Genomic DNA, 54,602 nt, shown 5'->3' with positions numbered 1-54,602 from the left:
CGCGGTCCTGGGCGGACCTGCCGGCCCAGGCCATCAAGTACGTTCGCCGGGTCGAGGAACTGGTGGGGTGTCCGATCGCCCTGCTGTCCACCAGCCCGGAGCGTGAAGATACTATTCTGGTACAGAATCCGTTCGAGGCTTAACGGGATATTACCTATATCCCTCCAATTGTGTGGAAATGGCTGACTACTACCCGCTGATCGCCCGTGCCATCGCCGGATTGGACCCCAACGCCCCCGGCGAAGCCCGCCGTGCGCTGTATGCGCGGGCGCGAACGGCGTTGATCCAGCAGCTCCGCGGCGTGCAGCCGCCGCTCTCCGAGTCCGAGATCACCCGCGAACGGCTGTCGCTGGAAGAGGCGGTTCGCAAGGTCGAGTCCGAGGCCGCGCAGCGCGCCCGCGAGGCCTCGCGTCCCGGTGGCGCTGCCGCTGTCCGCGGCAGCCGCGCCAATGCCCGGCCGCCCGAGCCCGGTCCCGCCGACACTGCCGCGCGCCCGCGGCCCCCGGCCGAACCCCGTCCGCCGCGCAATCTGCGCCCCGACGCGCCGCCGCCGGCCCCGCCGCGGCCGCAAAACCCGCCGGTCCCGCCCGAGACCCAGGCGCCGCCGGCCCGGCCGGGCCCGCCCCGCCGCGGTCCGGAAGGCGCGCCGCCGCCGGTGCCGCCGGCCGCGCCGGGCGTGCGCGGCTTCCGCGACATCACCGCCGATGCTGACGATCTCGGCCGTGCCGCGGCGCAAGCCAGCCGCAACGCGCGCAAGACCTACGCCAACGTGCCGTCGCCCTCGCCGGAATTCGATCGGCTCGAGCCGAGCCTTGAGAATCGCGGCGGCGATCCCGAGGCGCCGTATTCCTACGACGAGTCGATCGAGGAGGCCGAGCGCTACACCCCGCAGCCGCCGCAAGGTCCGCCGCCGCAGCGGTCGCGGGCCGGCAACGGCGAGCGCGAGCCGAAGAAGCCGCCGCGCGTCGGGTCGATGTTCCCGTTCAAGACCGCGATCGTGATCGGCATCCTGCTGATCCTGGTCGGCACCGGCATCCTGTTCCGGCAGCAGGCCATGACCCTTGTCAGCAGCCTGTTCAAATCCTCGGCCCCGGTCGAGGCGCCGAAGGATGCCGCGTCGACGCCTGCGAGCAAGAAGATCACCGACCGCGTCGGCCAGCCCTCGTCGTCGGGCGAGACGGTCGCCCCGGTGGCGCAGCGCGTGGTGCTGTATGACGAAGACCCGTCGGATCCGAAGGGCAAGCAGTATGTCGGTTCGGTGGTCTGGCGCACCGAGCAGGTCAAGGGATCGGGCAACCAGAAGCCCGACATCGCCGTGCGCGCCGACATCGACATTCCCGATCGCAAGTTCAAGATGACGATGTCGTTCCGCCGCAACACCGATTCATCGCTGCCGGCGAGCCATACCGCGGAATTGACCTTCATCCTGCCGCAGGACTTCGCCAATGGCGGCGTCGGCAACGTGCCGGGCATCCTGATGAAGTCCAACGAGCAGGCGCGCGGCACGCCGCTGGCCGGGCTCGCGGTCAAGGTCACCGACGGCTTCTTCCTGGTCGGCCTTTCCAATGTCGACGCCGACCGCTCGCGCAATCTGCAACTCTTGAAGGAGCGCTCGTGGTTCGACGTGCCGCTGGTCTACACCAACCAGCGCCGCGCCATCATCGCGATCGAAAAGGGCGCCCCCGGCGAGCGAGCCTTCAACGAGGCGTTCGCGGCGTGGGGTGAGTAGCGGCCCTAGCTCTCGCCCCGGTCGCCAGCAATGTCGTCGCCCGGCTTCGTCCGGGCGATTCCGTATCGCAGCAAGATCAGCGGCTGTTGCAGCGCATCGACGTGCAGAGCTCCGGAACATCGCCGCGACTTTCGATTTTTCCCTAGAACCGTCGCGCGACCGCGTTACACTTGGTTGACGTCGGGCAAGGGCACGCCATGAAACGCTATCTGATCTTCGCAGCCATCGGGCCGTTCATCGGCGGCTTCCTGCTGCTGCTCATGACCACCTATCAGTCCGGCTACTGGACCGAGACCAGCGGCGGCGAGGTGACCAAGCTGCTCGTCGTGTTCGTGAAGTCGCTGCAATACAATTATCTGTTCGGCATCGTGCCGTCGCTGATGTTCGGTGCGATCGACGACATCCTGATGCATGTGAGGCGGATCGCGCCGGTGGTGCGGATGCTGCTCGTTGGTGCGGTGGCGTTCGTCGGCGCGGCGTTGACCTACGCCTCGCACGGCTCCGAAAGCGGCGCGGTGCAGTTCATCCTGTACGGAATGGTCGGCTTCATCCCGGGCGTGATCACGTCCTGGCTGGCGCACAAATATGCCGAAGAGCTGCACGCGCCGGCGCAGCCGGCTTCCCAGCATTAGGGCAGGTGCTCAGTACCAAGGGAAAAGCAGAAGTCGCGTTCGGCGACTTCTGACCCAACCGCGAAATGAGCACGTCGCGATCGGACAAGGGCCGCGCTCAACGCCCGGCGCGGAATAGATCGCCCCTTGCAGTAATCGTATCAGCGCGCGAGACGCCGGAGGTCCGGCTACCTTCACACAACTGTCACATCATCGTCATGCAAACGTAGTCCCAATGTCATGTCCGCGTTCGTCCTCGCGACCCGCGGCCGCCCGGGGCAGTGGCGATGCCGATCCCGGGCCTGCTCCATTCTGTGTTCGCGCATTTATTTCAGCCGTTGCTGCAGACGACCGGGACGTACGGGATCTGCGTTTCGGATTCGGGGAAAGGAATTTCGAGTGGCAGATGCAAGCTTCAGCCTTCTGACGGGCAACAGTATCGAAACGCGCCTGGTCCGAGCCGGCGGCATTATTTTTCGCGAGGGGGAGCAGGCCAACGAGCTCTTCGTGATCAAGAGCGGCTATGTGCGCATTCAGGTCGGCAACAAGACCATGGCGGACCTCGCGCCTGACACGATCTTTGGCGAGATGGCGTTGATCGACAATGGGCCAAGGAGTGCGACCGCCACGGCGCTCACGGATGTCGAACTCGTCCCGGTCTCGGAAAAGCAGTTTCTCTTCCTCGTGAGCCAGACGCCGCATTTTGCCCTGAAGGTGATGAGGACGCTGGCGCAGCGGCTCAGAACGATGAACAAGGGCGTCTACTGAAGCGAGCACGGCAGAGCGTCGAGGTAACAGGCCTTGAAGGTGACACAGTGGTAATGTGACGCAACTTGAACCGCCTGCCTGCGTTACCATGTGATGGCCATGACCGAGGACGACATCTTCACGCCCCACGCCGCGCGATCGCGGCCGCCCTTTGGCGGCGCGCAGGCGCGCGGCAAGGTCATCGACCAGGACGGGCGCGAGCTCGCCGATGGCCCGCTGCATCCGCAGTTCCAAGGTTTTCAGGAAGGCTTTCAGTTCGACTTCCGCAACTCCACCGCCAACCCGTTCGGCAATCTGACTCGCGAGCAGCGGCTGCAGCGGCTGGAGTCGATCGCAAAGTTGCTCGACGTCGCCTTCATCGTGCCGGGCACCAATGTGCGCTACGGCATCGACGGGCTGATCGGCCTGATCCCGGTGGTCGGCGATATCATCACCACCGCGATCTCGCTATGGCTGGTGCGCGAGGCCCGGTTGCTGGGCGCGCCCTGGCACATCACTGCGCGGATGCTCGCCAACGTCGCCGTCGACGGCGTGATCGGCATGGTGCCGGTGGCGGGCGATGCCTTCGACGTCATGTTCCGCGCCAATATCCGCAATGTGCGGATGCTGCGGCGCTGGCTCGACAAGCAGCCGAGATTGTGACCCTAAAAAACAAAAGCCCCCGGATCGATCCGAGGGCTTTTCGTTGAGCGAAGAGCAGAAAGCTTATGCGGCGTCAGCGTCGGTCTGGCTGGCGGCCGGGCGCGGACGACGCGGCAGCGGGAAGGCCTCGCTCTCATAGAGCGAGCGGATGCCGTTCTGGTCGAAACGGGCTTCCTCGACCTGGAGATAGGCGCCGTTCAGCGAGTCCGCCGGCAGCTGCTCCATCGCGAACTGCACGGCCTCGGCAGCGGTGCCGAAACGGCGGTAGGCGAAACCCGCCCGCTTCTTCTTGCGGATCGCGGCGGGGAACAGTTCGGCGGATGTGTTATAGTTGAACGGACGCAGGGGACGCATGGTCGACGACCTCTTGTGTTCTTTTCAGTTGGCGTTGCGAAAGGGATTTTGGGGGACGGCGGCCTATTATCGGCGGCGCGCCGTACATGTCATTTCGACCCCTAATATAGGCCTCTTTGACAAAAATGCGACCCCAGAAGAGCCCCTGACAGGGCACATGCTGAATCCGCGCATAGCACCGGCACCGGCCAGATAAGTCATTTTGTTTCAATGACTTACGGCTCTCAAATCTTGTCGAGCCAGGCCAGGATCGCGACCACGATCAAAATCACCCCGAAAAGGCCCATTCCGGAGTGGCCGAGGCCATAGCCATAGCCGCGAATTCGGCCGCTATAGCCGCCCAGCAGGATAATCAGCAAAAGGATGATGAGGATCAGTCCAAGCGACATGGCGCCCTCCTCAGAACAGGCGGCAGCCGCACGGCGAGACGCCTACGGCCCCGCGAACACCGAGCAAAGCACATTCCGGCCTGCGAGTCGTTAAGGCCGTTTGCCGATCCACGAGGATGTTGCTGGGGCCGGAGCCAAAACAAAGCCCCACGCGACCGGCCTGTTGGTCGCGTGGGGCGCGGCGTGGTGGGCGCCGTCACTTCTTCTCGTCGAGCTTCAGCGCCGCCGAGTTGATGCAGTAGCGCAGGCCGGTCGGGCCGGGGCCATCGTTGAAGACGTGGCCGAGATGGCCGTCGCATTTCGAGCACAGCACCTCGGTGCGGATCATGCCGTGGCTCATGTCGCGCTCCTCGTCGACATGGCTCTCGACCGCGGGCTTGGAGAAGCTCGGCCAGCCGCAGCCGGAATCGAACTTCTGGTCGGATTCGAACAGCGTCTGCCCGCAGCCGGCACAGACATAGGTGCCCTTGCGGGGATCATGCTCGTATTCGCCGGTGAAGGGCCGCTCGGTCGCTTTCTCGCGCAGCACGGCGTACTGCATCGGCGTCAATTCCTTGCGCCACTCGGCCTCGCTCTTGCGGACCTTGCCGTCGGTCTTGGTATCGGACATTCAACCTCCTTTGCGAGATGCTCAGTTGGTGACCTTGGTGCTGCCCACCAGCGTCGGCTTCTCGACGTAGTTCTCCGCGAAGATCTTCTTCAGGTTCTCGACCTTCGGGATGTCGTTATACGCAATATAGGGCTGGTTCGGGTGCAGCGTCAGATAGTCCTGGTGGTAGCCCTCCGCCGGATAGAAAGCCTCGAGCGCGCCGACCTTGGTGACGATCGGCTTCTTGTAGACCTTGGCCGCGTTGAGCTGGACGATATAGGCGTCCGCGACCTTCTTCTGCTCGTCGCTGGTGGTGAAGATCGCCGAGCGATATTGCGTGCCGGAATCCGGGCCCTGCCGGTTCAGCTGGGTCGGGTCGTGCACGACGGAAAAGAAGATCTGCAGGATCTTGCCGTAGGAGATCTTCTGCGGGTCGTACTTGATCTCGACCGATTCCGCATGGCCGGTGGTGCCGGTCGAGACCTTCTCGTAATCGGCGCTTGCCTTGCTGCCGCCGGAGTAGCCGGACACCGCGCTGACGATGCCGGCGGTGTGCTGGAATACGCCCTGCACACCCCAGAAGCAGCCGCCGGCCAGCACTGCGGTCTTGATGCCGGATTCCGGCGCGCTCGCGGCCGGCGCCGGGATGATCACGGCGTCCTCGGCGGCAAGCGAGGGCGCAACGGCAAAAGCTGTGACGGCCAGCGCGCCGATCGCGGCGGCGCACAGCGAGAGGCGGCTGAGGGAGCTTTTGGGCATGGGTTCCTCGTGGGATCGCAATTGGGGCCAGTCTAGAGCGGGAGCCGGCATTGGCCAATCAGGCCGGGTGGCTCCGACGCTTCAAAATACGGGCGAGGAGGCGTTTTGTTACGGCGCCGGCCACACGGTTTCGTGAGGGAAATGCTGGGGATTCTCCTCCCGTCGTCCCGGCTTTCGCCGGGACGACATCGGGTATGTTGCGTCATCGAGAGTCATACATTCACGGTCTCTCAGGATGACGGGTCTACAAGTGCGCGGCACGTCACACCACCACGCTCAGCCGCTTCGCCGCCCGCGTGATCCCCGTATACAGCCACCGCGCGCGCGAGTCCTGGAAGGCAAAGCTCTCGTCGAACAGCACGACGTCGTCCCATTGCGAGCCCTGCGACTTGTGCACGGTCAGCACATAGCCGTAGTCGAACTCGTCATAGGGCTTGCGCTGCTCCCACGGCACGCCCTCGACGCCGCCGTCGAAGCACTCGCCGCGCACCGAGACCTTGGTGACCTTGTAGCCGAAATCCTCGTCCGGCATCACGCGCATGGTGATGATCCTGGATTTGGACTGCGCGCGCGCCTTGACCCGCCACAGGCCGCCGTTGAACAGGCCCTTCTTGCGGTTGTTGCGCAGGCAGACCAGTTTGTCGCCGGCGACCGGCAGCGGATCCTCGATGTTCTGCCGCTGCCGCACCCGCATGTTGTAGGCGCGGCGGGTGTTGTTGCGGCCGACCAGCACCTGGTCGGCGCTCATCACGCGGTCCGGATCGAGCTCCTTGCGCGACACCACCTCGCTCTCGCCATGGCGGCCGATCTCGAGCTCGCGGCCCTCGCGGATGTCCATCGACATCCGCACGATCGGATCGTCCTGCGCCTGGCGGTGCACCTCGGTCAGCATCGCGTCGGGCTCGGCATCGGTGAAGAAGCCGCCGCCCTGGATCGGCGGCAATTGCGCGGGATCGCCGAGCACCAGCAGCGGGCAGTCGAACGACGTCAAATCGCGGCCGAGTTCGGCGTCGACCATCGAGCACTCGTCGATCACGATCAGCTTGGCCTTTGATGCCGGCGCATCGTCCCAGAGCTCGAAGCTCGGCTGCTCGACGCCGGACTCGCGGGCGCGGTAGATCAGGGAATGGATCGTGGAGGCGCTGTCGCAGCCCTTGTTGCGCATGACGAGCGCCGCCTTGCCGGTGAAGGCCGCGAACTTCACCTCGCCGTCGACGCCTTCGGCGATGTGGCGGGCGAGCGTGGTCTTGCCGGTTCCGGCATAGCCGAACAGGCGGAACACCGGCGGCGTGCCGTTCTGGCCGGGCTTGGCCTTCAGCCAGTCGGCGACGGCTTTCAGCGCAGTGTCCTGATGCGGCGTGAAGGTGGTCATGGGCTTTCGGAAGAGTGAGCGCGCGACCGATAGCGCCGCGACTCAGGCCAGCACAAGCTAAACATTCATGCGTTCCGATCAAGCCGTCTCCCGCTGCGCGGAATTGGGGTTTCGCCCCCAAGGCTAGACTTGATCCGGAGCGCCACTAGACTGCCCCAAAACAACAAGCGGTCGAGACCACGACAAGTGGTCGAGCAAGCGACCTTGGGAGTGACTCCATGAAATTCGGCATCTTTTACGAGCTGCAACTGCCGCGCCCCTGGAACGACGGCGACGAGCTCAGGCTCTACCAGAACGCGCTGACGCAATTGGAAACCGCCGACCGGCTCGCTTACGACTACGCCTGGGTCGTGGAGCACCACTTCCTCGAGGAATATTCGCACTCGCCGGCGCCGGAATCCTTCCTTGCCGCCGCGAGCCAGCGCACCAAAAACATCCGGCTCGGCCACGGCATCTTCCAGCTCACCACCAATCATCCCGCCCGCGTCGCCGAGCGGGTCGCGGTGCTCGATCTCCTGAGCAACGGCCGCTGCGAGTTCGGCATGGGCGAGAGCGCCTCGATCACCGAGCTGACGCCGTTCGGCCGCGACATGGAGACCAAGCGCGAGGTGTTCGAGGAAGCCGTGCAAGCGATCTTCCCGATGTTCAACAAGGTCGGCACCGAGCATCACGGCAAGTATTTCGATATCCCGCTGCGCAATGTCGTGCCGAAGCCGGTGCAGAAGCCGCATCCGCCGCTCTGGATGGCATGCTCGCAATTGCCGACCATCGAACGCGCCGGGCAGAACGGGTTTGGCGCGCTCGGCTTTCAGTTCGTCAGCGCCGAGGCGGCGCATGCCTGGGTGCACGCCTATTACAACGCGATCACCAAGCGGCTGAACAAGCTGGCCGACTACGAGATCAATCCGAACATGGCGCTGGTCTCGTTCTTCATGTGCGCGAAGACCGACGAGGAAGCGCGCCGGCGCGCCGACGGCGCAACCTTCTTCCAGTTCGCGCTGCGCTATTACGGCCAGGCACAGAACCGGCAGCGGCCGGCGCCCGGCACCGTCAACATGTGGGACGAGTATAACAAGTGGAAGCGCGACAATCCGGAGGCGCAGGAGGCCGCGCTGCGCGGCGGCCTGATCGGCTCGCCGGAGACCTTGCGCAAGAAGCTGCGGCGCTTCCGCGCCTCGCATATCGATCAGGTGATCCTGCTCAACCAGGCCGGCAAGAACACCCATGAGCACATCTGCGAGTCGCTCGAGCTGTTCGCGAAGGAAGTGATGCCGGAGTTCCAGCACGATCCCGAGCACGAGGCCTGGAAGAAGGGCGTGCTCGACGGCTCGATCCAGCTCGAGGAGATCGACACCCAGGCGTTCACCGACCGCTATGGTAAACTCGCTGTCAATGTCGGCTCGAAGGCAGCAGCTGCGGGCTGATCAATTAATGCGCAGCCGCCTCGCGATCGCGTGAAGAAAATAATTCGCTACACGCGCTCGGAGCTTTAAAAGAAACGGCACGCGCGATGCCTGCACCGAAGTGCGGGCATCGCTATTTTTGTGCGGTGCTCGACAGCTTCATTCGCGCGCCCCATCATCCTGACATCGCATGATCGTGCAGCGCGATAGCGCGCTTGATCGTCAGGAGAGTTTGGAATGAAGCGTCGTGAGTTCCTCCAGCTGTCGCTCGTCACAGCCGCCGCCGCGCTGTCACGCGGTGCGAAGGCGCAGGCGGACGCGAAGGAAATTCGTATCGGCTACCAGAAGAACGGCGTGCTCGTTATCACGCGGCAGCGCGAGGCTTTGGAAAATCATTTCAAGCCGCAGGGCATCGGCGTGAAATGGGTCGAGTTCTCCTCGGGTCCGCCGATGATGGAAGCGATGAATGTCGGCAGCGTCGATTACGGCGCGGTCGGCGATTCCCCGCCGATCTTCGCGCAGGCCGCGGGCGCGGCCATCGTCTATGCCGCGGCTCAGCCCATCATCAATGGCTCCGGCATCCTGGTGCCGCAGAATTCGGCGATCGCGTCAATTGCCGATCTCAAGGGCAAGCGCGTCGGCTTCACCAAGGGATCGAGCGCGCATAATGTCGTGATCCAGACGCTGGAGAAGGCCGGGCTCACCTATGACGACATCACGCCGGTCTATCTGACGCCGCCGGACGCCGGTCCCGCCTTCGCCAATGGCGGCATCGATGCCTGGGCGATCTGGGACCCGTATTTCGCGATCGCCGAGACCAGGCAGAACGGTCGCATTCTGGTCAAGACGCGCGACATCACCAAGACCAATTCGTTCTACATCGCCAACCGCGACTTCGCCCGCAATCGCGGCGCGATCCTGCAGCAGATCGTCGATGTCACGACGTCGAGCGCGGCATGGGCGCAGGCGCATCCCGATGAGGTCGCCAAATCGCTCGCCGCCGTCACCGGCGTGCCGCTCGATATCCAGACCATCGCGGCGAAGCGGGCGGGCTTCTCGGTCGGACCCGTGACCGACGACATCATCGCGACCCAGCAGGGCGTCGCCGACCGCTTCTTCAAGCTCGGCCTGATCCCGAAGCAGATCGCGATCCGCGACATCGTCTGGCGCAATCCCCAGACCTGATCGGCGCGCGTTTGGTCATTTCAATGCAGAGGATAGTCCCATGACGCGTTTATTTCGACGCTGGGTCGCTCGCGCGGTGCTGTCGCTCAGCATCGTCGCCGCAACCGTCAGCGCCTCCTACGGCCAGGAGAAGGTCGTCCGCATCGGTTACCAGAAATACGGCAAGCTGGTGCTGCTCAAGAGCAAGGGCTCGCTCGAGGAAAAGCTGAAGGTGGTCGGCACCAAGGTGGTGTGGACCGAGTTTCCGTCCGGGCCGCCGCTGCTCGAGGCGCTCAATGTCGGCGCGATCGATTTCGGCAACACCGGCGAGGCGCCGCCGATCTTCGCGCAGGCCGCCAGCGCGCCGATCCAGTATGTCGCCTATGAGCCGCCGGCGCCGAAGGGCGAGGCGATCCTGGTGCCGAAGGACAGCGCGATCAAGTCGGTCGCTGACCTGAAGGGCAAGAAGGTCGCGCTGAACAAGGGCTCCAACGTCCACTATCTGCTGGTGAAGGCGCTGGAGAAGGCCGGCGTCAAATATTCCGAGATCGAGCCGGTGTTCCTGGCGCCGGCCGATGCGCGCGCGGCGTTCGAGCGCGGCGCCGTCGATGCCTGGGTGATCTGGGATCCGTTCCAGGCCGCGGCGGAGGCTGCGACCGGCGCCCGCACCGTCGCCGACGGCACCGGCATCGTTGCGAACTATCAGTTCTACTTCGCCTCGAAGAAATTCCTGCAGGCCGATCCGAATATCGTCGAGCTCGTGCTGGCGCAGCTGAGCGAGGTCGATGACTGGGCCAAGGGCGATATCCACGCCGTTGCCGAGCAGCTGGCGCCGAGCATCGGCCTGTCGGTGCCGGTGGTCGAGGTCGCGTTGAAGCGGCAGGCCTACGGCATCAAGCCGGTCACCGATGCAGTGGTCGCGGACCAGCAGCAGGTCGCCGACACGTTCTTCGCGCTCGGCCTGATCCCGAAACAAATCAAGATTTCCGACGTCGCATGGAGGCCGGGCACGTGAGCAACCCAACCAACGCCAACATCCTCTGGTTCCTGCCGACCCACGGCGACAGCCGCTATCTCGGCACGTCGATCGGCGGCCGCGAGGTGAACTTCAATTATCTGCGCCAGATCGCGCAGGCCGCGGACCAGCTCGGCTATTACGGCGTGCTGCTGCCGACCGGGCGGAGCTGCGAGGATTCCTGGGTGGTGGCGTCGGCTGTTGCGCCCTGGACCGAACGCCTGCGCTATCTCGTGGCGGTGAGGCCCGGCCTGCAGTCGCCGAGCGTCGCCGCACGGATGACCGCGACGCTGGACCGGCTGTCGAACGGCCGCCTTCTGATCAACGTCGTCACCGGCGGCGATCCGATCGAGAACAAGGGCGACGGCATTTTCCTCGATCATGACGAACGCTACGCGGTGACCCGCGAGTTCCTCAACGTCTACAGCGATCTGCTGGCGGGCAAGACCGTCAATGTCGAAGGCAAGCACATAAGGATCGAGGACGGCCGCCTGCTGTTCAATCCGGTGCAGTCGCCGCGGCCGCCGCTGTATTTCGGCGGCTCCTCGGATGCCGGCATCGACGTCGCGGTCGACACCGTCGACAAATATCTGACCTGGGGCGAGCCGCCGGCGCAGGTCGCCGAGAAGATCGCCAAGGTGAAGGCGGTAGCGGCGCAGCGCGGCCGCAAGCTCTCGTTCGGCATCCGCCTGCATGTGATCGTGCGCGAGACCAACGCGGAGGCGTGGCGCGCCGCCGACGAGCTGATCCAGTACGTCACCGACGACACGGTGGCCGCCGCGCAAAAGATCTTTGCGCGGATGGATTCGGTCGGCCAGCAGCGCATGGCGCAGCTCCATGGCGGCCGCCGCGACCAGCTCGAGATCAGCCCGAACCTGTGGGCCGGCGTCGGCCTGGTGCGCGGCGGGGCCGGCACCGCGCTGGTCGGCGATCCCGAGACCGTCGCCGCGCGGATCAAGGAGTATCAGGAGATCGGCGTCGATACCTTCATCATGTCGGGCTACCCGCATCTCGAGGAAGCCTATCGCTTCGCCGAATTGGTGTTCCCGCTGTTGTCGCTGGCGCAGGGCGGCAACGTGACGCCGATCCGCGTCAACACCGGGCCGTTCGGCGAGACTATCGGCAACGACTACCGTCCGCAGAAGCAGGCATCGCAATCATGAGTCTCATCGACAGTCTCCCGCGCCGCAAAGCGTTTTCGAGCGAAGTGGATGCCGGTTCGCGTGAAGAAAACGCGTCAAAACAAAAATCTGGAGCTCCGTTCCGATCCCATCGGAACGGAAACAGCTCCAGCGCGCCGAAACTCCCGAAGGTCGATGGCTTGATCCCCTGGATCGTGCCGCTGGCGATCGTGCTGGTGTGGCAGCTTGCCTGCGTCACCGGCTACGTGCCCTCGCGGGTGTTGCCGGCGCCGACTGACGTGGCGGTGGCGGGATGGAAGCTGCTGCTGTCCGGCGAACTGGTCCGCAACATCTGGGTCAGCTTCTGGCGCGCCTCGATCGGCTTCTTGATCGGCGGCGGCATCGGCTTTGCGTTCGGTCTCGCCAACGGGCTGTCGCAGCTGTCGGCAAAACTCACCGACACCACCTTGCAGATGGTGCGCAATATTCCGCATTTGGCGCTGATCCCGCTCGTCATCCTGTGGTTCGGCATCGACGAGTCGGCAAAGCTGTTCCTGGTTGCGCTCGGCGTGTTCTTTCCGATCTATCTCAACACGCTGCACGGCATCCGCACCGTCGATCCGCAGCTGATCGAGATGGGCCGCATCTACGGTATGACCGACGGTGAGCTGTTCCGCCGGGTGATCTTCCCGGGCGCGCTGCCCTCGATCTTCGTCGGGCTGCGCTTCGCGCTCGGCATCATGTGGCTGACGTTGATCGTCGCCGAGACCATCGCGGCCTCGTCGGGCCTCGGCTACATGGCGATGCAGGCGCGCGAGTTCATGTTGATCGACGTCGTCGTGCTCTCGATCCTGATCTACGCCTTGCTCGGCAAGCTCGCCGACAGCGCCTCGCGGGCGCTGGAGCGGCTGACCCTGTCGTGGCATCCCGCCTTCCAGAAGAAGTGAGAATGAGAATGCAAGAAGCGCTTCGTTTCGAAACCGCTGAAGCCGAGCCGGTCGACCGCACCGAGATCGTCGTGAAGGCGAGACAGTTGCGGCGCGTGCCGGAAGGCGCGGCCCGCGGCCTGTCGCTGACCATCCGCGGCCTGCGCAAGGCGTTCGGCGACAACGAGGTGCTGCGCGGCATCGACCTGCACATCCCGGCCGGCCAGTTCGTCGCGATCGTCGGCCGCAGCGGCTGCGGCAAGAGCACGCTGCTGCGTCTGATCGCCGGCCTCGACGCGCCGACGGCGGGAAGCATCGCGTTCGGCGAGCCGCCGCGGGCGCAGGACGTCCGCGTCATGTTCCAGGAGCCGCGGCTGCTGCCCTGGGCGCGGGTGCTGTCCAATGTCGAGGTCGGGCTGGGGCGCGAGCGTGCCTCCGCCGACGCACAGGCGCGCGCCGAGCGCGCGCTGGTCGAGGTCGGACTCGGCGACAAGCGCACGCAGTGGCCGTCGGTGCTCTCGGGCGGGCAGAAGCAGCGCGTCGCCCTGGCGCGGGCGCTGGTCAGCCAGCCCCGCGTGCTGGCATTCGACGAACCGCTCGGCGCACTCGACGCGCTGACCCGGATCTCGATGCAGCAATTGCTGGAACGGGTTTGGCGCGATCAGGGCTTCACCGCGATCCTGGTGACGCACGACGTCGCCGAGGCGGTCGCGCTCGCCGACCGCGTGCTGGTCATCGAGGACGGCCGCATCGCCGAGGACGTCGCGATCGACCTGCCGCGGCCGCGCCGGCGCGGGTCGGCCGAACTCGCTGCGCTGGAGGGCGAGATCCTGAAGCATCTGCTCGAAGGCAGCGAAGACAGTCTGTGAGGTCGCCATGAATTCCGTCGTCCGCAATGTTTCGATCGAGCCCGCGGTTGCGGCCGCCGAATTCCGCGGCGCGATGCGTCACCTCACCGGCGGCGTCAGCGTGATCACGGCCGGCCGGGCCAAGGATATCTCGGGAATGACGGTGACCTCGGTGTCGTCGCTGTCGGTCGAGCCGCCGTCCTTGATCGTCAGCATCAACCGGGCGGCCTCGTCATGGCCGCTGATCGCGCGCCACGGCGTGTTCGGCGTCAACATCCTGGCCGCGGATCAGCGCGACATCGCCGAGCGCTTCACCGGCAAGGGCGGCCTGAAGGGCGCGGACCGCTTCACCGGAGCCGAGTGGACGACGCGTGCGTCAGGCGTCCCGCTGCTGGTCGGCGCGCTTGCCGCGGTTGATTGCGAGGTCGAGGAGACCATCGAACGGCATTCGCACGTGATCGTCATCGGCCGCGTGCTCGACGTGATTGCGTCCGAGCGTACCGCCGCGCTGGCGTATTGGCACGGCGAGTATGTCGCGATCGACCATGAGGAAGACGCCGCACGGCTGGCTGAGGTCAGCCTGCCGTCGCGTCATGTTCATGTGCGAGGGCCGCGTTAGCGCGCCGTGCTTATCCGGATCGGACTTTAGAAAACTGCGCTCAGCGATGCCGGGCTGTCGATGATCACATTGCTGCCGCGGACGCCAGCCCATACAGCCTGGACGGTCTGAGCTGCATTGGCCAGCGGAATGCCAACGACGAGTGTGGTCGGGATACGGCCAAAGCTCGACGGGGTCTCGTTATAGGTGAAGCTTGCGACGACCGGCGAGACCGTGCCATTGACGGTGACTCCGAACACGCCGCCCGGAATATCGTTGCCCGTGGCGTAGGGATTCGGAACGTTAAGGGTGATGATCGCGGTGGTGCCGACGCCCTCCGGAATCGTCAGGCTGAGGCCTTGCATCGGCGTTAAAGTCGCGGAGGTCGTGGACAGGGTGCCGCTGGTCTGCGCATAAAGGGCCATATCACTCTCCAGTTGTCTAATAATGTAAACGCAATAGGAGATTGAATAAGGCAACCTGCCGCAAGATTCAAGGGATGAACGGCGCCGAGGCCGGCGCGGCACGTTGGCCGTGGCGCTTTCCCAATCGGCGCATTAAATGGCGCGGATGTTTCGGAGAGGTGATCGTTGGATGAAGCGCGTGGGAACCTGGCTGTTCTACATCGTCGGTGCGATCGCCGTCGCCTATCTCGCGCTCTATGCCTATGTGACGTTCACGGGCCGCGACATCACGCCGGGCGATCCGATCCGGATCTTCCGCAAGCCCGACGCGCCCAGCTATTCGTGAGGCGAGGCAAGCGGCGGGACTTGCCGCCACCAGGGTTTCTCAGCCGGCGTTCGCCATGCGCTGATAGTCGGGCGCGCCATTGCCGGCCGGGGTGATCGGGATGCCGCCGTCGGCATATTCGTTCAGCTTGTTGCGCAGCGTGCGGATCGAGATGCCGAGGATGTTGGCGGCATGGGTGCGGTTGCCGAGGCAGTGCTTCAGCGTTTCCAGGATCAGGTCGCGCTCGACATCGGCGACGGTGCGGCCGACCAGCGCGCGGGTGACCTGCTCGGCGGCCAGCGTAGCGTGCGCGACCGCGGGCGCGGTCTTGGCAAGGTCGAGGCGGTCGCCGTCGGGGGTCAGGATCGCGTCAGCGCCGATCTCGTCGCCCTGCGCCATCAGGACCGAGCGATGGATAGTGTTCTCGAGCTCGCGGACGTTGCCCTGCCAGCGGTTCGCGGTCAGGACGCGGCGGGCATCAGTCGAGATCGGACGCACCGGCATGCCGTTGGCCTCGGCATATTTCCTGGCGAAGTGCTGCGCCAGCTCGAGGATGTCGGCCGGGCGGTCGCGCAGCGGCGGAATCTTCAGGTTGACGACGTTGAGGCGGAACAGCAGGTCCTCGCGGAAGGTGCCTTCGCGCACCGCCTCCGAGAGGTTGCGGTTCGAGGTCGCGATGATGCGGATGTCGACCGGGACCGGCTTGGTGCCGCCGACGCGGTCGATCACGCGCTCCTGGATCGCGCGCAGCAGCTTGGACTGCAGCCGCACGTCCATCTCGGAGATTTCGTCGAGCAGCAGCGTGCCGCCGGTCGCTTCCTCGAACTTGCCGATGCGGCGGGCGACCGCGCCGGTGAAGGCGCCCTTCTCATGGCCGAACAGCTCGGATTCAAGGAGGTGCTCGGGGATCGCGGCGCAGTTGATCGAGATGAACGGCCGCTTGGCGCGGGCCGAGCGGGAATGGACGTAGCGCGCCAGCACTTCCTTGCCGGTGCCGGACTCGCCGGTGATCATGACGGAGGCGTCCGAGCCCGCGATCTGCTGCGCCAGCTTGATCACCCGGCCCATCGCCTCGTCGCGGTAGATCAAATCGCGCGCGTCATTGGCGACCGCGGCCAGCACCGCTGCGATCAACTCGGGGTCCGGCGGCAGCGGGATGTATTCCTTGGCGCCGGCATGGATCGCGGCGACCGCGGCGCGGGCGTCGTTGGAGATGCCGCAGGCGACGATCGGCACGTGGATGTGCTCGGCTTCGAGCCGCATCACGAGGTCGCGGATGTCGAGGCCGACATCGACCAGCAGGAGGTCGGCGCCCTTGCCGCCGCGCAGCACGTTCATCGCCTGTTCGGCGGCCTCGGCGTGGGTCACCGAGGCGCCGTTGTCCATCGCGATCTTGGTCGCGGTCGTGAGCTGGCCCTTCAGGGTGCCAACGATGAGAAGCCGCATGATGATCTCCTGTTCGTCTGGTCGCGCAGGTCCCGCGCGTGACCGCCTGAGTTGTTAAGAGCGTTCTGCCTTGATGATTTCGGTCATGGTCACGCCGAGCTTGTCTTCCACCAGCACCACTTCGCCACGTGCCACCAGGCGGTTGTTGACGTAGATGTCGATCGCCTCGCCGACGCGGCGGTCGAGCTCAAGCACGGTGCCCGGTCCGAGCTTCAAGAGGTCGCCGACGTCCATCTTGGAGCGGCCAAGCACCGCCGAGACCTGCACCGGCACGTCGAACACGGCCTCGAGATCGGCCGCGATGCGCGCGGCATGTTCGTCTTCGTTGTAGCCGATGTCGTCGATGGTGGGCGCGTCGGCGGAGTTGAGATCGGGAAGCGGGACTTGGGTGTCGGTGTCGGTCATGGTTCAGCCCTCAATCGCCTTCAGCCGGCCTGGCCGCGGGACGCCAGATAGCGCCCGACGAGTTCGTTGATCTTGCCTTCGATCGCGGCGCGTTCCAGCACGACGCCGCCATCGGCCCATTCGATCCGGCAGTCGCCGGTCGCAATCGTCGGCTCGGCCAGGATCACCAGCCGGCCCTGAAAGCCGGAATGCGCCGCCATCCGCTCGATATTGTCATGCGCCGCCTCGTAGAGCGCGTCGTTGATGCGGACCACGAGATGCGGCGTCGCCACCAGATGCGAGAAGCAGTCGGAGACCAGCGCGGTGATCTCGCCGAGCGGCTCGCGCGCGATCAGCTCGGAACAAAGCTTGCGGGCGACCGCCACCGCGACGTCCACCGCCTCGGTCTCCATCCGCGTCTCGATGCCGGCGAAGCGCGCCGCGATGCCCTTGATCGCGGTGCCGATCTCCTCCAACGCCTGCGCGGCGCGGCGGTCGCTCTCGACCTTGGCCTCGCGCAGCGCGGCCTCGTAGCCGGCGCGATAGGCCCGCGCCTCGGCGTCGGCGACCTTCTGCGCGACCTCGGCCGGCGTCGGCGCGCGTTCGCGTGCGCGGTCCGGCGCCGAGAAATCCGTGTCGAACAGGAATTTTGCGGGCGCGGCCATCAATACACCAGCTCGTCGTCGGCGCGGTTCTTGGTCAGCGTGATCTCGCCGCGGGCGGCGAGATCCTTGGCGAGGTTGACCAGAAGCGCCTGCGCCTCGTCGACGTCGCGCAGCCGCACCGGGCCCATCGCGGCCATGTCGTCCATCAGCATCTTGCCGGCGCGCGAGGACATGTTGCCGAGGAAGAAGCTGCGTACCTCCTCGTTGGCGCTCTTCAGCGCGACGCCGAGCTTGTCCTTGTCGATGTTGCGCATCAGCGTCTGGGCCGAGGCGGTATCGAGCTTGATCAAATCGTCGAAGGTGAACATCAGCGCCTTGATGCGCTCGGCGGATTCGCGGTTTTCCTCTTCCAGCGAGGTGATGAAGCGGGTCTCGGTCTGGCGGTCGAAATTGTTGAAGATCTCGGCCATCACCTCATGGGCGTCGCGGCGGCGGGTCTGCGACAGGTTCGACATGAACTCGGTGCGCAGCGTCTGCTCGACGCGCTCGATGACTTCCTTCTGCACGGCTTCCATCCGCAGCATGCGGCCGACCACGTCGAGGGCGATGTCCTCGGGCAGGATCGCGAGCACGCGCGCGGCGTGCTCCGGCTTCAGCTTCGACAGCACCACGGCGATGGTCTGCGGGTATTCGTTCTTGAGGTAGTTGGCGAGCACCTCTTCCTGCACGTTGGAGAGCTTCTCCCACATGTTGCGGCCGGCCGGGCCGCGGATCTCGTCCATGATGCCGGAGACGCGCTCGGCCGGCAGGTATTGCTGAAGCAGCCGTTCGGTGGCGTCGAAATTGCCCATCAGCGCGCCGGAGGCCGACATCCGCGAGACGAATTCCAGCATCAAGTCCTCGACCACGTCGGCTTCGACGGTGCCGAGGGTCGACATGTGGACCGACAGCTCGCGGACTTCCTCGTCGTCGAGCATCGACCAGATCTTGCCGCCATACTGCTCGCCGAGTGCGAGCATCAGGATTGCCGCGCGCTTGGGGCCGGGTAGCGGCTTGCCCTTGGGCCGGGCGCTTTGCCGGTTCGCCAGCGTCGAGAGGACGGTGGCGATGTCGTTGGCGTTGGTGGTCTGGGGTACGGCGGCCATGTCAGTTCTCTACCGGCTCGCTCAGCCATTGACGGACGATGGAGACGGTTTCGTTCGGATTGCGTTCGGCGAGCTCGCCGACCCGGTGCACGGCCTGGGCGTGGACCTGGCCCTGGATCTGGGCGACGTCGATCAATTGCGCTGCGCCGCTGCCGCTCGGGATCAGCGCCTGACCCGGCGTTGCGGCGCTCTCGGCATGGGCTTGCGCCAGCGCGGGCATGCCCGCGCCGGTCAGCGCCGGAATGACGTCGGCCGCCACGATGCGCTTGACCAGCGGGCGGACCACCATGAACAGCACGACGAGGCCGAGCATCATCATGACGCCGAGCTCGATGACGTACATCACGTCATCCTTGGTGAACTGCAGCATGCCGAGCAGGCCGGTCGGCTCGGCGATCGGCTGCGCGGCGGGCGGCTCGGCGAAGCGCAGGTTGACGACCTCGACCTGGTCGCCGCGCTTCTGGTCGAAGCCGATCGCGGAGCGGACCAAAGCGGCGATGCGGTCGAGCTGCTCCTTGGTGCGGTCCTGATAGACCAGCTCGCCTTTTTCGTTCTTGGAGTAGCTGCCGTCGACCAGCACCGCGACCGAGATGCGGTTGACGCGGCCGGCCTCGGTCACCTCGGTCTTGGTGGTGCGGGAAATCTCGTAATTGTTGGTCTCTTCGCTCTTCTTGCTCTGGTCGCGGGCGCGGGCGGCGTTGTCCTGGTTCTGGCTGCCCGGCAGCTCGTTGGCGACGGTGACCTGGCCGGAATTGTCGGCGGTGAGGCTACTTTCCTCGCGGGTCTGGGTCGAGCGCAGCACCCGTCCTTCGGGATCGAACTTGTCCGAGGTCTGGGTGATCTTGTTGTAGTCGAAGTCGGCGGAGAGCTGGACGCGGGCGCGGCCGGCGCCGACCACCGAGGAGACGATGTCCTCGACCTGCTTGCGCATCCGCTTCTCGAAGGCGGCGCGGCGCTCGTCGCCGACCGCGGCGTCGGCATCGGACTGGGCGCCGTCGGCGAGCAGTTGCCCGGCCTCGTCGACGATCGAGACCCGCTGCGGCTTCAGCCCGTTGACCGCGGAGGCGACGACGTGGCGGATCGCCCGGATCTGCTGCGGCTCCAGCGCGCCGCGCACCCTGAGCACGATCGAAGCTGATGGTTCAGGCGTCTCGCGCGAGAACAGCGGCTTCTCCGGCAGTACCAGATGGACGCGCGCGGCCTGGACGCGGTCGATGGCGCGGATGGTGCGGGCGAGCTCGCCCTCCAGCGCCCGCAGATGATTGATGTTCTGGACGAAGCTCGTGGTGCCCAGGGCATCCGACTTGTCGAAGATCTCGTAGCCGACGCCGCCGCCCTTGGGCATGCCGCCCTCGGCGAGCTTCATCCTGAGCCGCGTCACCTTGTCCTTCGGCACCATGATCGCAGCGCCGTCATTGCGCAGCTCGAACGGGATCGCCTGGCGCTCCAGCTCCTTGATGATTCCAGAAGAATCCTCGGTCGACAGGTCGGTGAAGAGGGTGGTCATCTGTGGCGTCGTGACGCGCATGATGACGAAGGCGAAGAAGCCGATCAGAGCCGCGGTGACCGCAACCATGGCCGCGAGGCGGGCCGCACCAAGACCTCTCAGGAAAGCAACCAGACTTTGCACCAACGGCCCCCAGGGATTCGGCCCGCGCGGGTCCGACTGGGCAAATATTGCCTAGGGTATGGTTTCCATATGGTTAACGAAGGTTAAGGACCGCGGCAAAATCGCGGACATGAAAAAAACCGGCTTCGCAAGGCGAGGCCGGTTTTCGTCAAATGCCACAGGATCGGCGCCGAATTACTGCCGATATTGCTGGATTCGGGTGGTGCGCAGCCCGGCCAGACCGTGCTGGTCGATCGAGAACTGCCAGGAAAGGAATTCATCGACGGTCAATGTGTAGCGGCTGCAGGCCTCCTCGAGGGAGAGCAGGCCGCCGCGGACCGCAGCGACGACTTCGGCCTTGCGGCGGATGACCCACCGTTTGGTACCGGGGGCCGGCAAATCCGCAATCGTTAACGGGCTGCCGTCAGGCCCGATGACGTATTTCACCCTCGGGCGATGGGGTTCTGTCATGGCGTACTCACAAACTCTCAACCACTGAACTCGCAAGGGGTAAGCTACGCCTCCCGGTTTAAAATTTGCCTAAGCCCAAGCGTTCAATACGAATCTCGTTGGAACGGCCGGGAACAGGCGGGTCTGCCCGCCGGCAGGCACACCGGCGCGCGGCGCAATTCGCGGTTCGGCGCGCTCAGATCGTGGGGCGCAGGGGACCGCGCGCCAGCGTCAGCAAGGCGTCGGCGAGCGCCTCCGCGGCCTTGTCCGGCCGTCCTTTCTCGTAGATGGCGAATTCCAGATCGGGAAGCGGCGGCAGGCCGTCGCCAATTCCGAGAACGCGCAGGCCCGTGGTGACCGCGCTGAGCGGCAGCGGGGTGACGGCAAGTCCCGCGACGGCGGCGGCACGGACGCCGGTCAGGCTCGGGCTGGTATAGACGATCTCCCAGCCGAGCTCGCCGTCGCGCAGCGCGGAGAGTGCGGCGTCGCGCGACACCGATCGTTCGCGGTACAGCGCCAGCGGCAGCGGCGCGCCGGGAACGAGATCGAACGTTTCCGCCGCGGTCCACACCAGCGGTTCGCGCCACACCAGACGGCCTTTCGACGTTCCGAGCGGCCGCTTGGCGAACACCAGGTCGAGCCGGCCCGCATCGAGCTGCTCGATCAGTTCGGCGCTGACACCGATCTGCACCTCGAGCTTGACCCCGCGATGCAGCGCGGCGAAGCGGCCCAGCGCCGACGGCAATGAGCCGCCGGCGACTTCCTCGACCACGCCGAGACGAACCGAGCCGGACAGCCGCGGCGCCACCAGCCGCTGCCGCGCCGCTTCCTCGAGCTGCAGCAAACGCCGCGCATCGCCGAGCAGCATCTCGCCTTCGTCGGTCAGCGCGACGCTGCGCGTCGTGCGCCGGAACAGCGGCCGCCGGGTCTCGAGCTCGAGCCGCTTGATCTGCTGGCTGATGGTCGACTGGGTCAGATGCAATTGCTCGGCGGCGCGGTGGAAGCCGCCGCAATCGGCGACCGCGACGAAGGCCCGCAAAAGTTCGAGGTCGAGCATCGATTAATCCATATCTGTAATCAATCATATTATAGAATATCGTTTCTATTATCAATTCCGCCCGCCTACCTTCGCTTCAGATGATCAAGCAAGGAGAGGCCATCATGTCGGAGACGACACCACGAACCGATCGCACGGCGCGCCTGGCGCGCGCGCGAACTGTCTGCGGCACAAACGGAAAGGTCTGCCCGACCGACCGCGCGGTCGAGCTGCTCGAGGCGGTCATCGCATCCGGCGACCGGGTGGCGCTCGAGGGCGACAACCAGAAGCAGGCGGACTTCCTGGCCGCGTGCCTCGCCGGGGTGGACCCGTCGCGGGTGCATGATCTGCACATGGTGCAGTCGGTGCTGGCGCTTCCCGATCATCTCGCGGTGTTCGAGCGCGGCATCGCCAACCGCCTGGACTTCGCCTTTGCCGGCCCGCAGAGCCGCCGCCTTGCCGAGCTCGTTGCCGCCAAGGCGCTGCGGATCGGTGCGATCCATACCTATCTCGAGCTTTACGCGCGGATGCTGGTGGACCTGACGCCGCAGGTTGCGCTCATCGTGGCCGACAAGGCCGATCGCGACGGCAATCTGTACACCGGTCCGAACACCGAGGACACGCCGACCATCGCCGAGGCCGCGGCGTTCCGCGGTGGCGTCGTCGTGGCGCAGGTCAACGAGATCGTCGATCGTCTGCCGCGCGTCGACATCCCCGGCGACTGGGTCGATGTCGTGGTGCCCGGTCCGAAGCCGTATGCGATCGATCCGCTGTTCACGCGCGATCCCGCCAAGGTCAGGGACGAGAACGTCCTGATGGCGATGATGGCGATATCGGCGGTGTATGAGCCTTATCAGGTGACACGGCTCAATCACGGCATCGGCTATGCCACCGCGGCGATCGAGCTGATCCTGCCGACCTTTGCCGCCAAGCGCGGGCTGAAGGGCAAGGTCGCGCGGAATTTCGTGCTCAACCCGCATCCGACGCTGATCCCCGCCATCGAAGCCGGCTTCGTCGACAACGTCTATTGCTTCGGCTCGGAGCTCGGCATGGAGCGATTTGTCGCCAGCCGTCCCGACGTGTTTCCGGTCGGCGCCGACGGCAATCTGCGCTCCAACCGCGCGCTGGCGCAGGTCGCCGGACAATATGCCTGCGACCTGTTCGTCGGCGGCACCTTGCAGATCGATCCCGAGGGCAACAGCTCGACCGCCACCAAGGACCGCATCACGGGCTTCGGCGGCGCGCCGAACATGGGCGCCGATCCGCGCGGCCGACGCCACGACAGCGTTGCCTGGTTGCGTGCCGGCGAGGAAGCAGGCGAGCGTCTGCGCGGCCGCAAGCTCGTGGTGCAGATGGTCCAGACCTGGCAGCCGAACGGCGCGCCGAGCTTCGTCGAGCGCCTCGACGCGTTCGACCTCGCGGCCTCGGCCGGCTTTGCGCTGCCGCCGGTCATGATCCATGGCGACGATGTCAGCCACGTGATCACCGAACGCGGCGTTTGCAACCTGTTGCGTTGCCGCTCGCCGCAGGAGCGCGAGGCCGCCCTGCGCGCGGTCGCCGGCGACACCGAGTTCGGCCGGCGGCAGGACGCCGGGACGACCGACGGCCTGCGCCGCCGCGGCATCGTGATGCTGCCGTCCGATCTCGGCCTCGACGTCGAGACGGCGACGCGCGACTGGCTCGCCGCGAAATCGATCGACGACCTCGTCACTGCATCGGGCGGCCTCTACGTGCCGCCTGCCAAATTCCGCCGCTAGAAGGAGGCTCCCATGACCCACGCCGAGCACATCCCAGGCGGTCCACCGGCCTCACTCGACAAAGCGAGGCAACTCGCCGCGGCATTGTTGTCCGAGCGCGGCGAAGCGTCGGGCGCCCTGATCGCGCGCCAATTGCAGCAGACCATGCGCGCGCTCGATGCCACCGGCCGGCACGGCTTTCAACGTTATCTGGCGAGCGCGTTTCAGCCCGACGCGGCGGCGCTGCAGGATGCGGCGAAGCGTTATCTTGCCGACGGCACCGCGGCGGCCGCGGCCGATTTGGCCGACGCCGCGGATCCGCCGCGCCAGGAGGTGTTGCGGCGGATGAACATGGCGCCCGGCGGCACGGCGAGCCTGATCGCGATGCGCAGCGAGATCGCCGGCCGTTTCGGCTCCGAACCGGAGCTGAAGCTGCTCGATGCCGATCTCAAGCATCTGTTCGTCTCATGGTTCAATCGCGGCTTCCTCGAGCTTCGCCGCATCGACTGGCAGTCGCCGGCCGCCGTGCTCGAGAAGCTGATCGCCCATGAGGCGGTGCACGAGATCAAGGGCTGGGACGATCTGCGCCGCCGCCTTGCGCCCGACCGCCGCTGCTTTGCCTTCTTCCACCCCGCGCTGCCCGGCGAGCCGCTGATTTTCGTCGAGGTCGCGCTGGTGCAGGGATTGGCCACCGCCGTGCCACCGCTGCTGGTGCAGGATGCGGATCAAGACAGCGCAGGCCTCAGGGCCGCGCATGCCGACACCGCGATCTTCTATTCGATCTCCAACTGCCAGGACGGACTGCGCGGCGTGTCGTTCGGCAATTTCCTGATCAAGCAGGTGGTCGAGGAGCTGCAAACGGAATTCCCGCAGCTGAAGCACTTCTCCACGCTGTCGCCGATCCCGGGCTTCCGGCGCTGGCTCAGCCAGCAGCCGCAATCCGGCGGCAACGAGGTCGCGATGCTGCGCGAGCTGGAGCGCGAGGGCTGGTGGCACGACGCGGCGACCTGCGAGACCTGGCGTCCGGTCCTGATGAAGCTGTGCGCGCAATATCTCACGCGCTCGCCGGCGTCAGGAAATCGCATCGATCCGGTGGCGCGCTTCCATCTCGGCAACGGTGCCCGGCTGGAGCGGATCAATTGGCTCGGCAACACGGCCGACCGCGCGATGGCGGAATCCTTCGGCATCATGGTCAACTATCTTTACGATCACGACAGCATCGAGCGTAACCATGAGGCCTTTGCGCGCGTAGGAGAGATTGTCCGTTCACCGCAGGTGGACGCGCTTCTCTGATTTTCAACTCAGCATACAACAACGGAGCAGTAACATGATGATGAACAGACGCGCCTTCTCGACCGCCTTGCTCGCTGGAGCCGCGGCTTCATTGGTGTCCACGCGCGGCATGGCCGCCACCACGCCGCCGGTCAAGGCGCGCAACGTCGTGCTGGTGCACGGCCTGTTCGCCGATGGCTCCTGCTGGTCCGAGGTCATTCCGCGGCTGCAGGCCGCCGGGCTCAACGTCACGTCGGTGCAGAATCCGTTGACCACGCTGCCTGAAGCGGTTGCCTCCGCGCAGCGGGTGCTCGATCGCCAGGATGGTCCGACCGTGCTGGTCGGTCATTCCTTCTCCGGCATGATCGTCACCGAGGCCGGCGTGCATCCGAATGTCTCGGCGCTGGTCTATGTCGCGGCGCGCGCACCCGATGCGGACGAGGATTACACCGCGCTGGCCAAGACCTATCCGACGCCGCCAGCGAGCGCCGGCATCGTGTTCGACGGCGACGAGGGTCGGCTCGGCGAAGAAGCGTTCCTGCGCGATTTCGCCGGCGACCTGCCGGAGGCGAAGGCGAAGGTGCTCTATGCCGTGCAGCAGCCGTTCCAAAAGCAACTGCTGGCCGGCAAGACCAGCCATGCGGCCTGGCGCAGCAAGCCGAGCTACTACGCCGTCTCGACCGAAGACCGCACCATCAATCCGGATCTCGAGCGTTTCATGGCCAAGCGGATGGGCGCCACCACGATCGAGGTGAAGGCCAGCCATCTCGCGCTGATCTCGCAGCCCGACGCGATCGCGCGGCTGATCCTCGACGCCGCGCGGCAGTCGAGCTGAGCGTCGGCGCCAGCCGTGCGTGGAAGAGCATCCGCTTCTCCCGCGCACGATCACGCGATTTAAAGGATATGCGCGCCATGACCGTCGAAGATGCCGCGATCGCCGGCGCGCGGCACAAGATCATGTCCGGCGGCATCGACATCCGGCGGCCGGGCGCGCTTGGTGCCGAGCGTGTTCAGCAGCGCCGCGACCGCGACCATCACAAGGACACCGGCAAGACTGAGTCCGATCTGCATCGAGAGCCGGTTCGAGATGTCGAACAGGTCGCATTGGCTGGCGAGCGCCAGCAGGACGCCGAGACAATAGATCGGCAGCGAGTTCTCGCCACAACGCCTCGCGCTGCGCAGCATCGGCGTCGTCAGTCCCTGCCAGCCCGCTGGAACGAGCCATGACACCACGATGGCAAGTGCCAGAAAATGCAGCAGCCGCAACGGGCTCAAATTCGACTTGTCCATCGGAAACAGCAGATCCGTCAGCGCCTGCGGCAGCAGCGGCGGCTTGATGCCGTGGCCCAGCGCAACGACGAGGCCGAACACAAGATAGAGCGCAGACAGAACAAGCGCAGGGCGCGACTTCAGCCATCCCTGGATGGTCCTTCCCTCGATGACGTACCATGCGCCCAGCACGACCGGAAGCTGCCAGGCCAGCGGGTTGAAGAACCAGACGCCGTCGGGCCAGGCAGGAATGCTCCAGCCGAAGACGTGCACCAGCGCGTAAAGCGACATCGAAAGACCAAGCGCCAGGTTCGGCGCTCGCAGCAGCAGCCACAGCAGCGGTGCGAACAACACGTGACAGATCACAAAGACCGGCAGCACGTCGGTATTGACAGGGTGGAATTGCAGCACCGCGGCGTGCGCAAGCGCTGCGCCCGGACGTTCGAACAGAACCCGCGTATTGCTGTCGTCGGCGAGGCGATCGCTGCCCGCGAGGTAGACGACGATCGCGCAGGCGAGCGTCAGCAGCAGAAAGGCGGCATAAATATCCCATCCTCGCCGCAGCGAACGGCCGATCATGCCGCGCCAGCCGTCGCGCTGACGCGCTCTGCCGTAGGCCAGGGCGCAGGTGACGCCCGAGATGAACATGAAGATTTCGGCGGCATCGCAGAAGCCGTAGTTGCGCAGGGTCAGCCAGCTTCCGACGTTGTCTGGAATGTGATCGAGAAAGATCCACCACAACGCGATTCCGCGACAGACATCGATGCGCGGGTCGCGGCCGGTCGATCTGAACTCCGGCGGGGTCTCGCCGAGCAATCGCTTCGAGCTGCGGGTTCGATCGTGCATCTGTCGATCTGTCTGGCGGGCGCGCGCGGCCTCATCGGACCCAGGTCCATGAGACGCTCGGGTGCTCCGAGGCGTGCGCGTGCCGGACTAGCCTCCGGTCAACCTGTATGATTATGCGTTGCGGCTACCCGAGGGTTGGCGGCGCTTCCGCCGGCCATCCGCAATCACGGGGGCCGGGTGGATCGCTATCCTCCGACGGCGCCGCCTGCGCGACGTCGCCGATGTCCGGCAACAAATGCTGCTTTCGCATTTCGGCGAGGCGGGCACGACAGTATTCACGATAAAGCATGTCGAATATGATGGACATGATCGAACGCCTTCTTGATCACCAGGTTGACTTTCCCACGTGACAGATTTCGACCATTTCAACCGGCGGCGATAACCGACAGTGCCGCAGGCAGTCCGACGCAACCAAAATCGATATCAGTCGTCCTACTGAATGACCTGCGCGTGGCGACTTAGCCAGGAGACCGCGTACAGGGGCATGACACTGATTTGCGCTATACTCTGCCAGGAATGTTTGAAACGGATCCGATGGCAGCAATTACAAATAGAGCGATCGCGACTGCTTCTTCTTAAAAGGGAAATTTGCCGCGATTTTCATGATGTCATTATATACGTAATATTTTGACCACCAAGTGAATTAGTTCACATCAGCATCAATCACAGGCGAACAAGACTAGCAGACCGGTAACGTGGCTTCTTGGACTCATGCGCACGGATCGGGCGAAGACCGGTGCGTGAATCGCAAAATGCAGATACCGATTGTGGAGTGCCGCAACATTTCATTCCGACGTTTTGTGAAGGCTGGAGGTCCCCATGCCGATGGACGCAGCCAATTTCGCATCGTATCGATTTTCGACGTGCGAGCTTCCGGAACGCATTCGTATCCCGCTCTGGCGCGAGCACTTTGGCCGATGCATCGTGCACGCCGATATCGAGCCTCTATCGAACGTTTCATTCCAGGCCGATGCGTCGCTGCGAGCGGTTCAGGGTTTGCGCATGCTGGCGCTGAAGGGCACGTCGATGCGGTTCAAGCGTTTGCAGGCGAACCTTGCCGATGGCGATGACTCCATCGGGGTCATCTTCTGCTCTCCGGGCAGATGTCAGCTATCGCAGCGCGGCCGGGACGCCGATTTTCGCGCCGGCGACGCAATTGCAATTCTGCATTCCGAGCCCGCCAGCGTCACCTATATCGACGGGTTGCAATTCGGCCTGGCCGTGCCGCGCGAGGCGCTTGCGCAGCGCGTGACCGACGTCGAAGGTCTGGTCATGCGGCCGATTTGCCACCGGACAGAAGCATTCCGACTGTTCATCTCATATCTGAAATCGGTGCTTAAGACGAAAGCGCTGAGCGCGCCGAAGCTTCGCGATACAGTCGTGACCCATATCCACGATCTCATCGCGCTCGCGATCGGCGAGTGTGCTGCGTTGGGCGAGAGCAGCGCGAGCGCCGTCGTCGCTGCGCGGCATCGTGCTATGCTCGACTACATCGCCGCACACTTTGAGGAGCCCGGGCTCAACGTTCAAACGGTTGCGCGTGGCCAGGGCATCTCGCCGCGCTATCTGCAGCGCCTGATGGCGTCATCAGGCCCGTCGTTCACCGAGCGCTTGAATGAATTGCGCCTCCAGCGGGCGCTCAAATTGCTCACCGAGCCAGATGCCGGCCGTCGGCGAATTTCCGATATCGCGCTCGAGGTCGGTTTCTCGGATGTTTCGCATTTCAACCGTCTGTTCCGAGCCCGCTTCGGCGATTCGCCACGCGGTGTGCGGCTCGCACGAAAGGGCTCTCACTGAGCCGCCGCCCCTGATCGGCATGTGCGCGAGATGCTGCCTGGGGGCGCTCCGGAGCGAAGGGCGAGGTGGGTTGAGGCCGGCTGCAAGTCTCGTTGGGGCAAAACCCGACGTTGGGGCGGGCCCGAGCCTCGAACGCCTCTCGCGGCTGTGCGCGCATTAGCTTATGTGAATCGACACAACTTATGTGAATCGAAGCGCTATGGTGGCGGCTCTGCTCCCGGAGTGGCGAGCCATTGGTCGATCTGGACGGCGCGCTCGGCCTCGCGGGCCTTCTTGAGAAGTCGTTCCCGCTCGGTGCCGGGAGGCAGATGCGAAGCCCTCGCGCGGGCCGCTTCCTCCAGCTGAATGAGGCGGTATGCGAGCGTCGTGGTTTGCTTGAAGCGATTACGGCGTTTCATGTGTGCAATTGGTGTTTTCAACCCTGATGTAGGTCCGAACCGCGCTCGTCGTCGTTTGTTCCTATTGAACGGCGGGGCGTGGCCTGTCCTGGTCGCGTCCTTGAGAGCACCATGCGGCGGGCCGGCCAAGGAATGCCGGACATCGGCCGGCAGCGTCGGTCTGCGGGAAGCGAGCCGAGCCGAGATGAGAACGATCACTCCCCGTCAGACGCTCGTCGAAGCCAGCGGGATGCGGAAGAGCTCGCTATCGCCCGCATCGCGAACCGAAATGAAATTGCCGTCGCGAACCATCTCCGGCTTTTCAGTCCCGATCCGGTGAGCGATGAAGCTGCCGTGATCCTGGGCGTCCTTGTCGTCGGCACAGTCGTGACCGACGACGTCGTGTGCGGGGATGTCGCCCGCGAGATGGAAGAAGTATCTGGGCATCTAGGTCAGCTTGTCCAAATTGCCGAACGGCTTCGCGGGCGGCGCGTTCTCGGCCTTCTTGATCTGCTGCGCGCCTTCCTCGGCAAGCCTGCCATCGTTGATGATCTCGGCGATGAGCTGCTTGACCCGTCCGCCGATCCTGTCTGCAATGCCTGTCATGGCTTACCTTTGTTCGTGCTGCCGCCCGCTGCCTCTCACGACTGAAGTATCGCTCGCGGAGAATGTTCCTCCGAGGGGTGACGACCGATCCATCCAAGAAAGGAACAAATGGCTGTCCGGAAGATTGGATCGCCAGCAACGGCCGAGGCTCAGGCCGAGCGGTTGACGCGAGAAGTTCAGTGACGAAGCGCCTGACCAGGAAAGAGCAGTTCGATCGATCGAAGATCAACATGCACGATCTGCTTCAGGTGAGATGCTGGACACATGCCCTCGGCGTGTCGCGCGAACAGCTGCGTAAAGCCGTCGAGAAGGTCGGTGACTCGGCCGTGACGGTTCGCAAGGAGCTCGGAATTCCCGAGGAATGACATGGCCACCGAACAGCAGATCCGGGACTACGCGCGGCAGCTCTGGGAGAAGGCCGGAAAGCCCGACGGCAGGGACGAGGAATTCCGGCACGCGGCCGAGGTCGAGCTGAATGCGGAGAGCGAAAGTCCGGACGCGCCAACACTGGACCAGCCGAACAAGACGTCGATTCCCGGATGAACGCCTTGGCGCGAGGAGCGCGCCGGCAACGCGATTGATCGGGATCCTCCGTTAGGAACATTGCCATTCTGTCGCGGTTCTCGAAACGCCGCATGGAGCGGTGAGGAGGACGTTATGAAGAAGCTGGTTCTGATTTCTGTTGCCGCCGTATTGGCGTCGACGGGCGCTTTTGCCCAGAGCACGATTGTCGGCACGACCGGTGCCGGACATGCCGCCACAGTGCAGATCGAGCCGCAATATCGCACGCGAATCCACAGCTATGTGACCGAACACAAGATCCGTCCCGTCGAGACGCGGGAGAGGATCGTCGTCGGCTCGCCTGTGCCGCGCGAGGTCGAGCTTGAAGCGGTGCCTGCCGATTGGGGTCCGTCGCTCACCAGATATCGCTATGTCTATACCGGCCAGCGCGTGATGCTGGTCGATCCCGACACCCGTACGGTCGTGCAGGAAGTCGAGTGAGGCCGCTCTGATGGCGGGCCGCCTGCAACGGCGGCGGCCCGCGCTCAGCCGGAACGTCCGATCCGCGGGCAAGCGCCGTTCCGTCAGCGGCCATCGACCGCGTCGGCCGTCAGAGACCGATGCTGGCCACAGCCGCTTCCGCGACGCCCTTCGCGTCGAGGGCGCCGGTCTTGCCGATCTCGATGACCTTGCGGGCCACGATCTCGCAAAGCGGATCGTTGCGATCGACCAGACCCATCGAATGCAGCGCCAAGCTGAACGCCCTGTTGAAGAGCTCGATTTGCTCCGGCGTGTATTCGCCCGTCTTCAGCAAGCGATTGATCGGCATTGTCGAGCCCCACAGCAAGCAGCCAAGTGATGTGGCTATAGCATGGAACCGTCGCGATCGGCACCCGGCTTTTCCCTGCGCGCCCTACAACAGTGAAGGCGGAACGAACAGCAAAGCTCGGGCAAATCATGTCGCGAGAATGCGATCGTGTGACCACAAAAACCGCGCCACACACTCAGTGTCGTCCCTGCGAAAGCCGGACCCATTACCCCAACTCTCAATTGTTGCGCGACGCTGGGGCCACGATCCCGTTCATTACCAAATGCAGTGGTTATGGGTCCTGGCTTTCGCCAGGACGACGATAAAGTGTGGTGTGCGCGGTCGCCCGCTCAAAGCGCAGCTACGGATCGTGGCAATGTGCTCAGCTCGAGCCAGTCGCCCCGCGCACCACGCGCTTGATCTTGTCGGTGGTATAGGTCTGCCCGCCGATCGAGAGCAGCGGCGGGGAGGCGGTCAGGTCGACGGAGTCGACAACGCCCTGCACCTCGGTCGAGATGGCGATCGGGTTGCCCTTGGAATCCTTGCCGGTGGCGGTCAGCGTGTAGGAGCCGGCCGGCCATTGCGTGCCGTCATTGCCCTTGCCGTCCCAGACGAAGCTGGCGTTGCCCTGCTTCAGGCTGAAATTGCCGGAATAGGCGGTCTGGCCGGTCGCGCTGGTGATCGTGATGGTGGCGCTGGTGGCTTGCGGGGACACTAGATTCCAGGTCGCGGATTTGTCGAACTGGGTCTTGCTGCCGTCGACCGCGACCGTGTTGCCGACATAGACCAGCGCCTGGGTCGACTGCGCGCTCTTCTCGATCTCGATCAGCGACTTCAGCTGATCGTTGGATTTCAGTTGCTGCTCGACGCCCGCGAACTGCACCAGCTGCTGGGTGAACTGGTTGGTGTCGAGCGGGTCGAGCGGGTTCTGGTTCTGCAATTGCGTGGTCAGCAGCGTCAAGAAGGTCTGGAAATTGTCGGCGATGCCCTGCGAGGAGGTCGTCAGGCCGCTGCCGCTGCTGCTTCCAGAGTTCGTTCCGTTGCTGGTGCCCGGTGCTGAGACGACGGGCGTCGGCATGGTTGCATCGACTGCCATGGTGAACTCCTTACACTCTGATATCGACGCCGCCGAGGGCGCCGGTTGCACGGCCGTAGGAGCGGCCCGCCGCTGCGGCGGGAACGCTGTCCTCCTCGGTGACGATCAAACGATGGGCGTTCGGATTGGACTGGCCATTGTTGTTCTGGCCCGACTGCGACTGGTCGCGCAGGCTGAACTGCAATCCGCCATTGCCGGTCGAGAGGCCGGCATTGTCGAGCGCGCGCTGCAGCTGGTTGGCGTCCTGGCGCAGCATCGACAGCGTTTCAGGGCGTTCGACGGTGAGATGCGAGGTGACCTGGCCGTTGCGATCGACATCGATGCGGACATCGATGCGGCCGAGCTCGGCGGGGTCGAGCCGGATCTCGAAGCGACTCTTGCCGCTCTTGGCGGAGGCGGCGATCTGCATCGCAAGCCCGCTGAGCGGCACGGCGGCGCTCTGCGCGGCGTTGGTCACGGTCAATTGTGCGGTCGCAGACGGCGTCGTCTGGGTGGTCGCCAATTGGGTCTGGAACGTATTGGGCGCCTGAGCGCTGGAATCGGGCGTCGCGAGCGGGGATTGCACAGCCGCCTGGCCGCCGACCGTCGGCGCGGCGTTGCCGTCGCCCTTCGCATCGGACTTGATGGCATCGGCTGCACCGTCCGCGGCGGCCTTCGCCTTGCCGGCGGCGGCGGCCGATTGCGCGACCGCGGGGACGATGTTGGTCGGAGCGGCCTGCGCGGTGTTGGCGTTGCCCTGGGCTGCGCCGTCCTGATCGGCAGGCGCCGTCGCGGCCGCGTCCGTCGTGGCGACCTGCGCCTTGGCCTGCGTCGTCGTCTTCGCGGCGGGCGTTCCGGCGGCAAGCGTGGCGGCGAGTGCCGCATCGCCGGTCGCCGTCGCGGCGCCCGGAACCGTCGTCGCATCGGCGGTGGTGATGATCTGCGCGTCGGTTTTGACGCCGGCTGCCTTCGCGACCTTGTCGGCGTTCGCTGTGGTGGCCGCCGCCGCTGCGGTGTCGGCGCCGGCAGGCGCGCCGCTGCCGGCCGCCGCACCGGTGCCGGCGATGGCCGAGCTTGCCGCGATGGCCGCCGCCGCGATCGCGAGTGGTGCGGCCGGCTGGTCGGACGGCGCGGTGGCCGCCGGTGTCGGGGCGGTCGCCGGTGTCGCGGCAACAGGAGCAATCACGGCATTCACGGTTGCCGCACCGGGATCCTGCTGCGCAGTAGCCTGCGTCGCGTCCGGCTTGTCACTGGTCGATTTCGCATCGGAGCTCGATGTCGAGTCGTCCGATTTCGATTTCGACTTGGTCTTGGACGGCGCGTCGCTGTCGCTGTCGACCTTGTTGTCGTCCCGAGAACTGCCGGAATCCCGCGACGTCCGGTCGGGGCCCGTGCGGGTGTCGCGGCGGCGTGCGTCGGTCGTCGAGGGCGGATCGTCGGACCGCCGCGAGGGCGCCGGCTGGGAGTCATAGCGGCTGCTGTCGTTGGTGGACGCAGTGTTGCTGTCGACCAGCGCGGCAAAGCCGTCGTTCCCCGCCTGCGAAGCGGGATCGGGCCGCGCCGACCGCTGCGTCGCGCCCTGAAAAGACCGGCCTGCCAATGCTTCCGACGTGACGCTGACCACTGCCAACCCTCGCAAATGAGACTTCCGGCGTTTTGTCAGCAAGGAGTGGGCCAACAAGGGGGCGGCAATAAATAGTTAGTTATTTCAGTTGGTTACGGACCGTCTTGGTCGGCTGAAGCGGGGTCCCGACAGGTCTCCTTTTTGCCCGGCGGCAAGATTTGCCGTCCGCGCGCGGCACCGCACGGCTTCCGCGGATTGCCTCACCGGAATACGGCCTATATTAAAGGTGGCCTCCAACGCGTCCGAACCGACCGAAGCGGCCTTGGATGTGTTCTAAGGCTCTCTGGACAAAAGGCTTTTTTCAATATCGTCGCGGAGCGTCTAAGCTCGCCGCGACAGTGACCAATGACCGCTTAAAGATGCTCAACAGTCTGGATCTCGAAGGCCGCCCTGAAGACACACGGATCGTCGTTGCCATGTCCGGCGGCGTCGACTCGTCGGTGACGGCTGCGCTGTTGAAGTCGCAGGGTTACGACGTGGTCGGGATCACGCTGCAGCTCTACGACCATGGCGCCGCGACCCATCGCAAGGGCGCCTGCTGCGCCGGCCGCGACATCCATGACGCGCGCAATGTCGCCGAGCGGATCGGCATCCCGCATTACGTGCTCGACTACGAAAGCCGCTTCAAGCAATCGGTGATCGACAATTTCGCCGACAGCTACGCGCTCGGCGAGACGCCGGTGCCGTGCATCGAGTGCAACCGTTCGGTCAAGTTTCGCGACCTGCTCGCGACCGCGCGCGAGCTCGGGGCGCAGGCGCTCGCTACCGGCCACTATGTCGCCTCGCGGCGGCTTGCCGACGGATCGCGCTCGCTGGTCTGTGCCGCGGATGCCGATCGCGACCAGAGCTATTTCCTGTTCGCGACCACGCGCGAGCAGCTCGACTTCCTGCGCTTCCCGCTCGGTGACATGACCAAGCCGCAGACCCGCGAGTTGGCGCGGCGCTTCGATCTCGAGGTCGCCGACAAGCAGGACAGCCAGGACATCTGCTTTGTGCCGACCGGCCGCTACACCGACATCATCGGACGGCTGAAGCCGAATGCGATCGCGCCGGGCGACATCGTCGATCTCGACGGTCATGTGATCGGCCAGCACCAGGGCATCGTTCATTTCACCGTCGGCCAGCGCAAGGGGCTCGGCATTGCCTCCGGCAGCCCGCTCTATGTGGTCAAGCTCGATGCGGCGACGCGCCGTGTCGTGGTCGGGCCGCGCGAGGCACTGCGGATGGATCGCATCGCGCTGCGCGACGTCAACTGGATCGGCGACGGCGCGCTGGATCGGGTGATCGGCGAGGGCATCGAGATCTATGTCCGCGTGCGTTCGACGCGCGCGCCGCAGCCGGCGTGGTTGCGCGCCGTCGATGGCGGCTATGAGGTCGAGCTCGTCGCCGGCGAGGAGGGCGTGTCGCCCGGCCAGGCCTGCGTGTTCTACGACGCCGCCTCCGGGCAGGCGCGTGTGCTCGGCGGCGGCTTCATCAGGAGTGCAAGCGCAAGCCGCGCAATACGGGCCGCGACGCAGGACGCGTTGGCGCCGCTTGCGGAAGCGGTTCGCGGATAGACAGAAGAAACGTCGGGGCAGGGGAATGGCTGGGGACATCGACCGCGAAGGGGTCGAAAAGGCGTATGGCCGCTGGGCACCGATCTACGATCTGGTGTTCGGCAAGGTGTTCGATCAGGGCCGTCAGTCGACGATCGCGGAAGCCGACCGGATCGGCGGCCGCGTGCTCGATGTCGGCGTCGGCACCGGGCTCTCGCTGTCGGAATACAAGCGCACCACAAAACTATGCGGCGTCGATATTTCCGAGCCGATGCTGCGGCGGGCGCTCAAGCGCGTGCGCACGCAGGGCCTGACCAATGTCGAGGCGCTGGCGGTGATGGACGCCAAGAATCTCGCATTTCCGGATGCGTTCTTCGACGCGGTGGTCGCGCAATATGTCATCACCGCGGTGCCGGATCCCGAGGCGACGCTCGACGATTTCATCCGCGTGCTGAAGCCCGGCGGCGAGCTGATCCTGGTCAATCACATCGGCGCCGAGAGCGGCCCCCGCCGCGTCTTCGAGCTTGCCTTCGCGCCGCTGGCACGGCGGCTCGGCTGGCGTCCGGAGTTTCCGTGGGAACGGCTGACCAATTGGGCGGCGAAGCATGGCGGGGTCAGCCTTGCGGAGCGCCGGCCGATGCCGCCGATGGGGCATTTCTCGCTGATCCGCTTCCGCAAATCGTGAGGTTGCGGCGATTTTGCGAGGGAACATCGACGCGTCGTCACGGTTTTCTCGTCATGAGGATCAGTCGAACACTCGCTTTATCCTGTGTGCTGATGCTGGCACCCGCTGTTGCCGCGGCGCAGGCGCCGCCGACATCAGCCACGCCGCCGGCACAGACCGCGCCGCCGGCGCCGCAGCGCGCCGCCGCGAATTGCGCGCCGCAGCAGCAGCCGTCGCATCCCGGCGCGCCGGCTCCCGAGGGAACCACCACCGGGCAGAGCAGCCAGCCGCTGGGCGACAAGCTCGCCAAATCCGACGGGGTGTTGTGCCCGCCGGCCGGGGTCGATCCCGAAATGCGTGCGCCGACCCCGCAAGGCGGCAACACGCCGGTGATTCCGCCGCCCGGCAGCCCCGGTGGCGACCCATCGGTGAGGCCGAAATAGCCTCTGCCTGCAATAAGTTGCTGCCCCGTCCGGGTTTGCTTGACAGGCGCGCATGCCACTCTTTATATGCCGCGCGTTCGCACCCGCGGCTCACCAGCCGCCGATGGCGAGCCCATGGCGGGGTAGCTCAGCTGGTTAGAGCACGGGAATCATAATCCTGGGGTCGGGGGTTCGAGTCCCTCCCCCGCTACCATGTATCCCCCACTATTGTGGTGGGCCTCCGGAAAGACCCGTCCGCCGACCAATGCCGCCAGCTTTCCCTTGACCTCGATCTCGAAGCCTTCCCAAGGGCCTTTCGGGTGGACAATGACGCTGTGCACAAGCGCCCTGAAGTCGGAGACCAACGGGCCGCGGTCGTCCTCCGCGCTTGCGTGGCTTGCTATCGTGTCGGCGAGCGCATTGACGGTTTCGATGTAGCGGTCCAGCGTTGCCGGATGCAGTGAGATGGGGGTAGGGGCCTCCTCGAGGGCAGCCAGTTCCGCCTCGACGCGCAACCGCTCTTGCTTCAGCTCGGCGATCCGTTGCTTGGCATCTTCCTCGGAAATCACGTACTTGATTACGAGATCAATGTTGCGCTGACGCTCGCCTTCGATCCGATCACGTTTGGCCTCTAGCCGCAGGCGCTCCGCAGACGCGTTCCCCGCAAGCCGCTCTCGCTCACTGTTGTAGTTGCGGACATAAGTCTCGATCAGCCGTGGGTCCTTCAACTCCTCGACCATCCCGCTGAGCACAAGTCTTTCGACATCGCGCAGGTAGATGATCCTGCGATTCGAACAACTGCCACTCTCGCGCACAGCTGAGCAACGAATCCTGGTCTTTCCGGTCTTGTCGCGGTCGTGAACTGACATGCCAGATCCGCAACAACCGCACCGAAGAAGACCAGACAAGAGATGCGGCGCCCGTCGCTTCATGTGGCTGGCCAAATGACCCTTCTCAGTTTTCAAAGCGTGCGCCTGCTCCCAAACGGATTGTTCGACAATCCGCAGTTGGGGCACATCAATACTCTGCCACTCCTCGCGAGGGTTTGGGCGAGACAATCGTTTTCCAGTATCGGGATCCTTCACCATCCGGACCTTGTTCCAGACAATACGGCCAGCATAGAGCTCATTGAAGATGAGCCCCGTCCCGCGCTTGGCATTGCCGTTGATCGTCGACGCATTCCATCGCCGACCTCGCGGTGGATGGATATTTTCCCGATTGAGATCCTGCGCGATCTCTCGGGGTGCCCGTCCCGCTGCGTATGCTGTAAAAATCCGCCGAACGATCGTAGCTTCACCTTCGACGATTTCGAGCTCGCCGGGTTTGCCGGGTACCGTTCGATATCCGTAGGCACGCCCTCCCGCATGTCGGCCATCGCGTATCACGCCGGCCATGCCGCGGCGGACCTTCTTCGCGCCGTCCTCGCGCTGCATCTGTCCGACGAGGCCGCGGATCCCAATCAAGATTGAGTCGGCAGTGCCATCGTGGACGGCCTGGATCTCGATCCCCTGGAAAGACAACCTTTTGTGGATGCCGGCCAGATCTTCCATGTCGCGTGAGAGTCGGTCCAATGCCTCTACGATCACAACTTTGAAACGATGCTGACGCGCAGCGTCCATAAGCTGCATCAAGCCGTCGCGGCCGAATACCGAGGCTCCAGAACGTGCCTTGTCTTCAAAAGTCGCAACGACATCGAGTTGATGACGAGCCGCATAAGCACGACACAGGGCAATCTGATCGTCAGTCGATTTTTCGTTTTGAAGCTCGGTCGAGAACCGAGCATAGATCGCTGCGGGTTTCATCTCGAATACCACTGCTGATGCGCTTGTCGCCAGCGGCATCGAGATGATTCTTCATCAGACGCTCGCTCTCGAAGAGATGATCGCGTCTTGCGTCGGCAATTGCAAGGGCTTCAGCAAACTTGATTAGAGCAGGATCGATTTGCGCGGAGGCTGCGAACCTTGGTCCACGACTATGAATTTCTATCGTCCTTGCGCGCTTCATCCCGACAAGATGCTGCGCACTGGTGAGAGAAAGCAGGGCGCTTATGCGCCGATCGTGGAATTGGATATGATAGGGAATAAAACGGACACACTCTCGGAAGATGAAATCTGGTGCAGTGAGTCTTGTTCTGCGCGCGACCCCGTCAAGAACATGCTGCGCCATCAGATGCATGAGCTGCAAACGCCGTGAGCGAATCGTAGGTTATTGCTGCTATTCGGTGAGCGACAGCAGTCGGTAGATATAGCGTTGGAACGTATAGAGATCCACTTTGCGAGTTTCCGCCGCAGCGACGGGATCGCGTCGTCGCAGCGCGCTTAGAAACTCGTCCTGAATGCGAATGATAAATGTGACGAATTCCGGATCGGCCATATCGTTTCTCGCTAGAGCTGCCGCATAGAACGGGGCTGTCCGCGTTCGCAAGTTGAGAATCTGATCAGGGCTGGAGCCGCACCGCTCCGCCAGCAACCGCGGGACATTTTGGATTGCTGCCACCCGATCTGGAACGGCTATCTCATCCATGACGGACTTGTCGATCGGCGGCAGATCTTGGCGCTTGACAGCCGCACCTTGTTCGATGTTATTAATAGTCCGAACGATCGTTCTAAGTAAGATTCTGACATCCTCAAGGTAGAATGCATGACTGATCAGCCACGTGATCCGGACTACCGAACGTTGATTGAGCCGACCCGGGTCCGCAGCGTGGTGTACCATGACCCCCGGATCTTCGAGCAGGAGCTGGAGCGGATCTGGCACAAGTCCTGGGTATATGTCGGCCACGCGAGCGAAGTCCCGAACAAGAACGACTATGTGACCAAATCCATCGGTCCGACGCCGGTGCTGATGGTCCATGATCGTGATGGCAAGATCAGCCTGCTCCTGAACAAGTGTCCGCATCGCGGAAACCAGCTCTGTGCTTATCGGGAGGGCAACCGCGGCACGTTCACATGCCCCTATCATTCCTGGACATTCTCCAACACTGGCGATCTCATCGGTTACGCTTATGCCGACGGTTATGAGAATGCCGACAAGAGCAAGTTCTCGCTAGGCAAAGTGCCCCGTGTTGGCATCTACAGGGGTTTCGTGTTCGGATCTTTCGCAAGCGAGGGGCCGTCGCTCGAAAAACATCTTGGCGGAGCGAAGGCCTCGATTGATCAGCTGCTCGAGAACTCGCCCGAGGGTGAGCTCGAGTTGACGGCGGGCTTCCTTCAGCATCGCACCAAGGCGAACTGGAAGTTCATGCTTGAAAACGAAACGGATGGCTACCATCCGGCTTTCGTTCACGGGTCGGTATTTCAGGTGACCGACAGCGGCATCGGCAAGCTCTACGGCCCGCAATCCACCGCATTGACGCGTGATTTCGGCAACGGTCATACCGAATTCGACCTGCGGCCGGAGTGGCGCCGGATCGGCAAGCCTCTCGAATGGTTCGGCACCAATGAGGCGCGCTTTCCCGACTATGTGCATGCGATGGAGCAGGCGTACGGCGCCGAACGGGCGCGCAAGATCATGATCGACGGGACGCCGCACCTGATGATCTTTCCCAACCTCTTCATCGCCGAGATCCAGCTGTTCGTGCTCCAGCCGATCGCCGTCGACGAGACGATCCAGCACGTCACGGCACTGCAGTTCAAGGGAGCACCCGAGCTCAACCGGCGACTGCGCCAGCAGACCATGGGATCGGTCGGCCCGGCTGGATTGTTGCTGGCCGACGACACCGAGATGTACGAGCGCAACCACCGCGGCGCGGTGATCAATGACCCGGAATGGGTCACGCTGACACGCGGGCTTCACCGCGAGCATCGGGACAACAACGGCTATCTGGTCGGCCATTCGACCGACGAGGTGCCGCAGCGTGGAATCTGGCGTCACTACGCCGAACTGATGACCTCGCGAGGCTGAAATGGAGCGATTTGCATCCCAGACGACATTGCGCCCGGAAGCGGAGCGAGCCGACCTCCTGCGGCGCGTCGAGCAGTTCCTGTTCCTCGAAGCCCGTCTTCAGGACACCCATGCCTATGACGAGTGGGAAGCGCTATGGGCTGACGATGCGACATACTGGGTGCCGGCCAACGGATCCGACACCGATCCGGAGCGGCAGATGTCGATCATCTACGATAACCGCTCGCGCATCGGCGTGCGCATCGATCAGTTGAAGACGGGACGGCGCCACACCCAGACGCCGAGATCGGAGCTTGCCCGGATCATCTCGAATGTGGAACTCGTCGACCAGGTTGACGACGAGATCAATGTGCGGGCGAACGCCTTCATTTTCGAAGACAATCTGCGCGGCGAAACCCTTTGGGCGGCACGCAACGAATACCGCCTACGGATCGTCGACGGCGGCTTCAAGCTGGTCCGCAAGAAGGTCGGCCTCGTGAACAATCACAAGCCGATCTTCACCCTGTCCTTCCTCATCTGAGCGCCGTGACCAGCAAGGGGAGGTAAACATGACATCTCAGCCTAACAGAGCTTTGGATCACGAAAGCTGGATCGCGGACGGGACGGTCCTTCTGGACTACGCGGATCATATCGCGACCCTGACGTTGAACCGGCCGGAGTCGTCGAACGGAATGAACATCGCCATGATGCGCGCGATTCATGAGGCCGTGATGCGCTGCCATGGTGATCCGCGCGTGCGCGTCGTGCATCTGCGCGGCGCCGGGCCGAACTTCTGCTCCGGTGGCGATGTCCGTGAATTCGCGTCCAAGGGGGAGGCGCTGGGCGACTTCCTTCGCACGGTGACGGCCTATCTGCAGATAGCCGTGGGCGCGCTGATCCGCCTGAACGCCGTGGTCGTCAGCGAAGTTCAAGGCTATGCGGCTGGTGGCGGCGGCCTCGGCCTCATCTGCGCGTCAGATATCGTGGTGGCGACGAAGTCGGCCAGGTTCATGGCAGGCGCCACCCGGGTTGGAATGGCGCCCGATGGTGGCGCGTCGGTCATTCTACCGCGCCTCGTCGGCTTTCGCCGCGCCGCGGAGATCGTCCTGACCAACCGCGTGGTTGGGGCAGAGGAGGCGCTTGCGATCGGCCTGATCAACAGCGTCGTTCCAGACGAGGACCTCGTAAGGGACGCGCGGCACCTCGCGCTGAAACTTGCCAGTAACGCGCCCAGGGCGACGGCGGCTGCGAAGCGCTTGCTCTGGAGCGGGATTGGACTCAGCGTCGAGTCCTGCCTGCCTGAGGAAGCGCGCACGGTAGCGGAGCTGTCCGCGACCGCGGATGCGCGCGAGGGGCTGGCGGCCGTGCTCGAGAAGCGGGCGCCTGTCTTCACCGGAGACTGACCGAAGATGGCGCCGGGAACGTTGCAGCGGGCGCTGGTGACCGGCGGTGCGAACGGAATCGGCGCCGCCATCTGCCGTCGCCTCGCCGCCGACGGCTTCGAGGTGACGTTGTGCGATCTTGATGCGGAAAACGCTGAGGCGCTTGCCGCCGAAATCGGTGCTGCTTTCGAGGTTATCGACGCGACGGATAGCATCGCCGTTGCGGGCTTCGTCGCGAGCAGCGGCCCGTTCGAGGTGCTGGTCAACAATGTTGGCGTCGATCAGCACGCCTTTTTCACCCGGATGGAGACCAAGAGTTGGCGTGGCCTGCTCGCGGTCAATCTGGAGACGACGTTCGCATTCACGCTTGGCGTACTGCCTGCGATGCAGCGGACAGGATATGGCCGCGTCGTCAACGTCGCATCGGAAGCAGGGCGCCTTGGGTCAAAGGGGGGCGCGGTGTATGCGGCCGCCAAGGCTGGCGTGATCGGTTTTACCCGATCGATCGCAAGGGAGAATGCGAGATACGGCATCACAGTGAACGCGGTGCTGCCGGGGCCGATCCGTACCCCATTGGTCGAGAAGGCGATCGCGCAGTTCGGCGATAAGCTGCGAAGCGACATGGAAGGCCTGACCCTGGTGAAGCGCCTCGGCGAGCCGGAGGAGGTGGCGGCGGCGGTGTCCTTCTTTGCCTCGCCATCGGCGTCGTTCGTGACCGGAGAGGTGCTGGGCGTCTCGGGCGGCATGGGGTGTGGCGCCTCCTGGCGGGCCAAGTGTCGCGAGCGAGCCGCCGTCGCCGGCTGAGCGTCAGCCCCCGCCGCCGGTGCGTTCGGCGATGAAATGGCCAAGTTCAGCCAGCGATTCGCGGCTCTGTGGCAGCTCGGCGAACATCTGGAAGTGATGGAACATGCCGTCCCACACGCGAACCTGCACGTCGACGCCGCTCTGCCGTGCCCGTGCCGCCAGCAGAAAGGCATCGTCGAGCGTGATGTCGTAGTCGCTGGCATGGACCAGGATCGGAGGCAGGCCAGCAAGATCGGCCTCGATGGGCGAGGCCGACGGGTCCGATGCGTTGCCGTTGCGGCCGAGATAGGTGCGGGCCATGGCGGAGAGTTGCGCCGGCTTCGAAAAGATGTCGAGCGCAGCACGGCTCGCGTAGCTGTTGCCGCGCATCGAGAGATCAAGCCATGGCGAGATTAGGGCGAGACCAGACGGAAGCGGCAGGCCGCAATCACGGGCGCCGAGCGCGACGGCCATGGCGAGCGCGGCGCCGGCGGAATCGCCAGCCACGACGATGCGTGACGACGGCATGCCCTGGTTGAGCAGCCAAAGATAGGCCGTGAGAGCGTCGTCGGCCGCCGCCGGACATCTGTGCTCCGGTGCGAGACGGTAATTGAAGCCCAGGACGCGCGCGGCGCTCGCGCGCGCAATACGCAACATCAGGCTAAAGTGGGAGCGGATCGATCCCACCTGGAAGCCGCCGCCATGGCAGAACAGCACGACACGGTGCATTGAGCTTTCGCGCGGTGCGATCCATGCGGCCGTCATCGGTCCGATCTTAAACGTCTCAATCCGGGTGTCGTGGCCGTCAGCAAAGAGCGCCTCGAAGCTTTTTCGGATTTCGGCCAGCGAGCTCGCCCGGCTCCACGATTCAATGGCGGCGGCGATACGACGTCGCACTACGCCCAGATCATCCTGCGTGTTGTCCATGCGACCCATCGGCTTGCAAAACGCATTGAATTAATACATAGTCTGAACGTTCGGTCAATAAATACGGGCGTGGACGATGGAGGAGCATGTCGCGGTGGTGGGCGCAGGGCAAGCCGGCGCGGCCCTGGCCATCCGGCTTCGCACGCAGGGGTTTCGCGGCAGGATTACGATTTATGGCGAGGAGCCCTGGGCTCCCTATCAGCGCCCGCCCCTATCGAAAAAGTATCTCAGCGGCGAGTGGGAGAAGGAGCGGCTGCTGCTCCGCCCGGCCTCCTATTGGGACAACAATCGGGTCGACATCTGCGCCGGCCGTCCGGTGTCGTCGCTGGACCTTGCGCGAAAGACACTTGCGTGGGGTGATGAGACCATCGGCTGGACGAAGCTCGCATTGACCACCGGCGCGTCGCCGCGGCGCTTGCCATCATGGCTCCAGAACTTCGGAAATGTCTGTGAGCTCCGGTCGCTGCGTGATGCCGAGCACATGCGGCGCCACTTCCGGACCAGCAGCAAATTGCTGGTGATCGGTGGTGGATTCGTCGGGTTGGAAACAGCCGCGGTCGCCGCGGAGGCGGGGCTTCGCGTCACCGTGATCGAAAGTGCCGCTCGGATCCTGGAGCGTGCCGTCTGCCCGGCGACGTCGGGATATTTTCGCCGGCTTCATAAAACCCACGGCGTCCGCATCGTCGAGGGATGTGGGGTTGTCGGAGTCCAAGGTGATCGCGCCGTGTGCGAAGCGGAGTTGACCACAGGCGAGCGCCTGGAAACCGATCTGGTGCTGGTCGGCATCGGTGTGCTCCCCAACACGGAGTTAGCCGAGCGCGCAGGGATCGAAACCAAGGACGGCATCCTGGTGGACGAGCATGGTCGTACCTCGGCTGCGGATGTGTGGGCGGCGGGCGATTGCGCGCGCTTTCCCCTCCATGGTGAACTGACCCGTCTCGAGAGCGTGCAAAACGCGATCGATCAGGCGGAGGCGGTCGCCGATGACATGCTAGGCGCGGCCGCGCCTTATGCCCCAGTGCCCTGGTTCTGGTCCGACCAGTATGACGCCAAGTTGCAGATCGCCGGTTGGAACCGCGGCTATACCATGGTCGTCGCGCGAGACACGGATCGTGGCGTGTCGAACTGGTATTACCGGGAGGGCCGCCTTGTCGCTGTTGATTCCGTCAACGACGCCCGCACCTTCATGACCGCGAAGAAGCTGTTGGCGCAAGGCCTCAACGTCGATCCGTCAATGCTTGCGGACCGCCCGTTCGACCCGCGCAGCTTGCTCATGTGAGCGCGCCTCCTCAGGCCCTCAGCCGATCAGAACACCTTCGAGTGCTTGTAACCATCCAGGAAGATGCTGACGCAGCGGTCCGCGAGATCCGTCGGCACGATCCGTCCGTCGGGGCGGAACCAAGTGTACGTCCAGTTGATCATGCCGAAGAACAGCATTGCGTCGACATGCGCGCTGCCCTCATCCTTGGCGCGGTCGGGCCGGATCTTCGCCAGCATGTCGGTGACGACTGAAATCAACTGGCGCTGCTTCTTGACGACGTCCCGTCTTACGTTGTTGGGCAGGAACTCCATGCAGGTGAGCATCACGACATGTTTGTCGCGCGAGACGGAATAGACTTGCAGGAAGAACCTGATCAGCTTGCGGAAGCGGGCAATCTCCTCCTCGCGCCCCGAAAGGATGTCGTCGCAACCCGCCAGGAGCTTGTCGACATGCTCAGTCAACATGAACACAAGGATCGCCTCTTTCGATTCGAAGTAGTGGTAGAGGCGTGATTTCGAGCAGTCGCACGCGGCCGCAATGTCACCGATCGAGGTCGCCGCGTAGCCGCGGCTCGCAAACAGCGAGGCGGCCTGCTTGATGATCGATGCCTGGATGTTGTCGTAGTCCGGGGAACGAGGTCTTGTCACAAGCTATCCTGGAAAAATCGTTCGAACGGTCGAACTATAGAGGCCAGGGATCGGCTTTTCAATTACGGTCGGGGTGTGTCGATCACCCCCATGTCGGTGGTCGACTGGGCGCGGCACGAATTCCTGGCTGATTCGTGCGGCACTGGGCCAACATAGCGTACATGCTCGCGCGAGATATCGACAATGCGAGCGGTGCCAAGCAAGGTCATGGCACGTTCAAGCTCGGTCCTCAGGATCGAAATCACATGGGCAATGCCGGGTGCACCGGCGGCGCCTGCGCCGTAAAGTGTATTGCGTCCCATCAGAACCGCGTCCGCTCCGAGCGCACGTGCCTTGATGATATCGGTGCCTCGCCGGAAGCCGCTGTCGCATAGGATTGTCACCTTGTTGCCAACCGCGTGTCGAATCTCGGGGAGGACGGTGAGCGGTGACACGGCGCCGTCGAGCTGCCGCCCGCCGTGGTTTGACAAGACGACGCCCGCCGCTCCGAGTTCAGCGGCGCATCGCGGACGCTGAGCACGCCCTTGACGATCACCGGGCCGTTCCAGAGCGCGATGAACTCTTGCACATCTCTCCAGGTCACCGACGGATCGAGCTGCGCATTCATGAAGGCGACGAGGCCTTGCGCGCTCGTCGCGGACCCGGCTACGGCCTCGACCATGTTCGCAGGCTTTGGTGCGCCAGTCCTGGCCATGCGCATCAGCCATCCGGGATGCAAGGCGGTATCTGCGAGATTTCGGCGCGTGAGCCGCAGCGGCAGTGTGAAGTCGTTGCGCGGGTCGCGCTCGCGGTTGCCGCCTGTGGCGCAGTCAACAGTGATTACGAGCACCGCATAACCGGCCGCACGGGCACGTTCGAGGAGGCTCCGCGACAGATCGCGGTTGCGGAAGATATAGAGCTGGAACCAGTTGCCCGCGCCAGATGTTTCAGCAACCTCCTCGAGACGCACGCTCGAGACGGTGCTGAGGCAGAAAGGAATGCCAGCCGCCGCGGCCGCCCTGGCGAGCAGGCTCTCGGCTTTGGGCCAGGCGAGGCCGGCAAGGCCGGTCGGCCCGATTCCGAACGGGGCCGCATAGCGCCTGCCGAAAAGGCTGATGGAGAGGTCGATCGCGCCGACGTCGTTGAGCACCCGCTGAACGAAGCCCCATTCGTCGAATTGGGCGCGGTTGCGGCGGCGAGAGACCTCATCCTCCGCGGCACCGTCGACAAAGTCGAAAATCGCCCGTGGCAACCGCCGACGTGCTTCCAGGCGCATGTCTTCGACATTCAGAATATATTTGAAGGACCGGGCCTTCATTTCAGGTGCGCTCGGCACGATGAAGCACCCGCGTCGCCTTGGCCTCATAGCGCGGCAGCGTCCCTTCCTGGAGACACTCGACCTCGACGCTCATGCCAAGACGTGCCCGCATCTCGCGCTTGACATCCGAGACGATCTGCTCAGTGGGACGATCCGAGCTGCGTTCGGCCTCGACCGCGACGCACATGGTGCCGATCGTGGTGCGCTCCTTGTCGACGTAGATCTGCCAGGCCTCTTTCACCGTTCCTTTCGTCGCAGCGATGATGTCCTCGATCTGAGAGGGAAACACGATGACGCCCTTGACCTTGAGCATGTCGTCGCTACGGCCGATGATGCGTCCGATCTTGCGCATGCCCCTGCGTCCCGAGCGGCAGTCGAAGGGCGAAGGCGACAGTCGCACCAGGTCGCGCGTGCGCCAGCGGACGACCGGCGAGGCTTCGCGGCACAGCGTCGTGATGACGATCTCGCCGACTTCGCCGGGAGAAACGGGCTTCAGCGTCACCGGGTCAAGGATTTCGGTGATGATCGTGTCCTCGTTGACGAGTTGCAGCTCGTCATCGTCATGAGTGTATGGCGTGGAAATCGCGAGCACCGGTCCGCCGGCCTCGGTGGTCCCGTAAATGTTCTGGCTCACGAAACCGTCCGGCATCTCCGCCTCCAACTGCTTGCGAAACTCGGCGGACACCGATTGACCACCGAGAATGGCCAGCCTGATCGTCCATTCCGTCTTGGGATCGATGCCCATCTGCCTGGCGATGGTGACGAGCGACATCAGCCATAGTGGCGACATGGAGGCAACGTCGTAGCTGTGGTCGCGCAGCCACTTCACGACCAACTCGCCGCGACCGGGGCCGATCGGGAAGGTCGCGCAGTCGAGCGCTGCGAAGCCGACGTCGAGCGCAGGCCCCCCGATCCAAAGGCCATAACCATAGCCCTGGTAGGCGCGCTGACCTCGCTGCACCCCCGCTGCGGTGAGGATTCTCGCCATCTGATAGGGCAGGAGTTCGCCGTAGTCGTGCTCCGTCATGCCGAACAAGACCGGCAGGCCGGTGGTTCCGGACGTTGCCATGAAGCGCCTGACCGATTGCATCAGTGCGGCGAGGAACGGAAACGGATAGCGGCTGTGCAGCGCAGACTTGTCGAGGAATGGCGCGTGCGCGAGCCCGTCCTCTGCTGCGAGGTCCGACAGCTTCATTCCGGCGGCGGCAAAATGGGCAACCCAATCGGGCCGCTCGCTGAGGCGCTGGCCGAGCTTCGCCAGCCGCTCCTTCTGGAGGCGGCAGATGGCTGGATAGTCGAGACTTTCGATGTCTGGGTGGAGCATCCCGGGTTCCTCCTATGTCTTCATCCCTGGTTGCCGTGCGTTCTCGGGAAAATCCGGCGCGGCAAATTTTTCTCTTTCTTAGACCGAACGTTTGGTCTAAATAAAGGACAACAACGAGCAGGCGGAGCCGTCAGCGAGAGCGGAGCGGGCCGGACACCGCATCTGGGTCACGAGCCCGCTGCTTGTGATGCGATCTCGGCGCCCCCGCGACGAGGCCGCGCGACGGGGGAAGGCGGGACGACAAGAAAAGAAGTTCGGCCTGGTCGGAAGAGGAAACAACGTTCGAGGAGATCGAAGTGAACAAGCTGATCATTGCAGTTGTCGCGGTCGCATCATGGGTCGCGCCAGCGCTGGCCGAGGTCAGGATCGGAATCATTGTGTCCGCCACCGGACCCGCGGCTTCGGTCGGGGTGACGCAGCAGCAGACGGTGAGCATTCTGCCGCAGAAGCTCGGCGGACAGGACGTCCGCTACATCCTGATGGATGATGCCTCAGATACGTCGACCTCGGTAACGGCTGCACGAAAGTTGACGACGGAGGACCGCGTCGACGCCATTGTCGGCCCAAGCCTGACACCGAACTCGCTGGCGCTCTTGGACATTGTTGCCGACACCAAGACGCCGATGATCAGCCTGGCCGGATCGGCTCTGATCGTCGAGCCGCCGGTCGATCGGCGGCGCTGGGTGTTCAAGACCCCGCAGAGCGATGCGCAGATGGCCTGGATCGTGCTCGATCACATGAAACGCCGAAACATCAAGTCCCTGGCCTTGATCGGCTTCAACGATGCCTATGGCGAAGGCTGGATCAAGGTCATGACCACGCTGGTCGAGGCGGCCGGGATCAAGGTCGTCGGCTCGGAGCGCTACCAGCGAACCGACAGCAGCGTGATCGGACAGATCTTGAAGATCGTGTCGCAAAATCCAGACGCGATCTTCATTGCGGCATCTGGCACGCCGGCGGCGCTGCCGCAGACCACGCTCGCTGAGCGTGGTTACAAGGGCGTCATCTACCAGACACATGGTGTGGCCAATAACGACTTCCTGCGTGTCGGCGGGAAGGCGCTGGAAGGGACGTTCGTACCGGCGGGGCCGGTCCTTGTCGCCGAGCAGTTGCCCAATAGTCATCCGGCCAAGGCGGCCGGGCTCGATTTCGTGCGTCGTTACGAGGCAATCCCTGGGGCAGGCGCCCGCTCGACATTCGCAGCCTACCTTTGGGATGCCCAGCTCATCCTCGATAAGGCGATCGCGGCAGCCGCAGAGAAGGCACAGCCCGGGACCGAAGCGTTCCGGATCGCGTTGCGAGACGCGATCGCGGCCACAAAGGACGTCGCCGGACCGAATGGCGTTTACAACATGTCGGCCACCGATCACCTCGGTCTCGACGAGCGGTCGCGCGTGATGACGCGGATCGTCAACGGCAGCTGGCAGTTGGTCCAATGACGTCTCGATGCCTTCACAGGATAATCGTGCTCGGGCGCAAGGCGCGCGGCGACGGGGGCAGCGGTGACCGCTGATGTTGCGGCCATCCTGCTGCAGGACGGAATCGCCAATGGCGCAATCTACATCCTGCTCGCGACCGCGCTTGTCCTCGTTTTCACGGTGACGCGCGTGATCTTCGTACCACAGGGTGATCTGGTCGCCTTCACGGCGCTGACCTTGTCGGCCTTCGACACGGGTGTCATGCCGGGCACGGTATGGATCCTGCTGTTTGGCGCCGCGATCGCGTTTGCGCTCGAGATGTTGGACGCCAGCGCTCGGCGGGACCGCGCCCGCGTCGCGCGATCGATCGTGCAGTTTGGCATCGTGCCGCTCGCCGTCGCACTGGTGGCTGCGGTACTGGTTCCGAAGGACGCGCCGCTCCTTTGGAAGATGGCGGTCACCTGCGCGCTGATCACCTGCATCAGTCCGGTGATCTATCGGATCGTGTTCCAGCCGATCGCGTCTGCGTCGCCCCTGGTACTCCTGATCGCCGCGATCGCAACCCATCTGGGATTGAACAGCATCGGTCTGCATGTGTTCGGAGCCGAGGGTGTGCGAACGCAAGGGTTTTCTGGACCGCCGTTCTCGGTGGCCGGCCAGATCGTCTCGCAACAGGTGGTGGGAGTGATCGGCAGCAGCGTGGTGCTCGTGCTTGTGCTCTACGTCTTCTTCCACCGCTCGCTCCGCGGGCGCGCGCTTCTGGCGGCTGCATACAACCGGCGTGGCGCCGAGATCGTGGGCATCAGTGCGGTCTCGGCTGGGCGAACGGCCTTCATCGTCGCCGGCTTCGTCGGAGCGGCGTCGGGTCTCCTGGTGGGCCCGATGACGACGCTCTACTACGATTCCGGTTTCATTCTCGGTCTGAAGGGATTCGTCGGCGCGATCGTGGGTGGACTTGCGATCTATCCCCTCGCGGCTGCGGGCGCCCTGCTGGTGGGAACGGTGGAAGCCTTCGCCTCATTCTGGGCGAGCGCCTATCGGGACATCATCGTCTTCATGCTGATCATCCCGATCCTGTTCTGGCGATCTGTGGTCAATCCTCATGTGGAGGATGGGATCGAATGATCGGCCGCCTGTTGGCTCTTGCGCCCTTTATTGCCCTTGCGATCGCGGCACTCGCCCCGCTTGGGCTGCCGACCTATCAGGTGTCGGTGATCACCTATGTGATGATCGCGTCGATCGCGTGCTTCGGACTCGTGTTGATGACCGGGGTCGCGGGGATGGTTTCGTTCGGCCAGGCGGCTTTCGTCGGTCTTGGCGCCTATGCGTCGGCCTATCTGTCGGCGCAATTGGGGCTCTCGCCGTGGCTTGGCCTTGCCGGCGCGCTGATCGGTGCGGCTGCTGTCGCCACGCTGATTGGTGCAATCACCGTGCGGATGAGCGGTCACTATCTTGCGCTGGCAACGCTCTGCTTCGGCATCAGTTTCTATTTCCTCATCGGAAATTCCGATGAGCTCGGCCGATTCAACGGCATGACAGGGATACCCCCTGCCGCTGTCGGCGGTATCGAGCTGCGTAGTGAGCAACAGACCTTCGGTCTCGCGCTGGTGGCCCTCGTGCTGGTCGTTGTCTGGTGCCGGCGATTGCTCGCATCCCGCTGTGGGCGAGTGCTGCGATCCCTTCGCACGGGGGCGGTGATCGCGGAGACCTTTGGCGCGAGCGCACAACGCCACCGGCTCATAGCGTTCGTTGCCGCAGCCGTCATCGCCGCGCTCTCGGGCTGGCTTTATGCGCATGTGCAGCGCTTCCTCAACCCGACGCCGTTCGGCCTCAATGCGAGCATCGATTATCTCTTCATGACGGTGATCGGCGGGAGCGGACAGGTTTGGGGCGCGCTGGTCGGCGCCGGGCTGGTGACGGTCATCAAGCACGAGCTACAGGACGCGCTCAGGCCCATCTTCGGGGCCACCACGCGATTTGAACTGTTGGCTTTCGCCGCGCTGATGATTGTCGTGCTGCACCGGGCGCGCAAGGGCCTATGGCCATTCCTGCAGCAGGTGATCACCCCCTATATGGCGCCTCCTGCGCCGGTCGCGCCCCTTATCCTGCCGAGCCGCCGGGCCAAGCCGGACCATGGACTTCCGGTCCTGTCGGCGACCGGCTTGCGGCGGACGTTCGGCGGCCTCATGGCGGTCGACGATGTCAGCTTCGATGTTCGAAGTGGCGAAATCCTTGGCGTTCTCGGGCCGAACGGCGCGGGGAAGAGCACCCTGTTTAACCTGATCAGTGGTGGCCTGCCGCGGAGCGGGGGCGAGCTGAGCTTCCTGGGCACGCCGCTGGCGCGCGTGAGCGCACGTGACATGTGCGCGCGCGGTCTGTCGCGGACGTTTCAGCACGCGGCGCTGGTATCCGAGATGAGCCTAATCGAGAACGTTGCCATCGGCGCCACGCATCTTGGCAGATGCGGTGTTTTGGCGGCGTCCTGCGGGCTCGATGCCACCGAGGAGCGCCGGTTGCTGGGCTGGTCGCAGCATCTGCTCGATCGCGTCGGGCTTGGCGACAAGGCATGGGATTCTGCCGGGACGCTGTCGCTCGGTCATCAGCGCATATTGGAGATCGCGCGCGCGCTCGCCGCCGATCCGGTGCTGCTGCTGCTCGATGAGCCAGCGGCCGGCTTGCGCGCCAACGAAAAGACCCTGCTGGCCGATCTGCTGTTGCGGCTCCGGGCCGAAGGTCTCGCCATCATCCTCGTCGAACATGACATGGAGTTTGTCTTCCGCCTAGCCGATCGGCTGATGGTGATGAACTTCGGCCGCCGCATTGCGTTCGGGCAGCCCGAAGAGGTCCGCGCCGACGCAGGCGTCCAGGAAGCGTATCTGGGGGTTGCAGCATGACAGCCCTGCTGCAACTCGAACGCTTCACGGTTCGCTATGGCCGCCTGACAGCGGTGAACGACGTATCGCTTGAAGCGAAGGCCGGTGAGGTCACCGCTGTGATCGGTCCGAACGGCGCCGGCAAGACGTCCCTTGTCAATGCAGTGATGGGTCTCGTGCCGTTCGGTGGCCGGCTCCTGTTTCCGCAGTGGCCGGAGGCGTCGCGGTCGATCGAGGCGCGGGTGCGCGCGCGGATCTCGCTGGTGCCGGAGACGCGCGACCTGTTCGGGCCGATGACCGTGCTCGACAATCTCAGGCTCGGCGCGTTCGCGGTAAGGGTGGAACCGCGCTTCGATATGCGCGCGCGCATCGCCGACATATTTCGTCTCTTCCCGCGTCTCGCCGAGCGGCGAGATCAACTCGCCAACACGTTGAGCGGGGGTGAGCGCCAGATGCTGGCGCTGGGGCGCGCGCTGATGCTGAGACCGCGCTTCCTGATGCTCGATGAGCCAAGTCTCGGGCTTGCGCCCCTGATCGTCGCGGAAATGTTCCGCATCATTGCGCAGCTGAAGAACGAGGGTGTTTCGATCCTCTTGATCGAGCAGAACGCGCGCGCCGCGCTGCAGCTGTCGGATCGCGCCTACGTCCTTGAAGGCGGGGCGGTCCAGCTGGAAGGCAGGGCGGCCGATATCGCTGCGGATCGCCGTGTCATCGAAGCCTATCTCGGAATGTCGACGGCATTCTCTTCGAAGCCACATGAGCGACAGATCGGCAGGGCAGGATGACACGCGCCACACGAGAGGCCATCGCACAGTTGAGCGAGCGGTTCGGCGACAAGCTGTCGACGGTGGCCTCGGTCCGCCGCCACCACGCCAGCGGAGTCACATCCCACATGACGATCGCGCCTGATGCGGTGTTGTTCGCAGCCTCGACGCAGGATGTCGTCGACGCTGTTACGATCTGTCATCACTATCGGTGTCCGGTGGTTCCATTCGGCACCGGCACCTCCACGGAGGGACAGATCAGCGCCGAGCAGGGTGGGCTAACCATCGATCTGTCGGGGATGGATCGCATCCTGCGAGTGTCGCCTTCCGATCTCGATTGCACCGTGGAGGCGGGTGTAACGCGCAAGGCGCTGAACGCAGCCCTGCGGGACACCGGCCTGTTCTTTCCGATCGATCCGGGCGCCGACGCCTCGATCGGCGGGATGGCATCGACACGTGCGTCCGGCACCAACGCGGTGCGCTACGGCACCATGCGCGAGTTCGTGACGTCGCTGCGCGTTGTGCTCGCCGACGGCCAGCTGATCGACACCGGGACCCGCGCACGAAAATCGTCCGCCGGTTACGACCTGACCCGGCTGTTCGTCGGTGCCGAGGGCACGCTCGGTGTCGTCACCGAAGTCACGTTGCGGCTCGCCCCAATCCCTGAGCGGATTGGTGCGGCGGTCTGTACGTTCCCGACGGTGGAGGCGGCGGTGTCCGCCGTCGTCACCGCGATCCAGAGCGCGATTCCGCTGGCACGCGCAGAGCTGCTCGATGCGTTGCAGGTCGAGGCTTGCAACCACTATTCAAAGCTCGACCTCGCCGTTCAGCCCACGCTGTTCCTGGAATTCCACGGCACCCACCAGGCCGTCGATGAACAGGTCAGCCTGATGTCTGCGATTACGGCGGAGTTCGGCGGCAGCGCGTTCCGGTGGGCGACCGCCCCCGAAGACCGGACAAAACTCTGGCAGGCCCGCCACGATGTGTGGTGGGCGGCGCTGGCGCTCCGCCCCGGATCGCAGGGGATACCGACTGATGTCTGCGTGCCGATTTCCGAGCTTCCGGGCGTCATTGCGCAGACCCGACAGGACGTCGTGGAGCTCAATCTGATCGCCCCACTGTGCGGGCATGTCGGCGACGGAAACTTTCATCTGTGCGTTCTGGTCGATCCCGAAGACGAGGGCGAGAAGCGGCGGATCGCCGAGCTGAACGCTCGCATGATCGCGCGTGCCCATGCGGTCGGGGGCACCTGCACGGGCGAGCATGGCATCGGCACCGGCAAGATGGATTACCTGGTCGCCGAGCGCGGGGCAGGGATGATGACGCTCGCGGCGCTCAAGCGGGCGCTCGATCCGCGCAACGTCATGAATCCCGGCAAGATCCTGCGCGTCGACGATTATCAACCTTACGCGTGATGTGGTTCGCCCCATGTCCTGAGCACAGAAACTCGAAGAAGAGCATTCCCATGACCCTTCGTGAAACTGCAACCAGCGTCGATCTCGACTACCGCCTCCATGATGCGATTACGAAGGCCGAGGGCCGCGTCTTCACCTCGGGCACGCAGGCGCTCGTCCGGCTGCTGGTGATGCAGCGCCTTGCTGATCGCCGCGACGGCATCCGCTCCGCGGGCTTCGTCAGTGGCTATCGCGGCTCACCGCTTGCGGGCGTGGACACCGAGTTGTGGCGGGCAAAATCGGCGTTAGCGGATCATGACATCCGATTTCTGCCGGGCATCAACGAGGATCTCGCCGCAACGGCCGTCTCCGGCACGCAGCGGGTTGGGCAGGACCCGAACCGGACGGTCGATGGGGTTTTCGCCC

At 64.5% G+C, this 54,602-nt stretch carries 60 protein-coding genes, 1 tRNA gene and 1 pseudogene (2 of these 62 cut by a window edge); 35 read left to right on the top strand and 27 right to left on the bottom strand.

Annotated features, from left to right (window positions below; translation table 11 throughout):
* The 5 genes from ACVMB1_RS27620 to ACVMB1_RS27600 form a co-directional block, all read left to right on the top strand.
* On the top strand, positions 1-143 hold the 3' end of the coding sequence (locus tag ACVMB1_RS27620) for an adenylosuccinate synthase (RefSeq protein ID WP_076829982.1). 1,150 nt of this gene lie to the left of the window's left edge; 143 of the gene's 1,293 nt are visible here — the last part of the coding sequence; its start codon lies off the left edge, out of view; its stop codon occupies positions 141-143.
* A 35-nt stretch (positions 144-178) separates the two neighbouring features.
* Positions 179-1,729, top strand: coding sequence for a hypothetical protein (locus ACVMB1_RS27615; protein WP_456782586.1), 1,551 nt, complete (start codon positions 179-181; stop codon positions 1,727-1,729).
* Positions 1,730-1,926: 197 nt separating this feature from the next.
* Complete coding sequence (locus tag ACVMB1_RS27610) at positions 1,927-2,361, top strand: DUF5413 family protein (RefSeq protein WP_028343492.1); 435 nt, start codon at positions 1,927-1,929, stop codon at positions 2,359-2,361.
* 378 nt (positions 2,362-2,739) lie between these two features.
* Positions 2,740-3,108 (top strand): Crp/Fnr family transcriptional regulator, encoded by a 369-nt coding sequence (locus tag ACVMB1_RS27605; RefSeq protein WP_244558901.1) that lies wholly within the window; start codon positions 2,740-2,742, stop codon positions 3,106-3,108.
* Positions 3,109-3,201: 93 nt separating this feature from the next.
* Positions 3,202-3,750 (top strand): DUF4112 domain-containing protein, encoded by a 549-nt coding sequence (locus ACVMB1_RS27600; RefSeq protein WP_076829988.1) that lies wholly within the window; start codon positions 3,202-3,204, stop codon positions 3,748-3,750.
* A gap of 63 nt (positions 3,751-3,813) precedes the next feature.
* Here the strand turns inward: ACVMB1_RS27600 and ACVMB1_RS27595 are convergent, their stop codons facing one another.
* The 5 genes from ACVMB1_RS27595 to ACVMB1_RS27575 all read right to left on the bottom strand — a co-directional run bounded on the left by ACVMB1_RS27595 (position 3,814) and on the right by ACVMB1_RS27575 (position 7,213).
* Positions 3,814-4,104 (bottom strand): hypothetical protein, encoded by a 291-nt coding sequence (locus tag ACVMB1_RS27595; protein WP_016844322.1) that lies wholly within the window; start codon positions 4,102-4,104, stop codon positions 3,814-3,816.
* A gap of 224 nt (positions 4,105-4,328) precedes the next feature.
* The gene (locus ACVMB1_RS27590) at positions 4,329-4,493 is read right to left on the bottom strand and encodes a DUF3309 family protein (protein WP_016844323.1); all 165 of its coding nucleotides are present in this window, start codon (positions 4,491-4,493) and stop codon (positions 4,329-4,331) included.
* A gap of 196 nt (positions 4,494-4,689) precedes the next feature.
* Complete coding sequence (gene msrB, locus ACVMB1_RS27585; protein WP_057017314.1) at positions 4,690-5,103, bottom strand: peptide-methionine (R)-S-oxide reductase MsrB; 414 nt, start codon at positions 5,101-5,103, stop codon at positions 4,690-4,692.
* Between the two features lie 21 nt (positions 5,104-5,124).
* Positions 5,125-5,841 (bottom strand): peptide-methionine (S)-S-oxide reductase MsrA, encoded by a 717-nt coding sequence (gene msrA / locus ACVMB1_RS27580; protein ID WP_076829991.1) that lies wholly within the window; start codon positions 5,839-5,841, stop codon positions 5,125-5,127.
* Between the two features lie 262 nt (positions 5,842-6,103).
* On the bottom strand, positions 6,104-7,213 hold the full coding sequence (locus ACVMB1_RS27575; protein ID WP_456849387.1) for an ATP-dependent DNA helicase: 1,110 nt from the start codon (positions 7,211-7,213) through the stop codon (positions 6,104-6,106).
* 218 nt (positions 7,214-7,431) lie between these two features.
* On the opposite strand from ACVMB1_RS27575, the gene ACVMB1_RS27570 reads away from it, so the two are divergent.
* The 7 genes from ACVMB1_RS27570 (at position 7,432) to ACVMB1_RS27540 (ending at position 14,309) form a co-directional block, all read left to right on the top strand.
* Complete coding sequence (locus ACVMB1_RS27570; protein WP_076829994.1) at positions 7,432-8,637, top strand: LLM class flavin-dependent oxidoreductase; 1,206 nt, start codon at positions 7,432-7,434, stop codon at positions 8,635-8,637.
* 216 nt (positions 8,638-8,853) lie between these two features.
* Entirely contained in the window at positions 8,854-9,801 is a 948-nt protein-coding gene (locus tag ACVMB1_RS27565; protein WP_141342577.1) for a sulfonate ABC transporter substrate-binding protein, read from the top strand.
* 40 nt (positions 9,802-9,841) lie between these two features.
* Positions 9,842-10,795 carry a sulfonate ABC transporter substrate-binding protein gene (locus ACVMB1_RS27560; RefSeq protein ID WP_076830001.1) on the top strand — a complete coding sequence of 318 codons (954 nt, stop codon included), beginning with the start codon at positions 9,842-9,844 and terminating at the stop codon, positions 10,793-10,795.
* On the top strand, positions 10,777-11,958 hold the full coding sequence (gene ssuD, locus ACVMB1_RS27555; RefSeq protein ID WP_141342576.1) for an FMNH2-dependent alkanesulfonate monooxygenase: 1,182 nt from the start codon (positions 10,777-10,779) through the stop codon (positions 11,956-11,958). Before ACVMB1_RS27560 ends, ssuD begins: the two co-directional genes overlap by 19 nt.
* A 158-nt stretch (positions 11,959-12,116) precedes the next feature.
* Positions 12,117-12,863, top strand: coding sequence for an ABC transporter permease subunit (locus tag ACVMB1_RS27550; RefSeq protein ID WP_057017321.1), 747 nt, complete (start codon positions 12,117-12,119; stop codon positions 12,861-12,863).
* A gap of 8 nt (positions 12,864-12,871) precedes the next feature.
* Positions 12,872-13,711 (top strand): ATP-binding cassette domain-containing protein, encoded by an 840-nt coding sequence (locus tag ACVMB1_RS27545; protein ID WP_076830004.1) that lies wholly within the window; start codon positions 12,872-12,874, stop codon positions 13,709-13,711.
* Positions 13,712-13,718: 7 nt separating this feature from the next.
* The gene (locus tag ACVMB1_RS27540) at positions 13,719-14,309 is read left to right on the top strand and encodes a flavin reductase family protein (protein WP_016844336.1); all 591 of its coding nucleotides are present in this window, start codon (positions 13,719-13,721) and stop codon (positions 14,307-14,309) included.
* 26 nt (positions 14,310-14,335) lie between these two features.
* Here ACVMB1_RS27540 and ACVMB1_RS27535 read toward each other — a convergent pair whose 3' ends face one another.
* Positions 14,336-14,713, bottom strand: a complete 378-nt coding sequence (locus ACVMB1_RS27535; protein ID WP_016844337.1) for a hypothetical protein — start codon at positions 14,711-14,713, stop codon at positions 14,336-14,338.
* Positions 14,714-14,882: 169 nt separating this feature from the next.
* On the opposite strand from ACVMB1_RS27535, the gene ACVMB1_RS27530 reads away from it, so the two are divergent.
* Entirely contained in the window at positions 14,883-15,038 is a 156-nt protein-coding gene (locus ACVMB1_RS27530; protein WP_028333460.1) for a hypothetical protein, read from the top strand.
* A gap of 39 nt (positions 15,039-15,077) precedes the next feature.
* Here ACVMB1_RS27530 and flbD read toward each other — a convergent pair whose 3' ends face one another.
* The 7 genes from flbD to ACVMB1_RS27495 form a co-directional block, all read right to left on the bottom strand.
* Complete coding sequence (gene flbD, locus ACVMB1_RS27525) at positions 15,078-16,463, bottom strand: sigma-54-dependent transcriptional regulator FlbD (protein WP_076830007.1); 1,386 nt, start codon at positions 16,461-16,463, stop codon at positions 15,078-15,080.
* A gap of 54 nt (positions 16,464-16,517) precedes the next feature.
* Complete coding sequence (fliN, locus tag ACVMB1_RS27520; RefSeq protein ID WP_028333458.1) at positions 16,518-16,868, bottom strand: flagellar motor switch protein FliN; 351 nt, start codon at positions 16,866-16,868, stop codon at positions 16,518-16,520.
* Positions 16,869-16,888: 20 nt separating this feature from the next.
* Positions 16,889-17,512 carry a FliH/SctL family protein gene (locus ACVMB1_RS27515; protein WP_018273553.1) on the bottom strand — a complete coding sequence of 208 codons (624 nt, stop codon included), beginning with the start codon at positions 17,510-17,512 and terminating at the stop codon, positions 16,889-16,891.
* Entirely contained in the window at positions 17,512-18,597 is a 1,086-nt protein-coding gene (gene fliG, locus ACVMB1_RS27510; RefSeq protein WP_018273552.1) for a flagellar motor switch protein FliG, read from the bottom strand. Before fliG ends, ACVMB1_RS27515 begins: the two co-directional genes overlap by 1 nt.
* Position 18,598: 1 nt before the next feature.
* Positions 18,599-20,227: a flagellar basal-body MS-ring/collar protein FliF gene (gene fliF / locus ACVMB1_RS27505; RefSeq protein ID WP_076830107.1), complete on the bottom strand. Its 1,629-nt coding sequence runs from the start codon at positions 20,225-20,227 to the stop codon at positions 18,599-18,601.
* Between the two features lie 174 nt (positions 20,228-20,401).
* Complete coding sequence (sciP, locus tag ACVMB1_RS27500; RefSeq protein WP_002714638.1) at positions 20,402-20,677, bottom strand: CtrA inhibitor SciP; 276 nt, start codon at positions 20,675-20,677, stop codon at positions 20,402-20,404.
* Between the two features lie 175 nt (positions 20,678-20,852).
* Positions 20,853-21,713: a LysR substrate-binding domain-containing protein gene (locus ACVMB1_RS27495; RefSeq protein ID WP_076830010.1), complete on the bottom strand. Its 861-nt coding sequence runs from the start codon at positions 21,711-21,713 to the stop codon at positions 20,853-20,855.
* A gap of 80 nt (positions 21,714-21,793) precedes the next feature.
* On the opposite strand from ACVMB1_RS27495, the gene mdcA reads away from it, so the two are divergent.
* From mdcA to ACVMB1_RS27480, 3 genes are read left to right on the top strand one after another with little or no spacing between them, the layout of a single operon-like run.
* Complete coding sequence (gene mdcA, locus ACVMB1_RS27490; protein WP_141342574.1) at positions 21,794-23,449, top strand: malonate decarboxylase subunit alpha; 1,656 nt, start codon at positions 21,794-21,796, stop codon at positions 23,447-23,449.
* Positions 23,450-23,461: 12 nt separating this feature from the next.
* Positions 23,462-24,721 (top strand): malonyl-CoA decarboxylase, encoded by a 1,260-nt coding sequence (locus ACVMB1_RS27485; RefSeq protein WP_083715111.1) that lies wholly within the window; start codon positions 23,462-23,464, stop codon positions 24,719-24,721.
* A gap of 34 nt (positions 24,722-24,755) precedes the next feature.
* A complete protein-coding gene (locus ACVMB1_RS27480; RefSeq protein ID WP_076830013.1) occupies positions 24,756-25,535 on the top strand; it encodes an alpha/beta fold hydrolase in 780 nt (259 codons plus the stop codon).
* Between the two features lie 59 nt (positions 25,536-25,594).
* Here ACVMB1_RS27480 and ACVMB1_RS27475 read toward each other — a convergent pair whose 3' ends face one another.
* Positions 25,595-26,815, bottom strand: coding sequence for an OpgC family protein (locus ACVMB1_RS27475; RefSeq protein ID WP_076830014.1), 1,221 nt, complete (start codon positions 26,813-26,815; stop codon positions 25,595-25,597).
* 819 nt (positions 26,816-27,634) lie between these two features.
* On the opposite strand from ACVMB1_RS27475, the gene ACVMB1_RS27470 reads away from it, so the two are divergent.
* Positions 27,635-28,612, top strand: a complete 978-nt coding sequence (locus ACVMB1_RS27470; protein WP_057017331.1) for a helix-turn-helix transcriptional regulator — start codon at positions 27,635-27,637, stop codon at positions 28,610-28,612.
* Between the two features lie 197 nt (positions 28,613-28,809).
* Here ACVMB1_RS27470 and ACVMB1_RS27465 read toward each other — a convergent pair whose 3' ends face one another.
* The 3 genes from ACVMB1_RS27465 to ACVMB1_RS27455 form a co-directional block, all read right to left on the bottom strand.
* Entirely contained in the window at positions 28,810-29,010 is a 201-nt protein-coding gene (locus ACVMB1_RS27465; RefSeq protein ID WP_057017332.1) for a hypothetical protein, read from the bottom strand.
* A 204-nt stretch (positions 29,011-29,214) separates the two neighbouring features.
* Positions 29,215-29,436, bottom strand: coding sequence for a DUF6894 family protein (locus tag ACVMB1_RS27460; protein ID WP_028333448.1), 222 nt, complete (start codon positions 29,434-29,436; stop codon positions 29,215-29,217).
* Positions 29,437-29,595 (bottom strand): hypothetical protein, encoded by a 159-nt coding sequence (locus tag ACVMB1_RS27455; RefSeq protein WP_194295381.1) that lies wholly within the window; start codon positions 29,593-29,595, stop codon positions 29,437-29,439. It abuts the gene before it with no gap.
* A gap of 179 nt (positions 29,596-29,774) precedes the next feature.
* On the opposite strand from ACVMB1_RS27455, the gene ACVMB1_RS27450 reads away from it, so the two are divergent.
* The 3 genes from ACVMB1_RS27450 (at position 29,775) to ACVMB1_RS27440 (ending at position 30,597) form a co-directional block, all read left to right on the top strand.
* A complete protein-coding gene (locus ACVMB1_RS27450) occupies positions 29,775-29,960 on the top strand; it encodes a DUF3606 domain-containing protein (protein WP_028333447.1) in 186 nt (61 codons plus the stop codon).
* A gap of 1 nt (position 29,961) precedes the next feature.
* Entirely contained in the window at positions 29,962-30,138 is a 177-nt protein-coding gene (locus ACVMB1_RS27445; protein ID WP_076830016.1) for a DUF2934 domain-containing protein, read from the top strand.
* 114 nt (positions 30,139-30,252) lie between these two features.
* Positions 30,253-30,597, top strand: a complete 345-nt coding sequence (locus tag ACVMB1_RS27440) for a DUF1236 domain-containing protein (RefSeq protein WP_028333446.1) — start codon at positions 30,253-30,255, stop codon at positions 30,595-30,597.
* Between the two features lie 109 nt (positions 30,598-30,706).
* Here ACVMB1_RS27440 and ACVMB1_RS27435 read toward each other — a convergent pair whose 3' ends face one another.
* From ACVMB1_RS27435 to ACVMB1_RS27425, 3 genes are all read right to left on the bottom strand, one after another.
* Positions 30,707-30,910 (bottom strand): hypothetical protein, encoded by a 204-nt coding sequence (locus tag ACVMB1_RS27435; RefSeq protein ID WP_125459363.1) that lies wholly within the window; start codon positions 30,908-30,910, stop codon positions 30,707-30,709.
* Between the two features lie 376 nt (positions 30,911-31,286).
* Complete coding sequence (locus ACVMB1_RS27430; protein WP_076830019.1) at positions 31,287-32,000, bottom strand: flagellar hook assembly protein FlgD; 714 nt, start codon at positions 31,998-32,000, stop codon at positions 31,287-31,289.
* Positions 32,001-32,010: 10 nt separating this feature from the next.
* Positions 32,011-33,603, bottom strand: coding sequence for a flagellar hook-length control protein FliK (locus ACVMB1_RS27425; protein ID WP_076830022.1), 1,593 nt, complete (start codon positions 33,601-33,603; stop codon positions 32,011-32,013).
* Between the two features lie 359 nt (positions 33,604-33,962).
* On the opposite strand from ACVMB1_RS27425, the gene mnmA reads away from it, so the two are divergent.
* The 4 genes from mnmA to ACVMB1_RS27405 all read left to right on the top strand — a co-directional run bounded on the left by mnmA (position 33,963) and on the right by ACVMB1_RS27405 (position 36,438).
* Positions 33,963-35,159 (top strand): tRNA 2-thiouridine(34) synthase MnmA, encoded by a 1,197-nt coding sequence (mnmA, locus tag ACVMB1_RS27420; RefSeq protein ID WP_076830025.1) that lies wholly within the window; start codon positions 33,963-33,965, stop codon positions 35,157-35,159.
* Positions 35,056-35,823, top strand: a complete 768-nt coding sequence (locus tag ACVMB1_RS27415) for a class I SAM-dependent methyltransferase (RefSeq protein ID WP_456814915.1) — start codon at positions 35,056-35,058, stop codon at positions 35,821-35,823. Before mnmA ends, ACVMB1_RS27415 begins: the two co-directional genes overlap by 104 nt.
* Positions 35,824-35,876: 53 nt before the next feature.
* The gene (locus ACVMB1_RS27410; RefSeq protein WP_076830031.1) at positions 35,877-36,245 is read left to right on the top strand and encodes a hypothetical protein; all 369 of its coding nucleotides are present in this window, start codon (positions 35,877-35,879) and stop codon (positions 36,243-36,245) included.
* Positions 36,246-36,361: 116 nt separating this feature from the next.
* A tRNA-Met gene (locus ACVMB1_RS27405) sits at positions 36,362-36,438 on the top strand.
* On the opposite strand, the gene ACVMB1_RS27400 is transcribed toward ACVMB1_RS27405, so the two are convergent.
* From ACVMB1_RS27400 to ACVMB1_RS27390, 3 genes are read right to left on the bottom strand one after another with little or no spacing between them, the layout of a single operon-like run.
* Positions 36,395-38,026: a recombinase family protein gene (locus tag ACVMB1_RS27400; RefSeq protein ID WP_253640962.1), complete on the bottom strand. Its 1,632-nt coding sequence runs from the start codon at positions 38,024-38,026 to the stop codon at positions 36,395-36,397. The two genes, ACVMB1_RS27405 and ACVMB1_RS27400, sit on opposite strands and share 44 nt — an antisense overlap.
* Positions 37,965-38,399, bottom strand: a complete 435-nt coding sequence (locus ACVMB1_RS27395; protein WP_143029744.1) for a hypothetical protein — start codon at positions 38,397-38,399, stop codon at positions 37,965-37,967. Before ACVMB1_RS27395 ends, ACVMB1_RS27400 begins: the two co-directional genes overlap by 62 nt.
* A 39-nt stretch (positions 38,400-38,438) precedes the next feature.
* The gene (locus ACVMB1_RS27390) at positions 38,439-38,747 is read right to left on the bottom strand and encodes a hypothetical protein (RefSeq protein WP_253638679.1); all 309 of its coding nucleotides are present in this window, start codon (positions 38,745-38,747) and stop codon (positions 38,439-38,441) included.
* Positions 38,748-38,864: 117 nt separating this feature from the next.
* Here ACVMB1_RS27390 and ACVMB1_RS27385 point away from each other — a divergent pair, with 117 nt between their 5' ends.
* Genes ACVMB1_RS27385 through ACVMB1_RS27370 form a run of 4 tightly spaced genes read left to right on the top strand, consistent with a single transcriptional unit; the run spans position 38,865 to position 42,292 of the window.
* Positions 38,865-40,127, top strand: a complete 1,263-nt coding sequence (locus tag ACVMB1_RS27385) for an aromatic ring-hydroxylating oxygenase subunit alpha (RefSeq protein ID WP_092089160.1) — start codon at positions 38,865-38,867, stop codon at positions 40,125-40,127.
* A 1-nt stretch (position 40,128) separates the two neighbouring features.
* Positions 40,129-40,647 (top strand): aromatic-ring-hydroxylating dioxygenase subunit beta, encoded by a 519-nt coding sequence (locus ACVMB1_RS27380; RefSeq protein ID WP_141340679.1) that lies wholly within the window; start codon positions 40,129-40,131, stop codon positions 40,645-40,647.
* Between the two features lie 28 nt (positions 40,648-40,675).
* On the top strand, positions 40,676-41,509 hold the full coding sequence (locus ACVMB1_RS27375) for an enoyl-CoA hydratase/isomerase family protein (RefSeq protein WP_456814914.1): 834 nt from the start codon (positions 40,676-40,678) through the stop codon (positions 41,507-41,509).
* Between the two features lie 6 nt (positions 41,510-41,515).
* Complete coding sequence (locus ACVMB1_RS27370) at positions 41,516-42,292, top strand: SDR family oxidoreductase (protein WP_253638681.1); 777 nt, start codon at positions 41,516-41,518, stop codon at positions 42,290-42,292.
* A 3-nt stretch (positions 42,293-42,295) separates the two neighbouring features.
* Here ACVMB1_RS27370 and ACVMB1_RS27365 read toward each other — a convergent pair whose 3' ends face one another.
* Positions 42,296-43,198 (bottom strand): alpha/beta hydrolase, encoded by a 903-nt coding sequence (locus ACVMB1_RS27365; RefSeq protein ID WP_310885549.1) that lies wholly within the window; start codon positions 43,196-43,198, stop codon positions 42,296-42,298.
* A gap of 76 nt (positions 43,199-43,274) precedes the next feature.
* On the opposite strand from ACVMB1_RS27365, the gene ACVMB1_RS27360 reads away from it, so the two are divergent.
* Entirely contained in the window at positions 43,275-44,477 is a 1,203-nt protein-coding gene (locus tag ACVMB1_RS27360) for an NAD(P)/FAD-dependent oxidoreductase (RefSeq protein WP_253638683.1), read from the top strand.
* Between the two features lie 26 nt (positions 44,478-44,503).
* Here ACVMB1_RS27360 and ACVMB1_RS27355 read toward each other — a convergent pair whose 3' ends face one another.
* From ACVMB1_RS27355 to ACVMB1_RS27345, 3 genes and pseudogenes are all read right to left on the bottom strand, one after another.
* Entirely contained in the window at positions 44,504-45,106 is a 603-nt protein-coding gene (locus tag ACVMB1_RS27355; RefSeq protein ID WP_253638684.1) for a TetR/AcrR family transcriptional regulator, read from the bottom strand.
* A gap of 62 nt (positions 45,107-45,168) precedes the next feature.
* Positions 45,169-46,361, bottom strand: a pseudogene (locus tag ACVMB1_RS27350) (alpha-hydroxy acid oxidase).
* 43 nt (positions 46,362-46,404) lie between these two features.
* On the bottom strand, positions 46,405-47,727 hold the full coding sequence (locus ACVMB1_RS27345) for a phenylacetate--CoA ligase family protein (protein ID WP_456849385.1): 1,323 nt from the start codon (positions 47,725-47,727) through the stop codon (positions 46,405-46,407).
* A 296-nt stretch (positions 47,728-48,023) separates the two neighbouring features.
* Between ACVMB1_RS27345 and ACVMB1_RS27340 the strand changes: the two genes are divergently transcribed.
* The 6 genes from ACVMB1_RS27340 to ACVMB1_RS27315 form a co-directional block, all read left to right on the top strand.
* The gene (locus tag ACVMB1_RS27340) at positions 48,024-49,166 is read left to right on the top strand and encodes an ABC transporter substrate-binding protein (protein ID WP_456849383.1); all 1,143 of its coding nucleotides are present in this window, start codon (positions 48,024-48,026) and stop codon (positions 49,164-49,166) included.
* Between the two features lie 63 nt (positions 49,167-49,229).
* On the top strand, positions 49,230-50,270 hold the full coding sequence (locus tag ACVMB1_RS27335) for a branched-chain amino acid ABC transporter permease (RefSeq protein WP_310885553.1): 1,041 nt from the start codon (positions 49,230-49,232) through the stop codon (positions 50,268-50,270).
* Entirely contained in the window at positions 50,267-52,039 is a 1,773-nt protein-coding gene (locus ACVMB1_RS27330; protein WP_456814909.1) for a branched-chain amino acid ABC transporter ATP-binding protein/permease, read from the top strand. The genes ACVMB1_RS27335 and ACVMB1_RS27330 overlap by 4 nt, the downstream gene beginning before the upstream one ends.
* Positions 52,036-52,803 (top strand): ABC transporter ATP-binding protein, encoded by a 768-nt coding sequence (locus ACVMB1_RS27325; RefSeq protein ID WP_253638686.1) that lies wholly within the window; start codon positions 52,036-52,038, stop codon positions 52,801-52,803. The genes ACVMB1_RS27330 and ACVMB1_RS27325 overlap by 4 nt, the downstream gene beginning before the upstream one ends.
* A complete protein-coding gene (locus ACVMB1_RS27320) occupies positions 52,800-54,197 on the top strand; it encodes an FAD-binding oxidoreductase (RefSeq protein ID WP_253638687.1) in 1,398 nt (465 codons plus the stop codon). Before ACVMB1_RS27325 ends, ACVMB1_RS27320 begins: the two co-directional genes overlap by 4 nt.
* A gap of 50 nt (positions 54,198-54,247) precedes the next feature.
* Positions 54,248-54,602, top strand: partial view of an indolepyruvate ferredoxin oxidoreductase family protein gene (locus ACVMB1_RS27315; RefSeq protein ID WP_253638688.1) — the 5' portion only. 3,143 nt of this gene lie beyond the right edge of the window; the window shows 355 of its 3,498 coding nt (coding positions 1-355); it begins with the start codon at positions 54,248-54,250; its stop codon lies beyond the right edge, outside the window.

This window comes from Bradyrhizobium sp. USDA 4504 (assembly GCF_054063995.1).
The sequence above is the reverse complement of the archived record's forward strand: the minus strand, read 5'-3'. Positions and strand labels throughout refer to the sequence as shown.

Bases quoted from the DNA above. Each gene is read 5' to 3' on its own strand.
- ACVMB1_RS27600 (WP_076829988.1), top strand. From the start codon at position 3,202: ATGGCCATGACCGAGGACGACATCTTCACGCCCCACGCCGCGCGATCG.
- msrB (WP_057017314.1), bottom strand. From the start codon at position 5,103: ATGTCCGATACCAAGACCGACGGCAAGGTCCGCAAGAGCGAGGCCGAG.
- ACVMB1_RS27485 (WP_083715111.1), top strand. From the start codon at position 23,462: ATGACCCACGCCGAGCACATCCCAGGCGGTCCACCGGCCTCACTCGAC.
- ACVMB1_RS27360 (WP_253638683.1), top strand. From the start codon at position 43,275: ATGGAGGAGCATGTCGCGGTGGTGGGCGCAGGGCAAGCCGGCGCGGCC.
- ACVMB1_RS27595 (WP_016844322.1), bottom strand. From the start codon at position 4,104: ATGCGTCCCCTGCGTCCGTTCAACTATAACACATCCGCCGAACTGTTC.
- sciP (WP_002714638.1), bottom strand. From the start codon at position 20,677: ATGACAGAACCCCATCGCCCGAGGGTGAAATACGTCATCGGGCCTGAC.
- mdcA (WP_141342574.1), top strand. From the start codon at position 21,794: ATGATCAAGCAAGGAGAGGCCATCATGTCGGAGACGACACCACGAACC.
- ACVMB1_RS27560 (WP_076830001.1), top strand. From the start codon at position 9,842: ATGACGCGTTTATTTCGACGCTGGGTCGCTCGCGCGGTGCTGTCGCTC.
- fliN (WP_028333458.1), bottom strand. From the start codon at position 16,868: ATGACCGACACCGACACCCAAGTCCCGCTTCCCGATCTCAACTCCGCC.
- ACVMB1_RS27410 (WP_076830031.1), top strand. From the start codon at position 35,877: ATGAGGATCAGTCGAACACTCGCTTTATCCTGTGTGCTGATGCTGGCA.
- ACVMB1_RS27330 (WP_456814909.1), top strand. From the start codon at position 50,267: ATGATCGGCCGCCTGTTGGCTCTTGCGCCCTTTATTGCCCTTGCGATC.
- ACVMB1_RS27375 (WP_456814914.1), top strand. From the start codon at position 40,676: ATGACATCTCAGCCTAACAGAGCTTTGGATCACGAAAGCTGGATCGCG.
- ACVMB1_RS27445 (WP_076830016.1), top strand. From the start codon at position 29,962: ATGGCCACCGAACAGCAGATCCGGGACTACGCGCGGCAGCTCTGGGAG.
- ACVMB1_RS27325 (WP_253638686.1), top strand. From the start codon at position 52,036: ATGACAGCCCTGCTGCAACTCGAACGCTTCACGGTTCGCTATGGCCGC.
- ACVMB1_RS27570 (WP_076829994.1), top strand. From the start codon at position 7,432: ATGAAATTCGGCATCTTTTACGAGCTGCAACTGCCGCGCCCCTGGAAC.
- ACVMB1_RS27475 (WP_076830014.1), bottom strand. From the start codon at position 26,815: ATGCACGATCGAACCCGCAGCTCGAAGCGATTGCTCGGCGAGACCCCG.
- ACVMB1_RS27370 (WP_253638681.1), top strand. From the start codon at position 41,516: ATGGCGCCGGGAACGTTGCAGCGGGCGCTGGTGACCGGCGGTGCGAAC.
- ACVMB1_RS27610 (WP_028343492.1), top strand. From the start codon at position 1,927: ATGAAACGCTATCTGATCTTCGCAGCCATCGGGCCGTTCATCGGCGGC.
- ACVMB1_RS27380 (WP_141340679.1), top strand. From the start codon at position 40,129: ATGGAGCGATTTGCATCCCAGACGACATTGCGCCCGGAAGCGGAGCGA.
- ACVMB1_RS27615 (WP_456782586.1), top strand. From the start codon at position 179: ATGGCTGACTACTACCCGCTGATCGCCCGTGCCATCGCCGGATTGGAC.
- ssuD (WP_141342576.1), top strand. From the start codon at position 10,777: ATGGAGGCCGGGCACGTGAGCAACCCAACCAACGCCAACATCCTCTGG.
- ACVMB1_RS27345 (WP_456849385.1), bottom strand. From the start codon at position 47,727: ATGCTCCACCCAGACATCGAAAGTCTCGACTATCCAGCCATCTGCCGC.
- ACVMB1_RS27540 (WP_016844336.1), top strand. From the start codon at position 13,719: ATGAATTCCGTCGTCCGCAATGTTTCGATCGAGCCCGCGGTTGCGGCC.
- ACVMB1_RS27395 (WP_143029744.1), bottom strand. From the start codon at position 38,399: ATGCATCTGATGGCGCAGCATGTTCTTGACGGGGTCGCGCGCAGAACA.
- ACVMB1_RS27440 (WP_028333446.1), top strand. From the start codon at position 30,253: ATGAAGAAGCTGGTTCTGATTTCTGTTGCCGCCGTATTGGCGTCGACG.
- msrA (WP_076829991.1), bottom strand. From the start codon at position 5,841: ATGCCCAAAAGCTCCCTCAGCCGCCTCTCGCTGTGCGCCGCCGCGATC.
- ACVMB1_RS27400 (WP_253640962.1), bottom strand. From the start codon at position 38,026: ATGAAACCCGCAGCGATCTATGCTCGGTTCTCGACCGAGCTTCAAAAC.
- ACVMB1_RS27515 (WP_018273553.1), bottom strand. From the start codon at position 17,512: ATGGCCGCGCCCGCAAAATTCCTGTTCGACACGGATTTCTCGGCGCCG.
- ACVMB1_RS27455 (WP_194295381.1), bottom strand. From the start codon at position 29,595: ATGACAGGCATTGCAGACAGGATCGGCGGACGGGTCAAGCAGCTCATC.
- ACVMB1_RS27385 (WP_092089160.1), top strand. From the start codon at position 38,865: ATGACTGATCAGCCACGTGATCCGGACTACCGAACGTTGATTGAGCCG.
- ACVMB1_RS27495 (WP_076830010.1), bottom strand. From the start codon at position 21,713: ATGCTCGACCTCGAACTTTTGCGGGCCTTCGTCGCGGTCGCCGATTGC.
- ACVMB1_RS27530 (WP_028333460.1), top strand. From the start codon at position 14,883: ATGAAGCGCGTGGGAACCTGGCTGTTCTACATCGTCGGTGCGATCGCC.
- mnmA (WP_076830025.1), top strand. From the start codon at position 33,963: ATGCTCAACAGTCTGGATCTCGAAGGCCGCCCTGAAGACACACGGATC.
- ACVMB1_RS27535 (WP_016844337.1), bottom strand. From the start codon at position 14,713: ATGGCCCTTTATGCGCAGACCAGCGGCACCCTGTCCACGACCTCCGCG.
- ACVMB1_RS27430 (WP_076830019.1), bottom strand. From the start codon at position 32,000: ATGGCAGTCGATGCAACCATGCCGACGCCCGTCGTCTCAGCACCGGGC.
- ACVMB1_RS27460 (WP_028333448.1), bottom strand. From the start codon at position 29,436: ATGCCCAGATACTTCTTCCATCTCGCGGGCGACATCCCCGCACACGAC.
- ACVMB1_RS27480 (WP_076830013.1), top strand. From the start codon at position 24,756: ATGATGATGAACAGACGCGCCTTCTCGACCGCCTTGCTCGCTGGAGCC.
- ACVMB1_RS27320 (WP_253638687.1), top strand. From the start codon at position 52,800: ATGACACGCGCCACACGAGAGGCCATCGCACAGTTGAGCGAGCGGTTC.
- ACVMB1_RS27590 (WP_016844323.1), bottom strand. From the start codon at position 4,493: ATGTCGCTTGGACTGATCCTCATCATCCTTTTGCTGATTATCCTGCTG.
- flbD (WP_076830007.1), bottom strand. From the start codon at position 16,463: ATGCGGCTTCTCATCGTTGGCACCCTGAAGGGCCAGCTCACGACCGCG.
- ACVMB1_RS27575 (WP_456849387.1), bottom strand. From the start codon at position 7,213: ATGACCACCTTCACGCCGCATCAGGACACTGCGCTGAAAGCCGTCGCC.
- ACVMB1_RS27470 (WP_057017331.1), top strand. From the start codon at position 27,635: ATGCCGATGGACGCAGCCAATTTCGCATCGTATCGATTTTCGACGTGC.
- ACVMB1_RS27390 (WP_253638679.1), bottom strand. From the start codon at position 38,747: ATGGATGAGATAGCCGTTCCAGATCGGGTGGCAGCAATCCAAAATGTC.
- ACVMB1_RS27365 (WP_310885549.1), bottom strand. From the start codon at position 43,198: ATGGACAACACGCAGGATGATCTGGGCGTAGTGCGACGTCGTATCGCC.
- ACVMB1_RS27465 (WP_057017332.1), bottom strand. From the start codon at position 29,010: ATGAAACGCCGTAATCGCTTCAAGCAAACCACGACGCTCGCATACCGC.
- fliG (WP_018273552.1), bottom strand. From the start codon at position 18,597: ATGGCCGCCGTACCCCAGACCACCAACGCCAACGACATCGCCACCGTC.
- ACVMB1_RS27545 (WP_076830004.1), top strand. From the start codon at position 12,872: ATGCAAGAAGCGCTTCGTTTCGAAACCGCTGAAGCCGAGCCGGTCGAC.
- ACVMB1_RS27565 (WP_141342577.1), top strand. From the start codon at position 8,854: ATGAAGCGTCGTGAGTTCCTCCAGCTGTCGCTCGTCACAGCCGCCGCC.